Raw genomic sequence first — 57,671 nt, 5'->3', positions numbered from 1 at the left:
TGCGTCACTTCTTCTAAAAAACGCGCTACTTGGTCGATGTACCCCATTTTGTTCATGAGGTGAAATAAAAAAATACCGAAAAATAAAACGTACCCGACAATAAAACAAATTAACCATCCTTTAATCGTTGCGTGCACAGTTTCACTTATCCCTAATTGAAACGTTGGCGAGAGTAAAACGATTCCAACACATACCGCATAAGAAATTAACGAGGATCTTAATGACGTTTGTTTCAATAAAAATAAGCAAATGAAAATCATCATAATTGGGATAAGTGCCAAAAATATGGCCATGTTATCATCTCATTTCGTTTAAAATACAATTTTTAACTATTATATAACAGATGTCATAATTTTCAATTGTTTTTACAACAGTTTCAAAAAAGAGCCGTTTGGCTCTTTTTTGGATCACTCCCATTTTCTATTATCCTGAAAAACTGTCTGCTGGCCGACTATTTTGTCTAACAGAACAAACACAATATAAGCACATATGACTTGCAATACAACATTCCCAAATTTCATGAATTCAAATGAGTGGATCCATCGGAATAATTCATTTAACAATACAATCGAAACGATACTAAATAATTCTATACTAATCGAAAATATACATATTTCTAAAATAGATTGCTCTTGAATGCGATTTAAGTTGGAAAAGATGAATACATATCCTAAAAATAGAGCCATCAATTCTATTTTCGTCATGCTAATGAGCCAAGCGTATAGTGGTACAGTTAAGAGAAGATATAGTAGTTTACGTCTTAGCATGCTTTCTCACCCTCTAAATTATATGTATTTTCTGTATATTTTAACATTTATTACAGAAAACAAAAAGAAGAGACTTATGCCTCTTCTTTTTGTTTTGTTGCCTGTATGAATTCACATATTTCTTCTCGTTTTTCATTTTCTAACAGTTCAATAATTTTACTTCCAACGACAACCCCGTCACATATTGTAATCATTTCTTCTACATGTTCCTTTGTTGAAATACCGAACCCTGCCACTACCGGTAAATGCGTATGTGATTTTACTTTTTCTAAGTAACTATGAATCTCCTCTTTAAAGTTTTGACGTACGCCTGTTACGCCTGCTACTGTAACAGCGTAGACGAACCCTCCTGATTCACTCGTAATTTTCTCGATTCGCTCAATTGGGCTCGTAACGGTAACGAGTGGGATTAAAGCGATATTTGCAGTTCGGAGAAGCGGTGCAATAATGTCTTGTTCTTCATACGGTAAATCCGGAACGATAATACCGTCTACCCCTGCTTCCATACAGTTCTCGATAAATCGTTCTTTCCCGAATGCAAGTACTGGATTTAAATATGTCATGAGTACAAACGGAATTTGCACTTCTTTCCTTACCTCTATTAATGCTTGAAAAATGCCTTTTACTGTTACACCGCTATCTAGCGCTCGTTTCCCTGCTCTTTGAATCGTCGGGCCGTCTGCGACTGGATCTGAAAACGGGATGCCGATTTCAACGATGCTTGCTCCCGCTTCGTCTAGAAAACGAATTCTTTCTTTTAATTTTTCAAGGCCACCATCTCCGCCCATTACGTACGGAATAAATGCTTTCTTGCCATTTTCAAATGCTGCTTTCATTTTTTCTACTCCCATTGTTTACACCTCTTCCATATAACGTTTTATACTCTCTACATCTTTATCACCGCGGCCAGATAAACAAATGACAAGCCCTTCGTCTTTCTTCATTTGCGGCGCTAATTTTAAAGCGTACGCGACAGCATGCGAGCTTTCTAACGCCGGGATAATTCCTTCTTTTTTCGTTAATAATTGAAATGCTTCTAACGCTTCATCATCAGTAATGGAATGATAAGAAACGCGGCCAATATCTTTTAGCAAGCTATGTTCTGGCCCAACACCAGGGTAATCAAGTCCCGCCGAAATAGAGTGAGCTTCTTGAATTTGTCCTTCTTCATTTTGCAGAAGATACATCATCGATCCGTGGAGAACGCCAACGCTTCCTTTCGTTAAAGTAGCTGCATGCTTTTCTGTATGAACTCCTTTCCCTGCTGCTTCTACGCCGTAAAGAGCAACTTCTTCATCGTGTACGAACGGATAAAACATTCCCATCGCATTACTACCACCACCAATACAAGCAACGACTGCTTCTGGTAACTTTCCTTCTAACGCTTCATATTGTTTTTTCGTTTCTTTCCCAATTACACTTTGGAAATCACGGACAATTTGCGGGAATGGATGTGGCCCGAGAACAGATCCCATAATGTAGTGCGTATCATGCACATGTGAAACCCAGTATCGAAGCGCCTCGTTTACCGCATCTTTTAATGTACCGCTACCTGCTGCTACACTTTCTACTTTCGCTCCGAGTAATTCCATTCGGAACACATTTAATTTTTGACGTCTTACATCTTCTTCTCCCATAAAAATGACGCATTCTAAACCGAGAAGGGCACATACAGTAGCTGTTGCGACTCCGTGTTGTCCAGCTCCTGTTTCAGCGACAACTTTTTTCTTTCCCATTCGCACCGCAAGAAGTGCCTGACCAATTGTATTGTTAATTTTATGAGCTCCTGTATGGTTCAAATCTTCACGTTTTAAATAAATCTTTGCACCTCCGCAATACTCCGTCATATTCTCAGCGAAATAAAGCGGTGTTTCTCTTCCGACATACGTTTTTAAATAATGATTTAATTCCTTTTGAAACTCTTCATCTTCCATTGCCTCTTTATATGCTTCTTCTAGTTCTAATACAGATTGCATTAACGTTTCTGGAACGTATCGTCCTCCGTATATACCGTAGTGACCTTTTTCATCTGGATATGCGTAGTTCATTTAGAACACTCCTTCGCTTTTATAATAAATTGTTTTATTTTCTCTACATCTTTCTTTCCTTCTGTCTCTACTCCGCTGCTCACATCGACCATATACGGCCGAACAGTTCGAATTGCTTCTTCTATATTAAGAGCATTTAATCCACCAGCTAATATCGTTTTCTCTCGTAATTCTTTTGGCATATGTGCGAGTAGTTCCCATGAAAATTTCTTTCCATTTCCTCCGTGAAACCTTTCTTTTGGGCTATCAAACAATATATAATCCGTTTTATATGCTTGAGCATTTTTCATATCAATCTCTGAAGTTACTCCGAGCGCTTTTATAGACGGAATATTCAATCTTCTAATCTGATGATTATCTTCGTCCCCATGTAGTTGCACATGTGTTAACCCGCAATTCTCTGTAATTTTCTGGATTACTTCTACTGATTCATTTACGAAAACACCGATTTTTAACACGTTGGCTGGAAGTTCCTGAATGATTTCTTTCGCTAGCCCTGGAGTAATTTTTCTCTTACTTTCTGCAAAAACAAATCCGAGTGCATCAGCTCCGTATTCGCAAGCACGTTTTGCTGTTTCCATATCAGTGATCCCGCAAATTTTCACTTTCATATGTTCACCTTACAATCTTCAAAAAAGGTATGAATAGAAGACGATGTCATAAGCGCTTCTCCAACTAGTACACCTTTTGCCCCAGCTCGTTTAACGCGAATCATGTCTTCTTTTGAATGAACCCCGCTCTCACTAATCCAAAGTAATTTCTCCTCATTTAATCGTTTTCCAAGCTTTTCTGTTTGACTTAAATTAACTTTGAATGTTTTTAAATTACGGTTGTTAATACCGATAACGTGCGGATTTAATTGAATTGCAATTTCTAATTCCTGTTCATCATGAACTTCAACAATCGCTTCTAACCCTTTTTCTAGTACGTAGCTATACAACTCTTTTAATTTCTCTTTCGTTAACGCCGCTACGATTAGTAAAATAATATCTGCACCAGCTTCATACGCTCTATCAATTTGAATCTTATCGATTATGAAATCTTTACATAAAAGCGGAATGCTACTTTCTTCTCTTGCCGTTTGTAAATCATAAAATGATCCTTTAAAAAATTGACCGTCTGTTAAAACAGAAACTGCACCAGCGCCGCATTCTTCATATGCCTTCACTTGTTTTCGTACATCAACATGTAAATTAATATCTCCTTTTGATGGTGATGCTCGCTTTACTTCTGCAATGACAGTAAATTGCTCTAGAGCCTTTACAAGTGAGCGCGTTTTTCTTTTTTCTTTTACTGGTGTATACGTTTCATATAATGCCGCAACTTCCTTTTTCTTTTGATCTACAATTTTGTCTAAAATCGTCCCCACTTTAATTCACCCTTTCTAATTTTTCGTTACTTGCTGCAATTAATAAGTTTAGTTTCGCTAATGCTTTTCCAGAGTCAATGCTATGTGCTGCGAGTGTTATTCCTTCTTCAATCGTCTTTGCTTTTCCATTTGCGAAAAGAGCAAGCCCTGCATTGAATAAAACAGTATCACGGTAAACACTCTTCTCTCCGCTTAATACTCCGAGCGTAATCTTTGCATTTTCTTTCGAATTCCCTCCTCTAATCTCTTCGTTTTTCACTATTGAGAATCCATATTTCTCAGGTTCAATACTCGTTTCTACTATTTCATTATCTTTTAAAATGACAACATGATTTTCTCCTTGCAATGATGCTTCATCTAAAAACCCACTTCCGTTTACGACAAGTGCTTGTTTTCTTCCTAGTTTCTGTAGTACTTGCGCAACTGGTAGTAACATATCTCGTTTATAAATGCCGACAAATTGTGTTTCTAAATTCACCGGATTCGTTAACGGTCCAATTAAGTTAAAGATCGTCGGAACGTTTAATTCTTTTCTTATTTTCATAATGCGCTTTAATGCTGGATGCATCGCTGGTGCGAATAAAAATGCGATTCCGACATGCTCTAATAAATAATCAATTTCGTTTGGCGTACTACTAATATTTACACCGAGTTCTTCTAATAAATCTGCACTTCCTGTTTTACTAGAAACAGCACGATTACCATGTTTTGCAACCTTTACGTCAGCTCCTGCCAGTACAAATGCTGATGTTGTGCTAATATTAAACGTTTGGGCACCGTCACCACCTGTCCCGCAATTGTCCATCGCGCCTTGTATATGATTCGAAAACGGTAATGCCTTTTCGCGAAGAGCTCGAACGAGACCGTATATTTCTTCTGCCGTTTCACCTTTCGCTTTCAGTAAGACTAAGAAAGCTGCAATTTCACTTTCCAATATGTTTTCATTTAATAAAAGAATCCCCGCTTTATACATTTCCTCTTCTGTTAAATGTTGTCCCTCCACCAATTTACGAAGATAGTTATTCATACTCTTTCCTCCTCTTTCACTTCGCCTAAAAAGGCACGTATTAACTTTCCGCCTTCTTCTGTCGCGATTGATTCCGGATGAAACTGTAATCCGAAGAGCGGATAATAATTGTGACGAACTGCCATTATTTCTCCATCGTCCATCGCTGTCGCTAATATGTCAAAACACTGTGGCAAGCTCGTTTGTGCTGCAACAAGAGAATGGTAGCGCATCGCTGTTAGCGGCTGCGTCACATACGAAAAAATTGACGTTCCGTTATGTTTCACACGCGATGTTTTTCCGTGTTTAATGCGCTCTGCTCTTACAATCTCTCCTCCAAACGCTGATATAATTGCTTGATGACCAAGGCAAATACCTAATATGGGAACGTTCTTATAAAAATGATGAATCACTTCAATACAAATGCCAGCATCCTCTGGTTTTCCTGGTCCTGGCGAAAGCACAATTCCTTTTGGGTTCATTTCTTCTAATTGTTCTATCGTTATTTGATCATTTCTTACGACAACAATCTCTTCTTCGTATTCGCCTAATAGTTGATACAAGTTATATGTGAATGAATCATAATTATCGATCAGTACAATCATTTCATTACCTCCAATAGCGCTCTCGCTTTATTTAATGTTTCTTCATATTCAGCTACTGGATCTGAATCGTAAACGATACCCGCTCCTGCCTGAACGTATGCTTTTTCATCCTTTACAACCATTGTTCGAATGGCGAGCGCCATATCAAGATTCCCTGAAAAACTAACGTATCCAACTGCACCGGCGTACACATTTCTTTTTTCATTCTCTAGCTCATTTATAATTTCCATCGCCCTAATTTTCGGAGCACCTGATACCGTCCCCGCTGGTAAGCAATACGCTAATGCATCAAATCCGCTCATTCGTTTTCGTAATGTTCCGTAAACTTCAGATACAATGTGCATAACATGAGAATATTTTTCTACTTTCATATATTTATCTATCGTAACTGAGCCGATTTCACTCACCCTACCAATATCATTTCGCCCAAGATCTACAAGCATCATATGCTCCGCTCGCTCTTTCTCATTTTCTAACAGTTCTTTTTCAATCTCCGTATCTTCCTCCTTCGTTTTCCCTCTCGGTCTCGTACCGGCAATTGGATTCGTCATTACTTTATCCTCCCTTACCGATAACAAACTTTCTGGCGAAGAACCGAGTACAACATAATCTTGAAAATCGATATAAAACATATATGGTGATGGATTGGCAATTCGAAGTTTTCGATATAACGCGAATGGATCTCCAATACATTCGCTTTGCAAACGCTGAGATAATACAACTTGAAATATATCCCCGGCCCCAATATGTTCTTTCGCCGTTTCTACCATCGCGCAAAATTCTTTTTCCGTTATAGAAGAAGCGAATGATAGTGTTGATCTTATTTCGGTTACTTCAGCTTCTTCTCCCTGTAGCACTTCTTCTTTGTATATTTGCAACCTTTCATATACTTCTTCGTAATCTGCTGAATCATCTTCCCTGCATACATATACAAACGACAACTTTTGGCGTAAATGATCGTAAACGATAAACTCACGATATAGTAAAAGGTGTACTTCTGGAATATTCAATGGATCATATAAATCTGCTCCAATGTTTTCATATTGCCGAATGACGTCATAGCCAATATAACCAACTGCTCCACCGCAAAATGGAAATGGACTATCTACTTGAGCTGACGCAATCACTTCTTCTAACACTTGAAGTACGTTACTTTGCAACTTTTCTGACCTGCCGTAAATAGTTCGTTCCACTTCTGTACCAGCACTTTTCACTTCACCACATGGATTACAACCTAAGTAAGAATAGCGCCCTTTATCTTGATGAAGCTGTGAGCTTTCTAATAAAAATTTCTTTTTACCTTTCATACGTCTATATAAAGAAATTGGCGTAATGCTATCTCCTTCTTCTTCAGTGATTACTAAAAATGTCTTTCTCTCTCTTTTTTGTTTTATAAATTCTTCTTTCGTCATCATGTCCTTCACCTCGCCCTGAAAAATAAAAAAGTCCTCTACATATCGAAAATATGTAGAGGACGATAAATATACCGCGGTACCACCTCGTGTTGGATGCAAAAGCATCCCGCTTTGTTCAGGTACAAAATTTATACCTTATCCTTGTAACGGCGGAACCCGGGTTGCCTACTGAAAATAATTGTTCAGCATACCTCTCGTAAGCCCATTCCGTATATGACACCGCACCGGGCTCCCACCTATCCCCGGCTCTCTGTAACGTCTCCAATATACGTACTCTTCTTACTTAAACGATTTCATTTATTTAATTTTTTATACACAAAAAGGGAGTACTCATCCTATAGAAAGGACGGGTACTCCCGTGGTGCCACCTTAATTCGTTACGAACGTAACGCACTTTACCGTATCAAAAACAATACGTGTCTCTTGTATCGATGAGATCATGTCGCCAAAGCCTACTTCTTTCGTTTCGGTTTGGAAGCTCCGAAGCCCATTCCACATCAATTCCATACTGATTCGCACCAACCATCAGCTCTCTGACATGTTCATCATGTGTACTCTTCTTCATCAACGCTTGCATTTTTTTAAGTTGCACTCATTATAGACCTAACTTTTTTCACAAGTCAATACTTTTTAAAAAATTTTATTTTTCTCTCCTTTCAATATTATATTGACAAAACAACCTCTTTTTATGTAAATATAATAAATACTCTATTAAAAATAAGGTTTTTTGTATGAATATTATATATCAAAAAAGTAAAATGACATCAAAAAACGCTTACATTTCTGAAAATTCATATTTCTGTATGGATTTTTCAGAATAATCATGATAGATTATAAAGTGAAACTTTAATCAGTGGGGATTTTGTTCATCCCCCACTGATTATTAGTTGAACCAATCGGGCATTTACGGGCAGTTGATCTCCCACCTAACTTCCTTGCCCAGCCGATTTTAAGGTGGGAGTTTTACTGCCCGTTAATGCGGGATAAATATGCATAACGCATCAAAAGACATGACAAAAGGAAGGGGAACTACATGAGTACGCAGATGTTAACTTTAACTTCTATCTCTATTTACATGCTCGGGATGTTAGTGATTGGCTATTTCGCCTATAAACGAACGTCCAACTTAACAGATTATATGCTTGGCGGGCGTACACTAGGCCCCGCAGTAACAGCATTAAGTGCTGGAGCATCCGATATGAGTGGTTGGCTTTTAATGGGCTTACCCGGTGCAATGTTTAGCGTTGGATTAAGTAGTAGTTGGATTGCGATCGGCCTAACACTAGGCGCATACGCAAACTGGCTATATGTCGCTCCTCGCTTACGTACCTACTCAGAAATTGCAAACAACTCTATTACTATCCCAGAATTTTTGGAACACCGATTCCAAGACAAATCCCATATGCTACGCTTAGTATCTGGGCTTGTTATTATGATTTTCTTTACTTTTTATGTAGCTTCAGGATTAGTTTCAGGCGCTGTATTATTTGAAAATTCATTTGGTATGAACTACCATGTTGGATTATTCATTGTTGCAGGCGTTGTTGTTGCTTACACGTTATTTGGTGGTTTCTTAGCAGTAAGTTGGACAGACTTCGTGCAAGGAATCATTATGGTAATTGCTCTTATTCTTGTTCCTACTGTTACAATTATGAATGTAAATGGGCTTGGTCCAGCATTTAGCACAATTAAATCAATTGATCCAACATTATTAGACATTTTTAAAGGCACTTCTGTATTAGGTATTATTTCATTATTCGCATGGGGCCTTGGTTATGTTGGACAACCACATATTATCGTACGATTTATGGCAATTTCTTCTGTAAAAGAAATTAAAAGTGCAAGACGAATTGGTATGAGCTGGATGATTTTCTCTGTTGTTGGAGCTATGTTTACTGGTCTTATCGGTATTGCATACTACTCAGACAAAGGATTAAAGCTATCCAATCCAGAGACAATTTTCCTTGAACTGGGAAAAATTTTATTCCACCCGCTTATTACTGGATTTTTATTAGCCGCTATTTTAGCAGCAATTATGAGTACAATCTCATCTCAGTTACTCGTTACTTCTAGTGCCATAACTGAAGACTTATATCGTACTTTCTTTAAACGTTCTGCTTCTGATAAAGAGCTTGTATTTGTCGGCCGTATGGCTGTACTTGTTATTGCATTAGTTGGATGTGCATTAGCGTTTAAACAAAATGATACGATTTTAGCTCTTGTTGGATACGCTTGGGCTGGATTTGGCTCTTCATTCGGACCTGCTATTTTATTAAGCTTATACTGGAAACGTATGACGAAGTGGGGCGCACTTGCTGGTATGATTTCTGGTGCCGCTACAGTCATTATTTGGACTCAATTCAAATTCTTAAAAGAATTCTTATATGAAATGATTCCTGGTTTCACTATTAGTTTACTAGTAATCGTAATTGTTAGTTTACTAACACAGCCTTCAAAAGAAATTGAAGAGCAATTTGAGAATTTCGAAAAACAACATAGTGATAATCTATAAAGGAAAAGCTCTGCTGTTATGATAGCAGAGCTTTCTTTTTATCCCGCTATTTGTTGGCAATAAGACTCACACCTCAAAATTCGGCGAATACGAAGGAGCTAGGTGGGAAATAACTGCCCGATTGGTAAAGAACTAATTAAATTTGCAATTTATCAATGTTCGACAATCTTCTGCTCGAATTTAACAATTTCTTTATGTTTCATTAAATTAAACGTAACACTACTCCTTTATAGTAGTACTATCAGCACTTATACAGAAAGGGGACTCCAACATGTTAGCAGCTTTCCAGCAACAACAAACACGAAAATTTTCACCTATCACCAATACTTCTGCGTCTTGTTTGAACATACAACCTAATCCACCTAAAATTTCAATCGCTCCTTCTGTTATTTCAGTCATCGGTGTTCATATGGAAAAAAATAAGTTGAAAATAAGAACTGGCCAAAGCACTGAGTTGTCCGCCACTGTTTTGCCAGTACAAGCAACCAATAACGAACTTATTTGGACAAATATGAATGCTGATGTTATCACACTGTATCCAAAAGGTGATACAGTAACGATTACTGGAAAAAGTGCAGGTAGAGCAGTCGTAATTGTTACAACTGCTGAAGGTAAGTTCAGGGACCTATGTATCATTCATGTACAACCTTATATGACAAACCCAAAGTAAAAGAGTGGCTATGAAGCCACTCTTTTACTTTATTTCAATGTGTGAATTTTTACTTGTAACGAGATTGATGAATTGCTCTTTATCTTTAGGAGAAATAATTTCTGTTTGATGTGATCCATAAACAATTTCAAGTCGATCAAATGATAAGGCATAAGCTGCTACTGGATTTTTCGTATTTGAAATCTTTTTTATATCTCGTATCAATATGCGCTTTTTCACGAAACCGGATCTAATAGTAATTGTTTCTTCTCCGACAATATATTTTGTTGAAAACCAACTCCAAATAAATACTATGGCTAATGGGATTGTGAAAAATAAAAGAAAATATTCTCTTCCTGCAAAAATGGGAGCAAAACACGCTCCCATGACAACGAAAAAAATCGGATATAACCATGTATCTTTTTTTGATGGAAACTCCATTTCCCTCCCCCTTCTACGCCCGTATTTCTATAAAACAAAAAGAGAAGTATCACAACTTCTCTTTTCTCTCTTAACATTATAATTCCTGTGTATAAGCAGGCTCGTTTACGACATTTTTTGCTGTTCTTTTTTGTTGCTGCAATAAGAAAACAGATACACCAAACAATACGAGTATGCTACCGATCATTTGCATAGCATTTAATCTTTCCCCAAGTAAGAAGAACGCTAGTATTGATGCTCCAACTGGTTCCCCTAAAATACTCATCGAAATTGTTGTTGCATTTACGTAGTTTAATAACCAATTATTAATGACGTGTGACACTGTCGGCACGACCGCAAGTAAAAGAAAAACGGTCCAATCCCACTTTGTATAACCTGTAAAAGGCACTTGCAATACTATATTATAAATTCCCATAAAAATACCTGCGAATGCAAAGACTGTAAAGCTGTAAATCCAGTGTGATACTTTCTTTACTGTCGTTTGCCCGATAAATAAATAACCGACAACTGCTATTACACTTAAAAAGGATAATATATCTCCATAAATTGCTTGTTTACTTAGTCCTAAATCTCCCCAACCAATACACACTACACCTAATATCGCAATTCCCATTGTCGCAATGGCTGAGTATGTTGTTCTTTCTTTAAATAAGAAAAAACCTCCAACTAAAGATACGATTGGTTGAAGCGCTAAAATAATCGTCGAACTCGCAACTGTTGTATGCTTTAAAGATTCAAACCATAAAAGAAAATGAAGTGCTAAAAAGAAACCAGATCCAATTAAAAATCCCCAATCTTTTATTTGAATCTTACTAAACTCTTCCCGTTTTTTCCAAACGATAGGCAGCATAAGAAGTACGATAATCCATAATCGATACATACTTAATATGGAAGATGGTGCTGAGGACATCTTTACAAAAACTGCTGCGAATGAAATGGCTATAATGGAAATGGCTAATGGTAGTGCGATTGATCTTTCTTGTTTCAAATTCCGTCTCCCCTCTCACCTGTCAAAAATCCCACTTCATTATATCCGTTTTCTTTCCTAACTTAAATACTAATTTTTTAGATTCTTCGTACCATTATGGTAAAATAGAAACGAAAGCACCTATTAGTGAATATTTCTTTCTTTTTCACTACAAGCGTCGCTCTTACAATTATTACAGTAAATTTTTATTTAGGGGGATCTACATGAATCAAACAATTGGGAGAATTGAAGAGATTTCATTTTATAGTGCATCACTTCAAGAAGATGTTACACTTCTCGTTTACTTACCGGTAAATTACACACCGCTGCACAAACATACAGTTGTCATTGCACAAGATGGCAGAGATTATTTTCAGCTTGGGAAAGCACACCGTGTAATTGAGCGCCTTCGTGAAACTGAAGAAATTGACCGTACAATTATTGTCGGTATTCCATATAAAAATGTACACGATCGTAAAGAAAAATATTTCCCAAACGAAGTAAAAAACGCTGCTTATATTCGTTTCCTTGCTCATGAACTTGCGCCATATATCGATGAAAATTATCCAACGTACCAAATGGGAAAAGGTCGCGTGCTAATTGGAGATTCTCTTGGCGGAACAGTTTCCTTTATGACTGCACTTATGTATCCGCATACATTCGGTAAAGTCGTTATGCAATCACCATTTGTGGATGAAACAGTAATGAACTTAGCAAAAGACTTCAAAAATCCGGAGGCGCTAGAGCTTTATCACGTTATTGGGACAGAAGAAACAGCTGTAAAGCGCACGGATGGACAAGTATCTGATTTCGTAGGGCCGAACCGTGAGCTTAATACGCTTCTGACAGATAGAAATTTCATCACGCATTACGAGGAGTTTGAAGGTAATCATACGTGGAAATATTGGCAAACTGATTTACCGAAAGCTTTCTCTCATATGCTATCAATGAAATAATAGAGAGCAGTATTCAGAATAATTTGATATAATAGATTAAGAGAGTTATTTTCTCAAAATCTAACTAGACTTACAAAGGGAGGAATTGGAACATGAAATTAGGCATTGTAATTTTTCCATCTAAAATGATTCAAGATAAAGCGAACGGATTGCGTAAACGTTATGATCCGCACTACGCATTAGTTCCGCCACATATTACATTGAAAACACCCTTTGAGACGCAAGATGAACAATTAGAATCGATTGTAAACGAGTTACATACAATCGCAAGTAAAACGAACCCTTTCACCCTTCATGTTGGAAAAGTTGGTTCATTCGCACCTGTTAATAATGTTATTTATTTTAAAGTAGAAAAAACACCTGAACTTACTTTCTTAAATGAGGAAATGCATAGCGGATTCTTTACACAAGAACGCGAATACGCTTTTGTACCTCATTTAACAATTGGACAAGGCTTATCAGATGCAGAGCATGCTGATGTACTAGGTCGATTACGTATGAAAGATTTCTATTACGAACAACCAATTGACCGCTTCCACCTTCTATATCAATTAGAAAACGGAACATGGACTGTACACGAAACATTCCGCCTTGGAAAGGGGAACAACTAATTTGCATGCACAGATCGTACAAACGGACGAACAACTAAGAGATGCATTCTCTGTACGTAAGCAAGTATTTGTGAAGGAACAGCAAGTTTCTGCCGAAGAAGAGTATGATGAGTTTGAAGAAACTTCCATACACGTCGTTATATATGATAATGATGTTCCCGTTGGTGCTGGGCGTTTTCGCACCATTGATGGAATAGGAAAAATGGAACGCATTTGCGTACTAGCTTCCCATCGAAAAAAAGGCATCGGAAAAATTGTTATGAATGCACTTGAAGCATATGCGAAGGAAAACTCGCTACCAAAATTGAAGCTGCATGCTCAAACACATGCAGAAGATTTCTATAAGAAACTTGGATATGTAACGAATTCTGATGTATTTATGGAAGCAAATATTCCTCACATCGTTATGATAAAAGAATTGTAATTTGAAAACAGGAGGTATCCCCTCCTGTTTTTTACATTGCTATTTTCTTTTTCTTCCGCTAAAGTTAAATGTTGATGCTATAGTTTTGAAGGTGAATATATGACACAAGAAAAATTTTCACAAAAATCATTAACGCACGCTGATATCCCACGTGCAACATATCATATTCCGAAAACATCTACCCATTTAATTATGGAAGAAGATGCAGATGCGGCGTATTTCCGCGCTCTCGAACAGCAAAATGTATTTTTAAACGAAAAACAATTAGAGGCTGTACGAACGACAGAAGGCCCTGTTCTTACACTGGCTGGTGCTGGAAGCGGGAAAACATCTGTTTTAACAACTCGCGTCGGTTATTTAGTAAATGTAAAACAAGTTCATCCGCGAAATATTTTATTACTTACATTTACACAAAAAGCGGCTGAAGAAATCCGAAATCGTGTAGCGAATTTACCGGGTATGAATCATGCGGCAAGTAGCTACGTTGTTGCCGGTACATTCCACTCTGTCTTTTTAAAATTGCTTCGTAGTCAAGGATATAATCAGCAAATTTTAGCAAACGAAAAACATAAACAAATTATGATAAAGAAAATTTTAAAAGAATTGCGTTTAAAAGACGATTATGATGCTGAAACGATGCTCGCGATGATTTCACTTGAGAAAAACAAATTAAATCGTCCGAAAGATGTAAAAGCAAAAACACCCGTTGAACAAGAATTTAAAGAAGTATACGAGCGTTTTGAAGAAGTGAAACAACGATATAATTATATTGATTTCGATGACATCTTATTAGAAACATATTATATGTTAGAAAATAACGCTCCTTTGCTTACCCAATTACAACAACGTTTCCACTATATTGAAGTAGATGAGTTCCAAGATACATCGTATGCTCAATATGAAATTGTAAAATTGTTAGCTTCGCCAAGAAATAATTTATTTATCGCAGGTGATGACGATCAAGCGATATACGGTTGGCGAGGAGCAAGTCACCAAATTATTTTATCTTTTCCAAAAGAATTTGATAACACTACGATTATCGCCCTTAATACGAATTATCGATCCAATCCTTTTATTGTCGGACTTGGAAATGAAGTTATCAAACTAAATCAAGAACGGTTTGATAAAGAGCTATATTCTGTTCGTGAAGAAGGTGTACAACCTTTTTACGCAAGACCGGCTACGACTCTTGATGAAGCAAATCAAATTTTGCAGCTCATTCAAGAAAAAGTAGATAGTGGTGAACGAAATTATAAAGATTTTTGTTTGCTGTATCGCACACATTCTGTAAGCCGTTCGTTACTTGATCAGCTTACCATTCATAAAATCCCGTTTATTAAGCACGGTGCGAGTCAGTCATTTTATGAACATTCTTTAATTAAGCCTGTATTGGATCATTTACGACTCGTAATTGAACCATTTCGATTAGAATCACTTTCAAACATATTACCAACGATGTATATCGGGCGTGATGATTGTATTTCATTTATTGAACGTGAACAATGGAAATATGGTGAAGGCCGTTTCCCTTCTCTTCTTCATTTCTTATTATTAAATCCGAACTTAAAACCTTTTCAAGTGAAAAAGGTAAATGAGCGTATCGATTTTATTAAATTTATAAAAGAATTAGAACCGAAAAAAGCATTAAAAGAAATTATTCATGGTAAAGGAAAGTATTTAGAGTACTTACAAAGTAACGATCGTTCTTCCTTTACGATGCATAAAGATATACAAGAAGAAATGTTAGAAGAATTAATGGAGTCTGCAACTCGTTTCACCGACATTCCAGCTTATTTACAGTTTATTGATGAAGCCATTCAAGGGCAAAAAGAAATGGAAGCATTAAAAACAATGCCGCAAAAAGATGCTGTTTCGCTTATGTCTATTCATAACGCAAAAGGACTTGAATTTCCATGTGTCTTTTTACTCGGGGCGAGCGATGGTATTCTGCCTCATACTTCTTCTTTAAAAGATGCAAATGATCGTGTTACAGAGACTTCTGAAGCTTTAGAAGAAGAACGCCGACTACTTTATGTCGCAATTACACGTGCGAAAGAAGAATTGTACATTTCCTCTCCGCAATTTTTCAGAGGAAAAAAATTAGATATATCTCGCTTTTTGTATACTGTGCGAAAAGATTTACCTGAAAAGACATCCACGAAATAAGGATGTCTTTTTTTATATTGCAATATGTACATCCCTCCTATATAAATTCCCTCTTTTTATCATAAGAATTAACGTAATATCAACCATATCCCACTCATATTGTAATAGTGTATGTCAGAACTCACGAGAAGGAGTGAACATAATGAGCTGCAATTGTAACGAAGATCATCAACATGATTTTGATTTCAACTGTGTATCTAATGTCGTTCGTTTTATACATGAACTACAAGAATGTGCAACGACAACATGCGGATCTGGTTGCGAGGTTCCATTTTTAGGAGCACATAATAGCGCATCCGTAGCAAATACGCGTCCTTTTATTTTATACACAAAAGCTGGAGTACCTTTTGAAGCATTCGCGCCATCTGCAAGCCTTACTAGCTGCCGCTCTCCAATTTTCCGTGTCGAGAGTATAGATGATGATGATTGTGCTGTATTGCGTGTATTAAGTGTCGTATTAGGTGATACCTCTCCTGTACCACCTACTGACGATCCAATCTGTACGTTTTTGGCTGTACCAAATGCAAGATTAATATCGACTAACACTTGTATTACTGTTGATTTAAGTTGCTTCTGCGCTATTCAATGCTTACGTGATGTTACGATTTAAAACTAAATAATGAGTTAAGCATGGATTGGGTGGCAGAATTATCTGCCACCCAATCCATGCTTAACGAGTATTATTATGTAAATTTCTTAAAATTGGGAACTTGTCTAGAACATAGAACCTGTCCTTTTCATTAACTGAAAGTAGAAACAGATAAAGGAGTGAAAAACATGTTCTCTTCTGATTGCGAATTTACGAAAATTGATTGCGAGGCAAAACCAGCTAGTACACTACCTGCCTTCGGTTTTGCTTTCAACGCGTCTGCACCTCAGTTCGCTTCACTATTTACACCACTACTATTACCTAGCGTAAGCCCCAATCCAAATATTCCTGTTCCTGTAATAAATGATACAGTAAGTGTCGGAGATGGCATTCGAATTCTACGAGCTGGTATTTATCAAATCAGTTATACATTAACAATTAGTCTTGATAACGTACCTACTGCACCAGAAGCTGGTCGTTTCTTCTTATCATTAGGTACACCAGCTAACATTATTCCTGGATCAGGTACAGCGGTTCGTTCTAACGTTATTGGTACTGGTGAAGTAGACGTATCCAGCGGTGTTATTCTTATTAACTTAAACCCTGGTGACTTAATTCAAATTGTACCAGTCGAGTTAATTGGAACTGTAGACATCCGTGCTGCAGCATTAACAGTTGCACAAATTAGCTAGTAAAAAGCGGTATTTCTAATACAGAAATACCGCTTTTTTATATGTATAATAAAAAACACTCACAGTAACATGAGTGTTTCATTCTTCATAGTGTTTTATTGTGTTCTTTTTTTTTCCACAATTACATCCCTTTTTCTTCACAAATCCTTGTTGCTGTAATTGTTCTTGATATGCCTGTTGTTGTGCTTGGTGTTGTTGCTGCATGTGATACCATTGCTGCAGGTCATATGAATTTTGCCTTGGATTATTGCTCACAGCAAACATCTCCTCTACTGTCAATTCTGTCTATTTACTATATGAACAACTCTTTATTTCCGTTCCCTCATTCTTTTAAACTCCGCTTTTTCTCGTATTATGGAAATATATTATTCTCCCATAAAATATCCTGTAATCGTTTCAATGATTGCTGCTGCTCCTGCAATAGCTAATAATGCAAGTAACGGCTCTGCAACGATCGGAATCCAATTATATAAGACTAATAAAAAAGCACTAACCCATACACCTGTACACCAATAACAGCTTAATAATTCGCCAACCCACTTTCTTAATCCTTTACCTTTTACTTTTGTAAAAGTTGATACACTTCCATCCGGCTCTGTAATTTCTAATTCATCAATAAATGGTCTTCGCAAAAAGCCTGTAATTTTATCATAAACAATTAAACGAGTGAGCCTAAAAGCAGCTAACGCGAAAATAAAAAATAAAAGCCAACTTGTAAACAGCATAATTCCACCTTCCCTTATCTTCTTTCGCCTATTTAAAAAAAAAGGTCTTGAGATTGTGACCAAATCTCCTCGACTCCAATATCTTATTAATGTAAATACAAACAAGAAGATAAGGAGTGACATTAATGAGTTGTAACGAAAATAAACACCATGGCTCTTCTCATTGTGTAGTTGACGTTGTAAAATTCATCAATGAATTACAAGATTGTTCTACAACAACGTGTGGATCTGGTTGTGAAATTCCATTTTTAGGTGCACACAATACTGCATCAGTAGCAAATACACGTCCTTTTATTTTATACACAAAAGCTGGAGTACCTTTTGAAGCATTTGCACCATCATCAAGCCTTACTAGCTGCCGATCTCCAATTTTCCGTGTGGAAAGCGTAGATGATGATAGCTGTGCTGTGCTACGTGTATTAAGTGTAGTATTAGGTGACGGTACTCCAGTACCACCTACTGATGATCCAATTTGTACGTTTTTAGCTGTACCAAATGCAAGACTAGTATCGACATCTACTTGTATTACTGTTGATTTAAGCTGTTTCTGTGCGATTCAATGCTTACGCGACGTTACTATCTAATAAGTGAAGTAAACTAAAAAACTATTGGGGTGGTAGAAGATTTCTACCACCTTTACATATTTAAAAGCCGGCCATATCAATCGATTTTATCTCCTCTATAGATAACCTAATATCTCTCATACTATTTGGCGGCATAATGGCTACAATTCCATTACGATACGAGATGATTGATCCAACATATGAGACTGTAGCTGTTTTTATTCTGCACCTTACTTTCGGAATATAATGAGGGCGATTTAATAAAAAATGAATTTTCTCTTCATTATTCATATCCTTAAATGATTTATTATACGGGACAGTTCTCACTGGTTCTTTCTGTTTCTGTTCCAGTTCCTCTTCTTCTTCTATTTTCTCTTCTACTTGTTGCTCTTTTTGCTCTTGTTGCTCTTCTATTACCTCTTCCACCGCACTACTTACAACATTTTCGTTTCTATTACTTTCCTCTTTTTGATCCTCATTTTCAAAGTTTGTTAAAATAATTCTTTTGATTTTCGGTGCAGCAAGTTCCAAACTTACTTGCGCAATATATAACAACGGTTTTCCAACTGTTGAACTTTTATTTTTATTCTTCACACTCGTCCCTCCCACTTCCATACGTAGCTGAATAAATCGTGTACTATTATACTTATATTCATAACGTGGTAAGAACTTTCGTTAAAAATCGTTCTTTCTAAGAACAAATAAAAAGGACAATCTCAACATGTAGAGATTGTCCTTTAAAATTAATATTATATTTATCCTAAGATATGATACCCTGAATCAACGTGAATGTTTTCTCCTGTTACGCCGCGTGCTAAATCACTGAATAAGAATACTGCTGTATCCCCAACTTCTTCTTGCGTTGTTGTACGACGAAGTGGTGCGCGCTCCTCAATTTCTCTTAAGATTGAGTTAAAGTCGCCTACACCTTTTGCAGATAACGTACGAATTGGACCTGCAGAAATAGCGTTAACGCGAATGCCATGTTGACCTAAATCGTTAGCTAAATATTTCACGCTCGCTTCTAATGAAGCTTTTGCTACACCCATAACGTTATAGTTTTTCACAACGCGCTCGCCGCCAAGATATGTTAACGTTAAAATATTTCCGCCTTCTGTCATTACTTTCTTCGCTTCTCTTGCTACAGCTGTTAAAGAGAATGCACTAATATTTTGTGCAAGTAAAAATCCATCGCGAGAAGTATCTACAAATTCACCTTTTAAGTCGTCACGATTTGCAAAAGCAATACAATGTGCTACACCGTGAATTGTACCAACTTCTTGTTTGATTGTTTCAAAGCAAGCTGTAAGTTCTTCATCATTTGTTACATCACAAGGTAATACAAGTGACTCTTGTCCTTCTAATGTATCCGCTAATTCACGAACGTTTCTCTCTAAACGTTCTCCTGCATATGTGAAGATTAATTTTGCACCTGCATTATGCAAAGAGCGAGCAATTCCCCATGCAATACTTCTTTGGTTCGCAACGCCCATAACAACAAATGTTTTCCCTTGTAATAGTTCCATGATATATCCTCCCAGAAATACTTATACTTGTTATTAGTACCTGATACTATAATTATAGTAACATAAAACCTCTTAAAGGCAAACAAAAAAGTCATTAACTGAAAATTGTTAATGACTTTTTGTTTCTATAAAAAAACGCTCTAATCCTTCTTCCCAAGAAGGCATTTGTAAAAAACCATTTAATCGCAGCATGTTATGTTGGAAAATAGAATATTTTGGTCTCGCTGCCGCCGATCCAAATTCTTCAGTTGAAACCGGTAATACATCCACTTTCATATTCGCATACGAAAATATTTTCTTTGCAAATTCAAACCAAGAACATGATCCTCTATTGGATACGTGATACGTACCGTATAAAGAAGTATGGATGAGCTTATTAATCATTACATTTAAATCCGCCACATACGTAGGAGAACCGATTTGATCCGCTACAACAGATACTTCTTCTCTTTCTTTCCCTAATCGCATCATCGTTTTCACAAAATTATTTCCATACTTACCATACAACCATGATGTACGAACGATAAAGTATTTATTATGTAACTCTTTGACGAACTGCTCTCCCGCATATTTAGAAGCCCCGTATATATTTATCGGCGCCGGATTATGAAATTCATCGTACCCTTCCGGTCTATCACCTTGAAATACATAATCCGTACTAATATAAACTAACTTTGCCTCCACTAATTGTGAGGCAACTGCTACATTTCGAGCCCCTATTGCATTTATTCTATAAGCAAGATCTCGTTCTTTCTCAGCTTGATCAACCTTCGTATACGCTGCACAATGAATAATGATATGTGGACTTATTTCTTGTACTACTTGCTGCACTTTGGATATATTTGTTATATCTAGTAACTTTTTATCAAATGGATATATGTCATATTCTTCAGGATTTAACTCTTCTTGTAGTTGCTTTCCCAATTGACCATTTGCTCCTGTTATGATAATCCGTTCTCTCATTTATATGCCCCTTACTTTTTTAATGGTTTCCACCATTCCTCATTCTTCTCATACCATTGCACCGTTTCTTGTAACCCTTGCTCAAACGTATACTTCGGTTCCCAATCAAATTCATTCTTCATTTTCTCTGCATCAATCGCATAACGGCGGTCGTGTCCTAAACGATCTGTCACATATTCAATATCCTTTTCCGTTTTTCCTAAGAGAGTAATAATTTGTTCCACAACATCTATATTTGTTTTTTCATTATTTCCACCTATATTATATACTTCTCCTATACGTCCCTTATGCAAAACAACGTCAATCGCACGACAATGATCCGTTACATGTAACCAATCTCTTACATTTAATCCATCGCCATATAACGGTAATTTTTTTCCTTCGAGCGCATTCGTAACCATTAACGGAATTAATTTTTCAGGATATTGATACGGCCCGTAGTTATTGGAACAACGCGTTACTATAACTGGTAATTGATATGTTTTATAATAAGATAAAGCTATCATATCGGCGCTCGCTTTGCTTGAAGAATATGGACTATTTGGAGCTAACGGGGTTTCCTCGGTAAATCGCCCTGTTTTTCCTAAAGAGCCATACACCTCATCCGTTGATACTTGCACGAGTTTAATATGCGGATATTTTTTTACTAATTCTAATAAGGTGACTGTCCCAATTACATTTGTATCATAAAAAGGAAGCGGATTTTCAATACTACGGTCCACATGTGATTCAGCTGCGAAATTGACAATGACTTGCACATCACGTTCCTTAATAACATGCTCCAGCAGCTCTCCATTTTGAATTTCACCTTTTACAAAATAGTAATTCGGATGATCTTGAATAGACTTTACATTATTTAAGTTTCCACTATATGTTAATGCATCGAAATTAATAATTTTATATGTTTCATAGCTTTGTAACATATAATGCACAAAATTACTTCCAATAAATCCGGCCCCACCTGTTACTAATATATTCATACACAACTCTCCTACTCAAAAACTATCTTCACATTCCTGAAGCGATGGTAATATTCGATCTTTATCAGACAAAATAGGGCTTGTTACCGGCCATGGAATTGCTAAGTCTTTATCATTCCAAAGTACCCCTGAGTCATGATTAGCACTATAATACTCATCTACTTTATACATAACAATAGTATGCGGGACAAGTGTACAAAAACCATGTGCAAATCCTTTTGGCACTAATAATTGCCGATGATTATCCGCGCTTAAAATATATCCTCTCCATTGTTTAAAAGTTGGTGAATCTTTTCGCAAATCAACGATAACGTCATAAATTGCTCCTTGCATAACTTGAATAAGTTTCGTTTGTGCTTTCGGATTTTTTTGAAAGTGTAACCCCCGAATCGTTCCCGCTTCTGTCGAATACGAAACATTATCCTGTACAAATGAATACGTAACTCCTAATGTTTCTAGCACCTTCTTATTATAACTTTCAGTAAAAAAGCCACGCTCATCTCCAAATAACCTCGGTTCTAACAATTTTGCGTCGGTAAAGTTTGTTTCTATAACTTCCATATTCTCACCTATTCTCCGTTAAACTGTTTACCAAAGTTTATATCCCGCGCTAACATATTCGCCCTTTGAAGAGAAACATGAGTTCCTGCATCAGTCCACCAACCGCTCATTTCATTATAAGTAAGTACCTCACGTTTTAAATACCAATTATTGATATCTGTAATTTCAAGCTCTCCCCTTGCGGAAGGTTTTAATTCTTTTATATAAGAAAAGACTTTCGAATCATACAAATAAATTCCTGTGACTGCATAGGAACTTTTCGGCTCTTTCGGCTTTTCTTCAATTTCAATTATTTTGCCGTTTTGAATATTTGCTACGCCAAATCTCTCCGGATCATCTACAGATTGCAGCAGTACTTTCGCACCTTCTTTTTGATTTGCAAACTCTTCAACATACGGACGAATATCATCCGAAAAAATATTATCACCTAATATAACTACCATGCGATCATTCCCAACGAAATCTTCACAAAGCCCTAATGCTTGCGCAATTCCACCAGCCTTATCTTGCACACGATACGTAAAGGACACGCCAAACTCTTGACCGCTTCCTAAAAAACTAACAACATCTCCCATATGCTCTTTACCTGTAATAATCATAATATCTGTAATCTCGCATTGTTTTAGCTTATATACCGCATGATAAATCATTGGATAGCGTCCAACAGGAAGCAAATGTTTATTCGTTACTTTCGTTATTGGGTATAACCTCGATCCAGTACCGCCTGCTAAAATAATCCCTTTCACTCTGCATCTCTCCCTTATGATGGAGATAATATATCTTTATACTGTTCTACAAACACTTTTCGATCTTTCTCATATGTATCCGCATCAAATTCATCTCCGTTATAATGAATACACCATAAATTTGATTGATTTGGGATACCAATTAAATAACCAGCCCTTTGAAACTCTAAAGACTGTGATACATCATAAAAGTGGAACCCTTGAAACAAATCTTCTCGCCACGGAATATCATACTGCGTTGCCATGAATAAGCCATCAATTGCCTGCACCGACATAAAAGATTGGCTTCCATAAAACCCCTGATCTAAATTTAATAGTTGATAATTCCGTCTTCTATACTCAATCACTTTCCCTACTAAATTTTTCCCTTCCCACCATATCCCGTTACTCGGTAAAAATTGGGCTCCAGCTACTCCAATTAAGCCGAGCTTTTCATTATCTTTAAACAGAGAAATAAGTGTATAAAACATCTCTCGATTAATAAGATAAGTGTCCTGATGTATATAAACCTTATACTTCGCGGGATATGAAAGCGCTCGGTTATATGCGCTTGCCATACTTTTCGCATCTCGTATCGGAAAAATTTGCACGACATAATCAGGGGGAACAAAAAGGTTTCTTATTTGTCTCTCGCATTGTTCAAATAGCTCTTCATTATTTACACAAACAACAACTAATATTGTACGATCCTTCATTTTGTAGCCCCTCTATTCGTCTTGATTTACATCTGACATATAGTTCTCCACAAATATCTTTCTATACTTGTCATAGTTGGTCATATTTACATCAATATGATAGTGAATGCACCACGCATCACGCTGTACAGGAACCCCAACTGTATAGCCAGCTTTTCTAAATTCAAATGACTGAGATACATCATAATAGTCAAACCCATCAAACAAGTCTTCTCGCCACGGAATATCGTATTGCGTTGCCATCAATAAACCGTCTATACATTCCACAGGCATAAATGTTTTTGACTCATGGTACGGTTGTTCTTGCGTTGCCATATAAAATAAATCGTTCATATAACCAATTACTTTCCCAACAACTCCCTTGCCTTCATTCCATATCCCGTTTGGAGGAACATACTGGGCTCCAATCATTCCAATCATTCCAAGATGTTCATGTTCGTTAAATAATTGAAGTAATCCGTATAAAAATGCCACATTCATAATGAAAACATCTTGGTGTATATATACTTTATATTTTGCTGGATGCGAAATCGCTTGATTATATCCGCTCGTCATACTTTTCGCATTCCGAATTGGCATAAATTGTACAATATATCCTGGAGGCACTGCCAATCTCAATATATGCCGTACACACTGTGCATACATTTTCCGATCATTTATACACGTAACAAATAATATTGTTTTTTCACCAGCACTCATAACTGTGATTTTTCTGCTTCAATAATATACTGAAATACGACCGTCTCAGCCATGAAGCCACTTCCAAGACGATATTTTTTACAAATGCCATATAATTCCTCAATAAGCGGTTCATACATTTTATGATCAACATATACACGATCTACTTTACTAATTGAATAGCCTGCTTTTAAAAACATTCGGAGCATTTCATTAAATGTAAAGAAACGAATATGCGTTTTATCTAATAAACCATATTCTGTATACGTCCAATTTCCAGCAAGTAAGGGAGCTAATACTGAAATGTGAGCAACGTTTGGTATACTTGCTAAAATCACACCATTTTCTTTTATATATGGCTTTACTTTTTCTATTACAGCCCAAGGATCAAATAAATGCTCTAATACGTCACCAAATATAACGCAATCAAATTGCTCCTCCTCGTACGGCATATCCATTGTTTCTATATCGCCTAAAACGACATGATCTAGTTTTTCTTTTGCTTGTTCTGCCGCCTCTGGGAATGCCTCAATTCCAGATACACGTGTGCCATTTTCTTTTATGGCAGCTCCCAATGCACCACTCGAGCAACCGATATCAAGAACTTCTTTCCATTCCTTTTTTATATGCTTTAATAAATTCGGATTCACTGCATTATAATAATGCCCAGACTTTTCTTCGTATAAAGAATTTTTTGGGGAATTCATTTTACACACTCCTTATGCAAATTGAATTTGAAATATAAATCTCATTTAAAGTCTATAAATGTAACCTGTACTAGTTACATTGCCGATACTTTACTATATAGCCAATCTATTAGAGTTAGAATCGCGATGAGCCATTTCTAAAAAAAGCTGCCTATAACGATTTATATTGTTTATCAAAAACACTCCGAAAATATTTGCGGTTATATTCGATTGCAGCATTATTTGGAACATAAGCAGCCGCTAATTCGTTGTAATAATAAGCTTTGTCTTGATCTCCTAACTTGCTATAACAAATACACATTTGTAAATAGGGAAGCCATGTGTAGCTCGCTGGACTATGAAATGGACTCTCCGTCGCCATTGGTACTTCCGTTGCAAGTTTAAACCAAAATATCGCTTCGTTATATTTTTGTTGTTCCATATATATATATCCTATTCTTGTACAATTCTCCCCTCTAGGAACATCATATCGAAACGACTTCACGCAAGATTCAATTGCCTTTTCCCATGATCCAAGCTTTGCATAGCAATCTCCTAACTTACCACATGCATAAATTTTCTCTTCATACCATCCTTCATCTTGATTAAGAAATGTTTCATATAGCATAACTGCATCATCATATTTTTGGTTATCCATAGATTCATTAGCGTAATAAAATAAATCTCTCGGACTCAATTCTTCTCCTGCAGCTACAGCATTTTGAAAAATTTTCAAATTACGATTTGTTACCTTTTTTTCTTTTTTATGTGTAATAGCAACATTACTACTAAAAGTTTCACCAGAAATAGCTAAATACTCATGAACCTTTCCAAACCATTGAAATTGTTTTTCACGCTTTACAAGTCGATTTCTTTTTGTACAATATAAAGGTTTCCCGCTAGAATCCAATGCAAGATGATACGGCATCGAAACAGCATCAATTTTAGGATCTAATTCTCTTTTTAAAAGTTTCAATGCTTCTTGAGCATCTTCTAATAATACGTCATCTGCATCTAGCCACAATATATATTCTTGCGTTGCTTTTGAAAAAGAAAAATTTCTTGCTGCTGCAAAATCATTAATCCATGGAAAGTCATATATGTTAGAGGTATATTGAGCTACAATTTCTTTCGTTCGATCAATGGAACCTGTATCAACTATAATAATTTCATCAACAATTTTTTCGACTGCATCTAAACATCGACCTATTGTATCTTCCTCATCTCGAACAATCATACATAAACTAATTGTAATTCCTTGCTTGTTCAACATAATCACCCTCTTCCAAATCAATCATATGTTATACATACAATAAACTTTCCACTTTTTTAACTTGCACAAGCAGTTTAAGATTTCTTTTCAATAATTCAAATGTCCGTGTCATTTTCTTTCGGTTTTGCATCTACTATATAATGAACGCTTTATGGAGGTGAATTTATGTCAAATAATAATTATTCAGATGGATTGAATCCCGATGAATCTTTATCAGCTAGTGCATTTGACCCTAATCTTGTAGGACCAACATTACCACCAATACCACCGTTTACCCTTCCGACTGGGCCAACTGGACCGACTGGACCAACTGGGCCGACTGGGCCAACTGTACCAACTGGGCCAACTGGGCCAACTGGACCGACTGGACCGACTGGGCCAACTGGTACAACTGGTACAACTGGACCAACTGGTGCTACTGGACCGACTGGGCCAACTGGTACAACTGGTACGACTGGACCAACTGGGCCAACTGGAGACACTGGTGCTACTGGATTAACTGGGCCAACTGGAGATACTGGACCAACTGGACTGACTGGGCCGACTGGTGCTACCGGACTGACTGGGCCGACTGGTGCTACCGGACTGACTGGGCCAACTGGGCCATCCGGGCTAGGACTTCCAGCAGGACTATATGCATTTAACTCCGGTGGGATTTCTTTAGATCTAGGAATTAATGATCCACTACCATTTAATACTGTTGGATCTCAGTTTGGTACAGCAATTTCTCAATTAGATGCTGATACTTTCGTAATTAGTGAAACTGGATTCTATAAAATCACTGTTATCGCTAATACTGCAACAGTCAGTGCATTAGGAGGTCTTACAATCCAAGTGAATGGAGTACCTGTACCAGGTACTGGATCAAGTTTAATCTCACTTGGAGCACCTATCGTTATTCAAGCAATTACGCAAATTACGACAACTCCATCATTAGTTGAAGTAATTGTTACAGGGCTTGGATTATCATTAGCTCTTGGTACGAGTGCATCCATTATTATTGAAAAAATCGCTTAAATTTTTACTTAGCAGTAAAACTGATATCAGTTTTACTGCTTTTTCATTGGTAAATTCAATCATTAAATCCTTCTTTTCTACATAGTCATAATGTTGTATGACATTCTTCAGGAGGCACTTATATGGAAAATAAATCGGCTGTCCAGCTTTATCTCGAGTTATTAAAGAAAACAATTTTATTTGAAATATGGTTGGAATACGAACCATACTTACCTGCTTCGTTACATATTTCTAAAGAACTATCATATGAACCAGTTACGGTTCCCCTTCCTTTATTTCTTAAGCAGTATATAGAAAATCACAATTTAAAAATCGTTAATCCTAACGTTTCAAACAATGAGCGTCAAGGTGGCAAGGATTGGCCAAGAGCTGCACATAGTATGGTTGGGCGAAAACGTATGAATCAATTACAAGAGGCGATGGAAACTGTAGTCAGGGAAAATATAGAAGGTGATTTTATTGAAACTGGTGTATGGCGCGGAGGATCATGCATTTTTATGAATGGGTTTTTACAAGCAAACAACATTAAGGATCGTACTGTATGGGTTGCCGATTCGTTTGAAGGTCTGCCCGCACCTAACTTAGAACAATATCCGAAAGATTACGGTGATTATTTGCACACATTCGATTACTTACGAGTTTCTTTAGAAACAGTGCAAGAAAACTTTAGAAAATATGATTTATTAAATGATCAGGTGAAATTTTTAAAGGGTTGGTTTAAAGATACATTGCCTTCAGCACCGATAGAAAAAATTGCAATTGCACGCCTTGATGGTGATATGTATGAATCAACGATGGATAGTCTTGTAAATTTATACGATAAAGTTTCAATAGGTGGCTTTATTATTATTGATGATTATGGACTGATAACATGCGCAGAGGCTGTAACAGATTTCAGAAGTGAAAGAAACATAAAAACTCCTATGACTCAAATCGATGATTTCGGTATTTTTTGGAGAAAAGAATAGAATAAAAAAATATTTAGTTGAGGGGTACTATTATACTACTAATTCATGAAAACCAATCTTGTAATGAATAAAAGCAAAGCTCCCCTCAATATAAAGTAGAAATTTCCTACTTTACTATAAGAAAGGTGTGAATTTTTTGAACGAAAATGAGAAAAAAATCACATTAATCCCACCTCCAGAACTTGTTCAATATGTAGGTGGTCATTTTGAAGAAGTTGGAAAAGAGTTTATGCAGTATTTTATTGAAATTGGCAATTTAAAATCAAATGAAACAGTGTTAGATGTAGGCTGTGGTATCGGCCGGATGGCGGTTCCATTAATGAACTATTTAAGCGATGATGGTAATTATTATGGATTTGACTTATTTAATAAAGGAATTACATGGTGCAAAAATAACATTTCAACACGCCGTAACAATTTCCATTTTGAACATGTCGATATATATAACCAATTCTACAATCCCGATGGAAAAGAAGATGCTTCCCAATACAAGTTTCCATATGAAGATGAATCATTCGATTTTATTTTTTTAACGTCTGTATTTACCCATCTTCTTCCGAAAGAATTAGAACATTACGTACGCGAGATTGCACGAGTTCTGAAAAAAGATGGGAGATGTTTTATTACTTTCTTTTTAATTAATCCTGAATCTTCCTATTACTTAAATGCAGGACTAAGTCCGTTAGGTTTTTACCATCAAATTGACAATTGTTATATTCTAAATAAAGATATCCCGAATTTCGCAGTTGCCTATCTTGAGGAAGATATTCGTACTCTATTAAATAAATATGGGCTAGAAATGCAGACTCCTCCCCATTATGGTTCATGGTGTGGCAGAACTGAACACACAAGTTATCAAGATATTATTCTTACACAGAAAATTTCTGAAAGGTAGTTGTATATGGAAAACATAAAAAATGTACCTCTCGTTTCCATCCTTATTCCTACCTATAATCGGCCACATTATTTTAAAATTGCTCTAGAAAGTGCATTAGCACAAACGTATTCAAATATTGAAATTATTGTAGGAGACGATAGCACAAATAATGAAACAGAAAAATTAATATACAGAGATTATTTACATAAGCATAAACATATAACGTACATTCGAAACCCCTCTACTTTAGGACAATTTCATAACGCCCTTATGCTTTTAGAACAATCAAATGGAGAGTACATAAATTTCTTAATGGACGATGATATATTTTATAATAATAAAATTGAAAAAATGATGTTTTATTTCCAAAAAGACTTAGATCAAAATCTCGCACTTATTACATCTTATCGTACTTGGATTAATGATGATGGAGAGATAATTGAACAACACCCCTCCATGAAAAGATTATATGATGAAGATACTCTATTAAATGGGAAAGATCTTGGAAACCATATGCTTATACTAGGGCAAAATATTATTGGTGAACCTACGACTGTACTCTTTCGAAAACGCCTATTAACAGAACCTTTCGGTACTTTAAATGGTAGAAATTATAATTGTAGTGTGGATATGGCTTCTTGGATCAGTTTACTTTCCAAAGGTGATGCAATCTATATTACGGAACCTTTAAGTTCTTTCCGCCTTCATACGGGACAGCAAGTACATCTCAAATACCTTGAAGGCTGCGAAGATTTTTCACATCTCGTTTTACATTCAAAAAAATATGGTTTCCTACAAGAGATTGACTATTACAAAACGAGTCTGTTAAAAGCTTGCGAATGGTATAAAAACGCTACAACATTTTATCAACTATATCCAGAGCTCATTCCAACGACTGATACACATATACGCCTTTCTCATTGTTTGAATATAGTTACAAAAGAACTCCGTGCCATATAGTCCATCACACGGTAGGTACTATTCCTTCCGTGTGATGTATGACTTCCCACAAATAGTGGAATAAATGTATGCATAGTCTGCTTGTATATTATTTTTATCATGACATGATCCATATATTTACTAGGCGATAGAAAGGAATACACACATTGAAAGATCCAAATTCTCAATATCAAATAGACTACGTATTACTATTCATTTTATTTGCCATTGGGATTGTTAGTTGCTTTGCAATTGCAAGTGCACAAGCCTCTTTACCACCATTTTTGCAAAATGTAAATTTTGTATTAAAACAAATCCAGTGGTACTTCATTGGATTCATAGCCATTGGTGTTATTATGATTATCGATTTCGATCGTTATCAAAAAATTGCTTGGTATTTATATAGCTTTGCATTGGTACTACTAATTGGACTAGAACTTCAAGTACCAGGTGCCATTACAATTAAAGGTGCGACCGCTTGGTACAGGCTCCCAGGCATCGGAAATTTCCAGCCTTCCGAAATTATGAAGTTGTTTTTAATTATCGTCACCGGACGAATTATAGCCAATCACAATGAGAAATATTTTTACCGAACAATACACGACGATTTTCTATTACTCGGAAAAATATGCGCAACAAGTTTGCCGCCACTACTACTTATTGCAAAAGAACCTGATTTAGGAAACACAATGGTAATTTCAGCTATGCTCGCAGCAATGATATTAGTTTCTGGTATACGTTGGCGTTTTATTTTCGGGTTAGTTTCTGGTATTTTTGCAGTTGGCGTTACATTAACGTATATTTTTTTTACTCATACAAAATTCTTTAAAGCACACATTTTACAAGAATATCAATTAAATCGCTTCTACGGCTGGTTAGCTCCATACAAATATGATGCGCAAGGCTATCAATTAAGACAAGCTTTCTTAGCTACTGGATCAGGAGAAATGCAAGGAAAAGGTTGGGAAAATGGACAAGTATACTTTCCAGAACCACATACAGATTTTATTTTCACGAATGTCGCTGAGCAATTCGGATTTTTAGGCGCAAGCGTCATTATTGCACTTTTTTTCCTACTTATTTTCCGCATGATTCATATCGCTATAGAAAGTAATGACCCTTTCGGTAGTTACATCTGCGCTGGTACAATCGGAATGTTTACTTTTCAAGTATTTCAAAATATCGGGATGACAATCGGACTACTACCTATTACAGGAATCACATTACCCCTTATGAGCTACGGAGGAAGCTCCTTACTCACATACATGATAGCGATTGGATTTGTTTTAAACGTCCGCTCAAGAACGAAAATCTTTATGTTCAACTGAAGCACAAAAACGGTATATTTTTATCTCTATCCTTTTTTAGATATACTAATGAAAAATATGATGGAGGTTTAAATATGAAATATGACATTATAGGGGATATTCATGGATGCTTCCAAGAGTTTCAAGATTTAACGAAAAAACTCGGATATAACTGGAATAGTGACTTACCGATTCACCCTGATCAACGCAAGCTTGCTTTTGTTGGCGATATCACAGATCGCGGTCCTCATTCATTACGTATGGTTGAAATTGTATGGGAACTTGTCATAAATAAAAAAGTAGCGTATTACGCTCCGGGAAATCACTGCAATAAACTATACCGATTTTTCCTTGGACGTAATGTGACAATCGCTCATGGACTCGAAACAACTGTTGCCGAATATGAAGCACTACCTTCTCATCAACAAAACATGATAAAAGAAAAGTTCATCACACTTTACGAGCAATCCCCTTTATATCACGTACTCGATGAGAAAAGGTTACTCGTGTGTCACGCCGGCATTCGGCAAGATTACATAGGAAGACAAGATAAAAGAGTACAAACCTTTGTATTGTATGGCGATATCACTGGAGAAAAACATGCTGACGGTTCACCTGTCCGTCGCGACTGGGCGAAGGAGTATAAAGGAACATCTTGGGTTGTATATGGACATACACCCGTAAAAGAACCTCGCTTTGTAAATCATACAGTCAATATTGACACTGGTGCTGTATTTGGTGGCAAACTAACTGGACTACGTTATCCTGAAATGGAGATTGTTTCCGTTCCTTCCTCCCTGCCTTTTGTCCCTGAGAAATTCCGCCCAATTTCATAACTCATATGTGTAAGGATTACCGTATCTTTTAGGCGTCTCTCATATAAAGTGAAACTTTAATCAGCCCTCACCAATCCCACTTTAATGGGCAGCCCGCCCATTAAAGTGGGATAAAAATTGGGTAAAGTCATTAAAAAAAGATGCAATAAAGTGCATCTTTTTTTAATGACACGGCATATACTGTCGCAGGAGGTGACAGAATGAAGAAAAAATCTTCTAAACAAAAAAGAAAATGCCCGCCTTTTTATCTGCCCATGTACGGAATTAACAACTGGTGCAGCATTCGAGCTGCAGCTGTAGAAGAACTGGAAGAACAAGAGGCTTCCACAAAAAACAAAGATAGACCAAAATATGTCTCATTACAGAACGCTGTAATGAGCCGTATAATTGATAATAGAAAAGCAAAGATGCAGCAAAAAAATAAACCTCTCTCTACTCATATTGAGCAGATTGTGCCTTCTGAGCAAGTAGAGAAGAATACAGAAGAAAACAGCCCTGTAGCAATAAATAAAAAAGCGGAAGCAGAAATTCCAGCTGCTATTATAAATCAAGTAAAAAAAATTAAAGAAGCATTAGCACCATCAGGTGATATACAAACAGAAAAAACGATTATCATTCAGACCCCTACATCTGAAAATACAAAAGTAAAAAAAGATGGGCGGTATGCATATGCAGAGGGTCTTCACTCTCATGCAGAGGGTACAGCTTCACATGCAGAAGGACTTCTGACACATGCAAAAGGTTCTTTCTCTCATGCAGAAGGATCAAAAACGACAGCAACTGGACATAGTTCCCATAGTGAAGGAAGTGAAACGACAGCAGGTGGCTCCTATTCTCATGCGGAAGGTAAACATACAATCGCTTTAGGCGAAGCAGCACATGCAGAAGGAACCGCGACTATCGCTAACGGATTCTCTTCTCATGCGGAAGGTAATCATACATCAACAGCTCATTTTGCAGGTAGCCATATTATGGGGCGCTTCGGCACAGCAGATGAATCTTATTCTTGGTTTATTGCAAACGGCACAAATGAAACCGATCATAATATCGGTGCAAAGTGGCTTGCTCATAATGGAGAAATGTACATTGAGGGCGCTTCTTACAATGCAAGCGGAACTGATTTTGCGCAAATGTTTGAAACAGTAGACAATACTTTTATTGATGTAGGTTATTTCGTTACATTTAGTAGCGAAGAAAAAATTCGAATCGCTACTTCAAACGATTCATTCATCTTAGGAATATCTAGTGCCACCCCCGCTCTTATAGGAAATAGCGGTGCTTTAAGTTGGCAAAAACGCTATAAAACGGATAGCTTCGGAAAACGTCAATATGTACGTACGGAATCGCAAGACATACAACCTCTTTTAAATACAGAATGGGATCCAGCTTGCAAATATATAGCAAGAAAAGACCGTAACGAGTGGCTTCCTGTCGGATTAATTGGACAAATGTTAGTACGTGATGACGGTACTTGCGAAACGCATGGATATTGTCGTCCAAATAACGATGGCATTGCTACAAAATCTGAAAGTGGCTTTTTCGTTATAAAGCGCACGGGCGACAATCAAATTTTAATATTATTCCGCTAAGAAAAAGGGAACAAAATTCTTCATTACATAAGAATTTTGTTCCCTTTTTAAGTATGTCTTAATACCGCTTGCATATCGCTTGGAATCGGTGTAGTGAAAGACATTTCTTTCTCTAAAATAGGATGATAAAACGTCAAGGATGTACTGTGAAGCGCTTGTCGTTTCATTTCATCTCTTTTTCCACCATATAAATTATCGCCAAGTAGCGGATGTCCTATGTACGCCATATGCACACGAATTTGATGCGTTCTCCCTGTATCGAGCTCAAGTGATACGTGCGTCTTATGATTGACGCTATCGATCACTCTAAAATGAGTAACGGCTCTTTGCCCCTCCTCACAAACGGTTCGCTCAATAATGCTATCCGATTTTCGTCCAATCGGTGCGTCAATCGTTCCTTCTCTTTCTACCATCTCACCGTGAACAATCGCTTCATACGTTCTTTTCACAGCTTTTTGTTGATGCTGTTTCGATAAAAGATGATGTACGAAACGATTTTTTGCAATAAGCATAAGCCCTGAAGTATCACGATCTAACCTCGTTACGATGTGCACCGTACTTGTAAGATGTCGCTTATCATAATGAGATAAGAGCGCATTCGCAACACTTCCTGCCGGATGTTCTCTAGACGGGATCGTTGACATGTTTGCCTCTTTGTTTATGACAAGAACTGCATCATCTTCATATACGATACATAAAGGAATATCTTCAGCAATCATCCCTTCACTTCTTTCCTCTACTGGAAAAAAGACACGTAATTCTTCACCAGCTTGCAACTGATGACGAACGCTCGCATGTTGACCATTTACTTCTATAGATCCGCCATGAAACTTTATATCCGTTAATGCGGCTTTGGAGATCCCTTTTGTTTTTAAAAATTCTCTAACTAAAGTTCCTTCCTCAGCCGAGTCTATATCCCATTTCAATGTAAATCTGTTCAAATATATAAACCCTTTCTATTTATCTGCAACAAACGAGTCACGAACTCGTTTCCAGAACGGAAATGGACGGAAACGAACGAATCGTACTTTCTCATTTGCCACGCGATACTGAATTGATTTCACATCTTGATGAACCATCGTTAAATGGTCCACCGTAATTTGTAAGTTCATTCCTGCAGTCGGCTTCAGCACGCATGTATGATGTTTCGGCAATACGAGCGGCGAACCTACCGTACGAAACACCCGGTTATTAATAGATGCCATTTCCGCAATTTGAATCGCTTCAATAGAAGGGTGAATAATTGCTCCGCCAAGCGCCTTATTATACGCAGTACTTCCCGAAGGAGTAGAAATACAAAGGCCATCCCCGCGGAACGTTTCAAAGTACTCTCCGCGTATTTCCACTTCTGTTACTAATGTACCTTCTGCACTTTTTACAGTCGCTTCATTCATCGCTAAATACTGCGACTCTTTACTCCCATTCACATAGCGAATAATCACTTCTAAAAGCGGATATTCCACCACTTGGAATGGTGTTTTAGCAATTGCAATTACTAATTTCTCTACTTCTGTCGGTAACCAATCTGCATAGAAACCTAAATGCCCTGTATGTACACCAACAAATGCTGTTTCATCCAATCGATTATAATAACGATGAAACGCATATAAAAGCGTTCCATCTCCCCCAACAGAAATTACAATATCGGGTTCCTTTTCATCCATTATAAATCCAAAATCTAGCAAGTATTCTTTCATCGTGCTTGCCAGTGCATCTGATGATTGATCTCCCTTTGACATAATTGTAAATTTCATCGCCCAACACCCTTTAGTTTATGATTCGGAATCTTTCGTTTCTTGCTTTCTTGAAAAAGCTTTCTGCGCTTCTTGAATTTCAAGACGGATAGAAGACATTTCTTCATCTAATAAAAATGCTGCTTCCGCTGCACGTTGCAAGCGTATTTTAATATCTTCAGGAAAACGTCCACTATATTTATAATTTAAAGAATGCTCAATTGTTGCCCAAAAGTTCATTGCTAGCGTACGTATTTGGATTTCTACCAATACTTTTTGTTCACCTTGAATCGTTTGAACTGGGTAACTAATGACAACGTGATAAGAACGATAACCGCTATCTTTCTTCTGCGTGACGTAATCACGTTCTTCCACGATTTCAAAGTCATTTCGTTTTCGAAGATATTCTACAACAGGCTTAATCTCATCAACAAATTGACACATCATTCGAAGGCCCGCGATATCTTGCATATCTTCTCTTAGCCTGTCTAACGGTACATTTCTCTTCTCCGCTTTATCAATAATACTTGCAACCGACTTTACCCTTCCTGTTACAAACTCAATTGGAGAATGCTCTGTTAACATTGCAAATTGAGTACGCATTCCTTTTAGTTTCACTTTCAGCTCTGCCACCGCTTGGTGGTAAGGTGCTAAAAATTCTTCCCAATTTCGATTCATTTCAACCACCACCAAAATCAATCCATTTGCTTATAGAAATACTTTTTCTACAGCAGTTACTAGTTCTTCTCCGTAATTTGCATTACCTTCAATATTTTCAACTAAATATTCTACTTCTTCTTTTAAACCTTCTAATTCCATTTCAATGTCATTCACGCGAACGAACATAACCACGTCGTTATTCATCGCTTCATGCATTGCTTCCCAGCATGTATGCGGAATGCTTACATAAATGAAAGATGATTCGTTTTCTAAGATATATAAAAATGATAAATTATCTGAGTCTACAAGTACGTGATTACGCGCACTTAACTCCTTTACCTCTATTTCACTATTTTCCGCACAAAAAATAAGAGCATTCTCTCTCTTTTCTACGCTCTTAACTTGGATTTTATTTTGCATGCTCTAACTCCTCCATCTCAACTTCCTGTCTTACTTAACAGTATTATTGTATCATAACATGGACGCAAACAAATAAAACATTGAACCAAATTTGTGAAAAAGCGATAATGTGTAAAGAATTATTTTTCAAAAGGAGCGCGCATACAATGACACAAGAAATTGAAATTGAATTTAAAAATATTGTTACAGAAGAAGAATTCAATACATTATGTAAATCATTCTCTATTGAAGGATTTACGAAACAGGTGAATCACTACTTTGAAACACCGAGCTTCTCATTAAAAGAAGCTGGCTCTGCACTTCGTATTCGTCATAAAGGAGAAACTTATACATTAACATTAAAACAACCTGCAGAAGTCGGCTTGTTAGAAACGCATCAAGTTATAACAGCAGATGAAGCAAGATTGATGATGGAAACAAATACAATTATTCAAGGCGCTGTAGTAGATCAACTACACACATTACAAATTCCTGTTTCTGCTTTAACTTATATGGGTAGTTTAACAACTGAAAGAGCCGAAACACTATTTGAAGGCGGAACGCTTGTCTTTGATCATAGTTTCTATTACAATCACGATGATTATGAAATTGAATTTGAAGTGCAAGATGAAGAAGCAGGCAAAGCTGCCTTTATTCATTTGTTAAAGCAACACGACATACCAATCCGTCATACAAATAATAAAGTAAAACGCTTTTTCCTTGCCAAACAAAACAAAGCACGCTAAAGTGAAAATTCCACTAGTGAATACGTTCTACTAGTGGATACATCTCACTTTTTGAAAAAGAAAAGATTCTTTTACATCTGTAGAATAAGCAAAGAACGTTATGAAGGCGGTTTATTTGCCCTCCCTAACATTCCATTGCTACAATAGATATACATTTCATGGAAAAAGGAGTTTAAAAGGATGAGCAAGCAACCGATGACACCATTTGAAGCAATTGGCGGTGAACAATGCATTGCAATATTAGTAGACACATTTTATTCCTATGTCAGTAAACACCCTGACCTATCTCCCATCTTCCCGGATGATTTAACAGAAACAGCTAGGAAGCAGAAGCAATTTTTAACACAATATTTAGGTGGTCCTAATTTGTACACGGAAGAACATGGTCATCCTATGTTAAGAGCACGCCATCTCCCGTTTGAGATTACTCCAAAACGAGCAGAGGCTTGGCTATCGTGCATGGAGCAAGCAATGGATGACACAGGAGTGCACGGTCATATAAGAGAGTTCGTTTTTGAACGTTTAGCATTAACTGCTCAGCATATGGTTAATACTCCAGACGAAACAGGTGAAATATAATGGATAAACAGGAAGCAAAGCATATCAATATGCCATCTCCTTCCGCATGTGAGCATAAGTCTGTAGAAGCATATTTATTTATTGATCCACTTTGTAAAGATTGCTGGGAAATTGAGCCCTTTATTATTAAACTATGGCTTGAATACGGGAAATACTTCTCTATTCGTCATATCGTAACAGGAAAAGTGGACGGAACGAACGCTTCCTCACACAAATGGAATAAACCTGCTAATATTCGATTTGTGTGGGAAAAGACAACAAGTTTACAAGGTTTTTCATGTGATGGAAAGGTACATATGCAAGAAGCATCGTCAACACCATATTTAGTTTCGATGGCAATTAAAGCAGCGGAGTTGCAGGGCCGAAAAGCAGGTTCGAAGTTTTTGCGAAAACTCCAAGAATACATTTTCCTTGAAAATGTATCAAATCCTGACTGCGAATTATTACTTGCATGCGCAAAAGATAGCAATATTGATGTAGAAGAATTTAAAAAAGACCTATATTCCGCTAGCGCAAAAAAGGCTTTCCAATGTGACTTAAAATTCACAAATGAGATGCATATTACAGAAATACCTTCTCTCGTATTCTTTCATGCAAATTCAGATGAAGAAGGTATTAAAATCGCTGGAATGTATTCCTACGACGTCTACGTACAATTATTGAAAGAACTTGTAAAATGTGAAATCGAGCCAGAGCCATTACCACCTTTAGAAGTATTACTGGAAGCGACACAATTTATCTCTTCAAAAGAAGTAGCATTTATATATGACTGCTCGAAGCAAGAAATTGAACGTGAACTAAAAAAATTACAACTGAAACGAAAAGTACAAATGATTGACGTAAAATGTGAGCGTTATTGGAAATGGATAGCAAAAGAAAAAGACCTGGTGTAAACACCAGGTCTTTTTCTTTACGGCTTATAAAAATATTAAAGGGGATGGGAGAAATTTTCACGTTCAAACAAAGGGGTATATGTTTGTATGTGAATTCGTTCACGCTTATTATATTACAAGATTCGACGTCAGATGACAACCCCTTTTGTCGAATTTCACACTTTTGTCACATTCTAAACGTTTTCATTTTTGAATAAGCTATAAAAAAGCTATTTTGGAGGTGTTTTGTATGAAAAAAACGTATATTTTACTTATCATTCTAGCTATCATTGTTTCTTTTTTCTTGTACATCCTCTCCCTACTACAAGCTTTTCCTAAAATGATTGCCTTTCCTCTTTTATTTGGAGTCATTGTCATCGCTCTCTCTTATTTCAACCATAAAAAACGATTTAAAGGGTTTTAATGAACTGTAAAACTGCCTTCTATTTTAGAAAAAAGAAGACAATTCGATTTATTTTCTCGACAAATATCGACAAAATGACATTAAGAAAAAGACGAGGCAAATTCCTCGTCTTTTCTATTACTTCTCTTCAAATAATAATGCTTCTAATTCATTTAATTTCTCTTCAAATACTTGCAATGCTTCTTTTACCGGTTCTGGAGATGCCATATCTACTCCAGCTTTTTTCAGCACTTCAATTGGGTAATCTGAGCTTCCTGCTTTTAAGAACTCATTAATGTAACGTTCTACTGCTGGTTGCCCTTCTTCTAAAATTTGTTTAGATAGAGCCGTTGCTGCACTAAATCCTGTTGCGTATTGGTATACGTAATAGTTGTAGTAGAAGTGCGGAATACGAGACCACTCTAAACCAATTTCTTCATCAATTACTAAAGCATCACCGAAATATTTCTTATTTAAATCATAGTAGATCTCCGTTAGCATGTCTGGTGTTACCGCATGTCCCTCTTGTACTTTCTTATGAATAATATGCTCAAACTCTGCGAACATCGTTTGACGGAATACAGTACCACGGAATCCTTCTAAATAATGATTTAATAAGTATAGACGCTCTTTCTTATCTTCTGTCGTTTTTAATAAATAATCGTTTAGAAGCGCCTCATTACAAGTTGATGCTACTTCCGCAACAAAGATTGAATAATCCCCGTATACGTGCGGCTGCGTTTTTCTTGTGTAGTAACTATGGACAGAATGGCCAAATTCATGAGCAAGTGTAAATAAATTATTTACATTATCATGCCAGTTCATTAAAATATAAGGATTTGTTCCATAGGCACCAGATGAATATGCACCGCTTCGTTTTCCTTTATTCTCATACACATCTACCCAGCGATTTTCATATGCTTCTTTCAAAATATCAACATACTCATCACCAAGTACATGTAAAGACTTTAATAACATGTCTTGCGCTTCTTCATACTTCACATTCATTTTCACTTCGGGTACAAGTGGTGTATATAAATCATACATATGAAGCTCATCAAGCCCTAGTGCACGCTTACGAATATCAATGTAACGATGTAGCAAGTGTAAATTGTCATTTACAGATTGAACAAGTTGATCATACACCGCTTCAGGAATATTATTATTACTTAATGCTGCTTGACGTGCAGAGTCATATTTACGAACGCGTGCATTAAAGTTATTACGCTTCACAGCTCCGCTTAACGTACTTGCAAATGTGTTCTTATATTTCCCGTACGTTTCATATACAGCTTTGAATGCATCTTCACGCACACGACGATCATCACTTTCTAAAAACTGAATGTAACGGCCATGTGTAATTTCTACTTCTTCTCCATCCTCACCTTTAATAGATGGGAATTTCAAATCCGCATTATTCAACATACCAAATGTATTACTTGACGCACTCATTACTTCAGATGCTTCTGCTAATAAAGCCTCTTCCGCTTCAGATAATACGTGAGGGCGTTGACGCGTAATTTCTTCTAACGCATGTTCATATACACTTAAGTCTCTATTTTCTTTCAAGAATGTTTGCAATGTATCTTCTGAAATCGATAAAATTTCAGGCACAATATATGCTGTGCTACTAGATACTTGTGAATATAAATTTGTCGCGCGATCATTTAACGCTTGATACACAGAGTTTGTTGTATCTTGATCGTAACGCATATGTGCATATGTATATAACTTACCTAATCGCATTGAAATTTCATCTTCATATTGCAATGCTTCAAGTAAATTGTTCGCAGAGTCACCAAGTTTCCCTTTAAATTCAGTTAACTTCGGTAATAGCTCTTTAATAGCTTGGAATTCTTGTTCCCATTCTGCATCTGTTTGGAAAATATCTTCTAATCGCCACGTACTTGATTCTTCAATTTCGTTACGATCCGGTAATGTTTTTGCTGTGTTTTGTTCAGACATGCTTTAAGCCCTCCTTTAAATATCTCTACTTACATACAATTCGATTTTTCTTATGTAATTCCTTCAAGATCAGTCTTTATTATATCCGCTTTTCCTTCTCTCATGTTGTACTTTGCCTCAAATAAAGATAAGGCATACGCTAAACTCCTTTCATCATATTTCATAACTTCCTCCTCTGTTTTTAACATGGATATCCCCCGTATTTTCCGGTACTTATAAGCCCCTACTCTCTGCAAGACACCTGCATAACATAAAAATGTCATATATTCAGTAACTGCCACTTTCCATATATGCTGTGAAAAGTACGGGAGCATACGCCTTTTCGTATACTTTTTTATATAACTACACACGTACTTGAGGGAAATACAATCCCCTACCGCAAGCTCACCTATACACTTCATATATAGAAAAGCTTGCCATATAAATGAATTTGTTTGAAAAGCAAATGAGGACGGGAGTGGCACACCAATTTCAGAAGGAAAATTTGCTGGGGTACATTTACATTGATATAAGAGGCGTAATAGTGACTTATCATTATACTTCAAGATGGGCAAAGCGTTTTGACGAAAATAATCCTTTCGCTTCTTCCATTCTCGGTTTAATACTTCCCTTTGGAAAGGAACAGGAGAAAAGAGCATTTCAAAAGTAGTCGTTTCAATTGGTAAATATATAATCTGTGAAAAAGCAACGCTTGTAGAAAATGATGTAATAAACGTGCATTTCATAAATGATTTTTGTTTCGAACAGAAGAAAATAAGAAGTGGCTGAGGATAAGATTGTAAGGAGAAAGCCATAATTGAGGAGAATTTCATCCAGTATGCAGAGTGCTTTTTCAATTGATTTCCACCAATAATCCAAATGACTTGTATACCAGCTTTCCAATACGAATAGGTTCGTTTGCAGAGCTGCTCTATAGAAAGATTGGCGCATTGATATTCAATCGCAATTTTTCTCCCTGCTCTCTCTATAAAAATATCCGGTCGTTGCTGAATCTCTGGTAGATAATGCTCTATCTCTACATGAACATTTTGACGTTTGAACCACCGATATAACAATTCTTTACCGTACATATGATATGTAGATTCTGCTTCATAAAAGGCTAAACATGAATCTACTTTCTTATGAGCAAAATGCCACCTTTTTTGTTTTCCTAATCTCATTAGTACTTCCTTCCCGCAAGCTATGCAAAAGAAACTTTCCCTTTTACGCATATGGTGTAAAAGCTCTTCATCATGATGATCGAGTAGATGAATTTTTTCTCCGTTTTCTCTTTTTGCGATAAATATTGGAATCACACCCTTTCAGCTCCTTATATTCTACAATTTATTACAAATTCCTTTTAAAAAAGAGATGTCCCAATTTTGGACATCTCTTTTTATAATAAAGGCGATAATAACCGGTACGTTGATTCAACGATTCGTCTATGAAGACGCCTTTTATGAAAACGATCGACATGAATTTCACTTGATTCTTCTAAATCGTCTTTAAAATCTTGAACAAGTTTTCGAATGCTATCTGTATCATATAAAAAGGCATTTACTTCAAAGTTCAAATGAAAACTTCTCATATCCATATTCGCTGTCCCAATTGAAGCTAAATCAGAATCGACAATGACAACTTTACTATGGAGAAAACCTTTTTCGTATTCATATATCTTTACCCCTGCATCTAAAAGCTCTGGGAAGTACGATCTCGATGCGTAAAAGACAGTTCGCTTATCAGGCTTACTCGGCATTAACAACCGAACATCAATACCAGCAAGTGCCGCTACTTTTAATGCGGATAAAATATCATCATCCGGAATGAAATACGGCGTTGCAATCCAAATGGATTTCCGCGCAGAAGCAATCATGGCAAAATATAAATGTTTAATTGTTTCCCATTTATTATCCGGCCCACCTGCAACGAGCTGCACGCCGCCCCAATGCTCCCCCTCAACTGCTTTCGCTTGTAAATATTCAGGGGCTAGCACAGCCTCGCCAGTCATATAAAACCAATCTTGAAGGAAAATAAGCTGCAAACTTTGCACAGCTTCCCCACGCAAATATAAATGCGTGTCTCGCCAAAAGCCGAAGTACTTATCCTTTCCTAAATATTCATCACCAATATTTAATCCACCTACAAATCCTTCATTCCCATCAATAATAACGATTTTTCGGTGATTTCGATAATTAATCTTATCGTTTAAAATCGGAAAACGTACAGGGAAGAACGGAATCATTTCGACACCTGCGTCGTTTAATTCTTCAATATATGATTTTGATAATTTAAAACTTCCAACCGCATCATATAAAAAACGAACGACTACGCCTTCTTTTGATTTTTGTATTAAAATATCTTTAATTTCTGTTCCAAGTTTATCATCACGCACAATGTAATATTCCATATGAATGTGATGTTTCGCTCGTTTTAATCCATCTAAAATAGCCTGAAACGTTTCATCTCCATTTGTTAATGTTCTCGTTTCAGTTTGAAATGAAATATTTAAAGCGCCTAAGCGATCCGCTAAACGAAATAACAGCTCTTGATGCTTATGATTGCGCAAAATCCGTTCTTCGTAATCTTCATGCCCCTTATATTGTAAAAACGCTTGTTCATCGAGCAACGCCTTCTTTTGGAACATTCTCTTCCTCCGAAAGTTCTGTCCGAATAATAAATAAGCGAAGAATCCAAATACCGGAAAAATCCCTAACACAATGAGCCATGTAAGTGTTTTTGACGGATGACGGTTCTCTAAGAAAATAACGCAACCAATTAAAAATGCAGATACCGTAAATAAAATACTAATAATACCTAAAATCGAAACATCTTTTATCCCAATTACATCCGAATAAAACGCTACATCAATAAACATACGTAATGACACAAATAATGCGAACAATAGTAAAACAAAGAAAATCAACTTTAACGTATTTTTCATCTCTTACCTCCTTACTAAGAAAGCTTTCCTATTCTTCATATAAAAAGCCGATTTCATACTACAGAAATCGGCCTACGTTTTAGCAGGAAAATTATTGCGAATTGTTTCAAGCGCATGCTCTTTCACAATTTGTTTCCCATACTCACTTACACGATGAATTGTTAAAGTTGATTCTTCCCCGTATTCTAAAACAATGCTTAAAATGCGATCAATTTCTTCTTCATCATGTAGCACTTCATCGAATTCCACATATACATAATAGCGGTCCTCAAATGAATACAGCTCATCTTTTATATCTTCAAAGATAAGACGATGACTTAATGAAATGACATCTTCAAAATCATTAAACTTAATTAAAAAGCCAAACGTACCATCTTCGTTAAAGTTTGTACCTGCTTGTTCCTCTACCTCTTCCACTAATTCTTGCTGGAATAATGATTCAATACCTTCATCTAGAGGAATGTCTATAATTTTATCTACACCTATTGGTAGTTCTAGCTTTTGTCCATCCTTTGAAAGTTCTGCTTTCGTTACAAGTACTTCAATCCCTTTATCGACTGCTTGCACTTGAATCCATAACGGCCCATCAATAAAGAAATCGTCATGATCACGAGCTTCGTCCATCATTTCCCAAAAGAGCTCTTCGCTTCTTTCGCGGTCATACCAAATTTCCTCACGATTAAAGCCTCTGTCCTCTATATCAATGTACGTAATAAAAAATTTCATCGTATGATCATTAATTCTTTCAATATCCAAAATACAACTCTCCCTTCCTGCTTAGAATTGTTATGAAGGGATTCCCCACTCATATGACAAATCAATAGATTCTTGTACTCTCATTTTATGATAAGATTCTCCAGAATGGAAATAAAATCGATTTATTTTACAAAAATAGTTATATACCTATCTTCATTCAATGGTATACACAAATATATCATTGTCGCGATGCCTCACTTATAAAAAAATTGGACATACATTTCCATCTTCCCCCGTACACTGTAATAAAGTGAAACTTTTATTAGAGAAGATGCTTTAGTCCTTTTCACCACATACATATAGTTCGCTTATTAAAACATCATAAATGGAGGCAGACGAATGGACTTAGAGTTTTTAACATCTGTACTAATGATTGTCGGTATCGATGTTGTATTAGGTGGTGACAACGCAATTGTCATCGCACTAGCTAGCCGAAATTTACCTGAATCGAAACGAAATAAAGCTATTTTGATCGGTACTCTTTTAGCAATCGTACTAAGAATTATCCTTACTATACTAGCTGTCTATTTGCTCGACATTCCATTTCTGCAACTTATCGGGGGCATTTTACTTACATTCATTGCAGTAAATTTACTAACTGATAATAGCAACGATCTTTCTTCTATTCAAGGAAAAACAACTTTATTTCAAGCTGTGCGTACAATTGTATTCGCGGACCTTGTTATGGGATTTGACAACGTTATCGCCATTGCAGGGGCAGCTCACGGAAGATTTTTACTCGTAATAATCGGTTTACTCATTTCTATCCCGATTATTATTTGGGGCAGCAAACTCATTTTAATACTTATGGAACGCTTTCCACTCCTCATTTATTGCGGGGCAGCAATTCTCGCTTATACAGCAGGAAAAATGGTCACACATGAAGACAGACTTGCAACCTTTTTTCATAACAACCCAAGTTTCACTGCAGGCATTCCTTACTTATTTATTTTCACCATCTTATGCATCGGCTTTATCGTTCAACGAGTTCGATTACGAAATTTGAAACATTAAAAAAAACCTTCTACTATATAATAGGTAGAAGGTTTTCATATTATTATAATTAATTTACAAGACGCTGTGCTTCACGTAATTGGAACGTTCTTACTGTACGTGGTAAGAAACGGCGGATTTCGTCTTCATTGTAACCTACTTGAAGGCGTTTCTCGTCAATCATAATTGGACGACGTAAAATCCCTGGATAGTCACGAATCATCTTATATAAATCTTGAAGTGGTAAAGACTCTAAGTTTACATTTAATTCTTGGAAAACTTTCGAACGAGTAGAAATAATCTCATCCGTTCCGCTTTCTGTCATACGTAAAATCTCTTTAATTTCCTCAATCGTTAATGGATCTGAGAAAATATTACGTTCTGTATAAGGAATATGATTTTCCTCTAGCCATAATTTCGCCTTTCTACAAGACGTACAGCTTGGAGAACTATATAATGTTACCATACAAAGCTCACTCTCCTTAAAGAGTACAAATTCTGTACTAATTACAGTTTAAATTTCTAAATTCAGCAATTTTTCGCGATACCTTGTCTTAAAACAAAGTGCAAAAATTGCTTTTCATGTAAGCAACAACTTTTAGTAAACAACAATTACTTTTAATAAGTAACTTCTATAATCATTATACAATAGATTTTGCAAGAAATATACAGTAAATTTCCTTCTAATTGAGAAAACTCTTCCGTGCATTTCACTGCTATGTAACATAATCACACTTACTTCAGCTGTTCTTTAACAATAATCTTCAACCCTCTTAACGCTTGCTTTTCATAGATTTTTCATATGATTTATAGTTATTCTCTCATAATCTTTCCTATGAAAAAGAGAACGTTTTCTTACCTTTTTTTGATAAATCAATTAAGAAATGTAAGACTATACAAGTGAGAATCAAAAGAACGTTTGTTCTCATTTTAGCAAACATTCTCATTCATGTCCATACGATTTCTAAAATAAATCAAAAATTTTTCTGATATTTCTTTCTTTTTCATTTTTTATCTCATACAATAAAAATACAGACAGGCAAAGGGGGAATTTGCAAATGATTGCTTTTTTTATTGATTTTGTCACTGTTGCTGCCCTCATCATCGGAATAACAGCATTGATTGGCGTCATTACAAATAGTATTGGTGAAAAACTCTTTGGCGGAAAAGAAAAGATGAAGTTTGTTAATAAAAGTTTGGATGTACAATCCGGCTGGAACCAAGTTGGTGGGAAAGGTATTTATAAGAAACGTACGTATTAAAAAAAGCAGGCAATTACCTGCTTTTTTCTTATTTCTCTACTGACGCCCATTTAAAGCTTAAATCGCCACCATATTTATGGTTGTACATATTTTTAATGGAATCTCTTTGTAAGTATGCTCTACCACGTTGATATACCGGTACAATCGCAGCGTCATCAAGTAACATTTTCTCTGCTTCTAGTAAGCTTTTCCAACGAGCATTTACATCGCTTCCATCTTTTTTTGCTTTCATGATGATCTCATCATATTTCGGATTAGAATATTTCATTTTATTTTGTGATCCGTCAGTTACAAACATATCAAGATATGTAATTGGATCTGGGAAGTCTGCACTCCATCCAGAGAATGACATGACGAAATCGCCCGCATCTTCTAATTTTAGTTTTTGCGCGAATGGTTGTTGTTTAATTTTCACTGTTAAACCTGGTAAATTCTTTTCTAACTCACCTTTTAAATATTCCCCTGTTTTCTTCGATAATTCAACATCTTCGTTTAATAACTCTAATTCGATTTCATTTTTACCAAGCTCTTTTTTACCAGCTTCCCAATATTTCTTCGCTTCTTTCACATTTGGTTTTACAATATCTCCATTTACAGCACGGAAGTCCTTTTTATCCGGTCCTTTAATGAAGTTATCAGGAATTAACCCTGTTGCTGGCTTAGAACCGTTATTTAATAATGTATCAACGAACGGTTTACGTTCAAAAGCAAGTGAAATTGCTTTACGAATATTTTTATTTGCTAACGCTGGATCTTTTTGATTTAAACGAAGGAAGAATACAGATGTATCTTCTACTGTTTGGAAATCTGGTTTTCCTTTATATTTATCGATGAACTCCGCTAATAACGTTGCTCGATCGACTGCGTTTGTTTCATATAAATTAATTGGTGTAGACGTATCTTTAACAATATTAAAGTTTACTTCCTCAATCTTCACTTCTTTATTATCCCAATATGACGAGCTCTTTGTCATTTTAAAGCTACGTTCATGTTGCCAATCACTTAATGTAAATGGTCCGTTATAAAGTGTTGTATTCGCTTCCAAACCAAACTTCGTACCTTGCTCTTTCACGAACTTTTCATTCACAGGATAGAAGATTGGATATACCATTAAATCTACAAGGTATGGAATGGAATTGTCTAATTCCACTTCTAATGTATAATCATCAATCGCCTTTACCCCTAATTGGTCCGGACTCATCTCTTTTTTGTTAATTTTCTCTGCATTTTTTATATCATACATAATGTACGCTGATTTCGCAGCTGTATCTGGGTTAATCGCTCTTTGCCATGCGTATACGAAATCTTTTGCCGTCACAGGCTCACCATTTGACCATTTTGCGTCTTCACGTAATTTAAATGTATATTTTTTACCGTCTTCTGATTTTTTGAATTCCTTCGCTACACCAGGAACAAGCTTATCGTCTTTTCCTAAACTGTATAAGCCTTCCATCGTATTAGTCATTACTCTTGAAGAAACTGCATCAGCTGATAACGCTGGATCCATCGTTGGAATTTCTTGCGTTTCAATTAAGTTAATAACTTGCTTCGCACCGCTTTTCCCGCTATCCCCTTTTGCGTTCGCTTGCGGTTCATCTTTTTGGTAGCTACATGCCCCTAACATCATGCTCATTGCTACTGTTGATACTACAAAAACTGGCATCTTTTTTTTCATACTTCCACCCTCCACAAAAATGTTAGCCCTTTCATTTTCAAACAAAAAGAAATATATATATGTTCTAATAATTCATATTATACACACAAATATATTTTTTGTATATTTATATTTCTATTTTATTAAAATTTTCTGTTAAAAATTAAACCTTTGTAAACGTTTCATATTGCTGATTATCCTTACTAAAGTGTTGAAAATAGTTATTTTTATATTTTTCTAAATTATCAGAGAAAAACAAAATTTATATCTTATAATACTTTACGCATAATTATCCTTCTGTTTTTATCATAAAATAGCTCTCCCTTCATAATAAAGATATGTAGGTTAAAATGAGTGCAAAGGTCAAGAAAGTATGTTACGATACACTTTGCTAAAAATAGATATCGGTAAAGAGGGGACGGACATGACAGCAATTCAGGCAAAAAACAGGCCTACTGAGAAATTAAGTTTATTCTTATTAACATGGCCTATTTTTCTAGAAGTTTTTCTATTTATGTTAATGGGGATCGCTGATACTTTCATGTTAAGTGCATTATCAGACGATGCTGTATCTGGGGTTGGTGCAGCGAATCAATATCTCCATATCGCTATTTTGGTACTAGAAGTCATCGGGAACGGCGCAGCCATCGTCGTATCTCAATACCTCGGTTCCAAACGTTTTATGGAAGCATCAAAAATATCAGCTTTAGCCGTCACATTAAATTTAGTGGTCGGACTCGTTATAAGCGCTGGTTTTCTTTTATTCTCAAAACATATGATGATGGCAATGAACTTACAAGGCGATGTACTAATGTATGCACAGAGCTATTTATCTATCGTCGGAGGAGCTATTTTCCTTCAAGCTATTATTAATTCATTAGCCGCAATTATCCGCGTACATGGCTTCACAAAGCAAGCGATGTTTATTTCTCTTGGAATGAATATTATTCATATCGCTGGAAACTACGTACTCATTTTCGGGAAATTTGGTTTCCCAGAACTCGGTGTACAAGGGGCTGCCATTTCTTCTGCTGTCAGCAGGCTAATCGCGCTTATCGTTTTCTTCTGGTTACTGTACCGCGTTATGGAGTACCGTGTAAAATTACAATACTACTTCACCTTATCAAAAGAATATATCGGGAAAATTTTAAAAATCGGAATTCCATCTGCGTTTGAGCAGGTTATGTATCAAGCTTGCCAAATTGTCTTCTTATACTATGCAACATATTTAGGAACGGAATCGTTAGCTGCTAGACAATACGCTACGAACATCTCTATGTTCACTTATTTATTCGCTATTGCAATCGGTATGGGAACTGCAATTATTATCGGACGCCTCGTTGGCGGTGGTGAAAAAGATGAAGCGTATGAACGTGTATGGAAAAGTGTAAAGTGGGCGATCGGTGTCACTTTATGTATGGTTGCTCTCGTTATTACATTCCGCACACAATTAATGGGACTATTTACAGATAATCCGCACATTATTGCGTTAGGTGCGTCAGTTCTTTTACTAAGTGTACTACTTGAAACAGGGCGTACGATGAACATCGTCATCATCAATTCACTTCGCGCAGCTGGTGATGCAAAGTACCCAGTTTTAATCGGCGCATTCTCTATGGTGTTAATGAGTTTACCACTCGGTTATTTTTTCGCCTTCCATTTAGATATGGGGCTCGTTGGTATTTGGCTAGCAATCGCTATTGATGAATGGACACGTGCCATTATTATGTTCTTCCGCTGGAAAAGTAGAGCGTGGGAGCGTTATGCACTTGTTAAACCTGAAGAACAAGAGGAGATTGTTTCTGTTCAGGCGCAATAATACTCTTTTAATTAAGGCGTAGTCATTAGTATAGGCAACTTATATTTGCGATTCTTTACATATATCGACTTACCGAGAAATATTGACAACTCTTTTATATAGTAAAAAAATCCATTCTTCTGTAATAGAAGAATGGATTTTTTATTATTGATAAATCTCTTTATATTTCTTGTACTCCGCTTCAGAACATAGTACGAAATGTCCCGGGCGAATTTCACGCATTGTCGGTTCTTCACTGCCATAATTGTGCTGAGATGGATCGTATACGATACGTTTACGATTGCGCTCATAATCTGGATCTGGAAGTGGAATTGCTGATAATAGTGATTTTGTATATGGATGAATTGGATTTGCATATAACTCATCACTTGTTGTTAATTCAACGATTTGACCACGGTACATTACACCAATGCGGTCACTAATGTATTTTACCATTGATAAATCATGGGCAATGAATAAGTATGTTAAACCTTTTTCTTTTTGTAACTTTTTCAGTAAGTTTACAACTTGCGCCTGAATTGATACGTCAAGTGCTGAGATTGGCTCATCGGCAATGATAAATTCAGGTTCTACAGCAAGTGCACGAGCGATACCGATACGCTGACGTTGTCCACCTGAGAATTCATGAGGGAAACGGTTTGCGTGCTCTTTATTTAAGCCAACTGTGTTTAATAATTCATGAACACGGTCCATACGCTCTTTTTTGTTTTTCGCTAATCCGTGAATATCAATACCTTCTGCAATAATATCCCCTACTGTCATACGTGGGTTTAATGATGCATATGGATCTTGGAAAATCATTTGCATTTTACGGTTGAATTTCTTCAATTCTGCGCGTGATTTTTTGCCATGTACATTTTCACCGTCGAACAATACTTCACCTGCAGTTGCATCATATAAACGAATGATCGTTCTTCCAGTTGTTGATTTACCACAACCCGATTCTCCTACAAGACCAAATGTTTCTCCGCGGTAAATATCAAATGAAATATCATTAACCGCTTTGACAACACCACCACTCACGTCGAAGTGCTGCTTTACATTTTTTACTTCAATTAATTTCTCACGTTGTTTAGTCATGTTGTTCACCTGCTTTCATTTGAAGAATGCGTTTTTCAACGACTGCCGGCGGTTTTACTTCTGGAGCTTGCTCATGAAGTAACCAAGTTGCCGCATAGTGTGTATCACTTACTTTAAATAAAGGTGGGTCCATTTCAAAATCAATTTTCAGTGCCTGTGGGTTACGTGGTGCAAAAGCATCTCCCTTTGGCGGCTTCAATAAATCTGGAGGCGTTCCAGGGATTGCATATAACTCTTCTTCTGAACCATCTAAACTTGGCATAGATGCGATTAAGCCCCAAGTATATGGATGTTTTGGATTGTAGAAAATTTCATCTACAGTTCCGATTTCAACAACTTTACCAGCGTACATAACTGCTACGCGGTCCGCAACGTTCGCCACTACACCTAAGTCATGCGTAATGAAAATGATTGCTGCTTCTGTTTTTTGTTGAATGTCCTTCATAAGCTCTAAAATTTGCGCCTGAATTGTAACGTCTAGCGCTGTTGTCGGCTCATCGGCAATCAATAATTTTGGGTTACAAGCTAATGCCATCGCAATAACTACACGCTGCCTCATACCACCAGAGAATTGGTGCGGATATTGTTTTAAACGAGCTTCTGGATTTGGAATACCTACAAGGTCGATTAATTCCAACGCAACTTTACGTGCGTCTGCTTTACTCATTCCTTGGTGTTTAATAAGGCCTTCCATAATTTGATTTCCAATTGTCATCGTTGGGTTTAATGATGTCATTGGATCTTGGAAAATCATCGCGATATCTTTACCACGTACTTGCTGCATTTCTTTTTCTGTTAATTTCGTTAAGTCACGACCTTCAAATACGATTTCACCATTTTTAATGCGTCCAGGAGGATTCGGAATTAATCCCATTAACGCTTTAGAAGTAACTGATTTCCCAGAACCAGATTCTCCTACAATCGCTAATGTTTCCCCTTTTTTCAAATCAAAAGTAACGCCGCGTACAGCTTGTACTTCACCTGCATGTGTATCAAAGGAGACTTGTAAATCTTTTACCTCTAACAATGTTTTCATCTTTGCCTCTCCCCTCTTTTACTTACGCATTTTTGGATCTAACGCATCGCGTAATCCGTCTGCCATTAAGTTAAACGCTAAAATTAATATACTGATGACAACCGCAGGAATGAACATCATATGCGGATACGTTTGAATTGATTTATAACCGTCATTTACAAGAGAACCAAGTGATGCGAATGGTGGCTGAATACCTAAACCGATGAAGCTTAAGAACGCCTCACCAAACACCGCTGTTGGAATTGTAAACATTGTCATTACAATAATTGGTCCCATTACGTTCGGGATTAAGTGTTTTACAATTAATTGTGTATTTGTTGCACCTAATGTACGAGATGCTAATACGTATTCTTGATTTTTTAATTTAAGGATTTGTCCACGAACGATACGCGACATCCCTATCCAACCTGTAATTGCCATTGCGAGTGTAATTGACCATATACCAGATCCCATAATGATTACCATTAAAATAACGATGATTAAGTATGGAATACCGTTAATAATCTCCATAATACGTTGCATAATGTTATCTACTCTACCGCCATAGAACGCTGAAATACCTCCATATGCAACCCCAATTACTAAGTCAATTGCTGCTGCTAAAAGAGCGATATATAATGATACGCGTGTACCTTCCCATGTTCTTGTCCATAAATCGCGTCCAAGATCATCTGTACCAAACCAGAAATACTCTTTAATATCACGTTTTTCATATTGGTCAACACCATATTGATCTGTACCGTCAAATGGTAACCAATGAACATTTTCAATAACTGGAATTTTCGGTGGCAATTTTGCACGTCCTAAATCTTGCTCTTTATACGAGTGCTTACTTACCATCGGTCCGAAGATTGCTAGTAAGATAATAAGCGTTAATAAAACTAAACCAAACATTGCTCCTTTATGTTGGAACAAACGTCTTCTTACATCTTGCCAAAACGTTAAGCTTGGACGGGCAATGACTTCATTATCCACATTATTTTGATTAGCTTGTTGAAATAAGTCTGGAGATAATTTTTGTACATCTTTCATCATTTTTTCCCTCCCGCTAAACGAATACGAGGATCAATAATTCCGTATAAAATATCAACAATGAAAATAACTAAGATGAAGATCGCACTATAGAAAATTGTAGTTCCCATAATAACTGTATAGTCATTCACTGTAATAGATTTAACGAACTGTTCCCCTAGTCCTGGTACAGCATAAATTTGCTCAATAACTAATGTACCTGTAATTAACCCTGCAACCATTGGTCCTAAAATTGTTACAACTGGAATTAACGCGTTACGAAGGGCGTGTTTGATAATGATAACGCCTTGGCTAATTCCTTTCGCTTTCGCTGTTAAAATGTAGTCAGCTTGCATAACTTCAATTAACTCTGCACGAGCGAAACGTGCGATTGTTGCGATAACTGCCATCGATAAAGCGATTGTAGGCATTACTGTAAACTCTGGCCCTTTCCAGAATGCTACTGGGAACCATCCAAGTTTTACCCCTACGAAATATTGTAGTAATGCGGCAAATACGAACGATGGTACCGACATCCCGAGTACGGAAATAATTGTCGCTCCATAGTCGACCCACGTATTGTTACGAAGTGCCGCAACGATTCCTAAAATTAAACCGATAAATGTTCCTAATATAATCGCTTGTAAACCAAGTTGTGCTGATGGTCCAATGCGATCCACAATCATGTCTGTTACTGGACGGTTATCATATTGGAATGATACCCCTAAATCCCCTTTTGCTAAGTTACCTAAGTAACGTGCATATTGAACTGGTACTGGATCATTTAAACCATATTTTTCAAGAATGATTTCTTTTTGTGCCGGTGATAACTTCTCCTGATTTTTAAGCGGAGAACCTGGAAGTAATTTCATCAAAAAGAAAGTCAACGTAGTAATTAAAAATAATGTCAAAGCCATGTACACGAAACGTTTTAATACATAACGTCCCATAGTCAAGCACCTCCCCGTTTTTCTCAAAAGCAATAAGATAGTTTAAAATATTCTTACTTTTATTTTTTTAAAATAAGAGTACATGCCCATCATAGGCATATACCCTTATTCATGATGGAAACCATTTTTAGTTTTTGAGTTCAACCCACTTATAGCTAAATTCCCCGCCATATTTATGTTCTAATAGGCCAGTAATAGATTGGCGTTGTAAATATGCTTTTCCAGGTTGATATACTGGAGCAATCGCCGCATCTTCAAGCAGTTGTTTTTCCGCTTGTAATAATGCATCCCAGCGAGCTTGTACATCAACTTCTGTTTTTGCTTTTTTAATTAAATCATCATACGCTGGGTTTGCGTAATGTACTTTGTTTTGTGCATTACCTGTCGTATACATTTCAAGGAATGACATTGGATCCATATAATCTGGACTCCATCCCGCATATGACATTGCATAATCTCCACTTGCTTCAAGTTTTAATTTTTGTGCAAATGGTTGCATTTTTGTTGGAACTGTTAAACCTGGTAAGTTCTTTTCAAATTGGCCTTTTAAATACTCTCCGATTTTTTTAGCATCATCAGTATCAAAGTTTAATAGCTCTAACTCTACTTTGTCTACACCAAGTTCTTTTTTACCAGCTTCCCAGTATTTTTGTGCTTCTTTCATATCCTCTTTTATAAGCTTTCCGTTTTCTTCACGGAAGTCTTTTCCATTCGGACCTTTTGCTAAGCCTTTCGGAACAAAACCATATATACCCTCTGAACCATCGTTTAAGATTACTTTTCCGATGTTTTCACGTTCAAAGGACATTGCAATTGCTTTTCGGATATTTTTATTTGCTAAAAATTTATTCTTTTCATTTAAGCGAATAAATTGTGTAGATGGTCTCTTAATCGTTTTAAAGTCAGCATCTGATTTGTATTTATCTACAAACTCTGATGTTAAGACTACACGATCAATTGCTTTCGTTTCATATAAATTTATAGCAGTTGAACGATCCTTAACAATATTGAAGTTTATTTCCTCAAGTTTTACTTCTTTATTTTCCCAATACGTTGGATTCTTCTTAAGTTGGAAACTTTGTTCATGCTTCCATTCATTTAATACGAATGGACCATTATAAAGTGTCGTATTGGATTCTAATCCAAACTTTGCTCCTTGTTCTGTTACAAATTTCTCATTCAAAGGATATAATGTTGGATAGACTGTTAAACTTACAAAATAAGGAACAGGGTTATCTAATTCCACTTCAAGTGTATGATCATCAATTGCCTTTACACCAAGTTCTTCAACTGGTAATTCTTTTTTGTTAACTTTCTCCGCATTTTTAACATCAAATAGTATGTAAGCAAACTTGGCACCCGTGTTTGAATCTACAGCTCTTCGCCAAGAATAAACGAAGTCCTTCGCTGTTACAGGTTCACCATTAGACCATTTCGCATCTTCACGTAACTTAAACACATATTTTTTGCCATCCTCTGATTTCTCATAAGATTTAGCGACACCCGGAACAAGTTTATCATCTTTCCCCAGACGATATAACCCTTCCATTGTGTTATTCATGATGTTAGAAGATGTTGCATCTGTTGATAACGTCGTATCCATAGTTGGGATTTCAGCTGTCTCAGTTAGATTTAACACTTGCTTGTTTGAGGATTTTTCTTTCGCGCCTGCTTTATTATCCTCTTTTTGGTAACTACAAGCTCCTAACATACTGACAGTCAACGTCGATGCAAGTAATAACGGTATCTTTTTCTTCATGTTGTGTTGCCTCCCCTAATTGCACTTCCTGTACCCTCACTTGTAAAAAAGTAGAATTGAAAGAATAATCTCCAAGTTTCTACAATTTTCATTATACATATAATATGACGATTGTGAATATAGTTTTTTGTTTTTTTGTTAAAATTTTTAATAAAATGTTTATATTTTTATTTTTTTGTAAAGGGATACGTTAACATTGCTACCATCATCTTGCAATCAGACCTTTAATTGCGTATAATTTTCAAAAAATTAGTTCTAGTACATATTATAGCTTTTATAGTATAATAATTCTAGTAATATTTTGACGGAGGGGAACATTTTGAATAAAGTTTTTTTTCATACTTGTATACTAATTTTCATAGCGATAATTGCTTCTAGTATTGGTGCATTCCTCGTTTCATCGCATTTTTTGTTGAATTTTGTCAACATCTCTTTTTATATTGCACTATTTTTTATTCTTACAGGCGGTTTTTTATTCATATTTCAAAATGGATTTTTTAACGTAACAATTTACGCATTCCAAAGAGTATTTGGTACGAACAAAAAAATCGACTCTTTAATTGAAGAAGTAGAGGAACCTGTCGATAAGAAAGAACGTATTTATAAAACATATTCATTCAAATGGACGTATCCAATTTGCATTACCGGTATCGTTCTTGGGTTGTTCTCGACCTTCATTAGCTTTACTATTTTGATGTAGTTTGCAAACACTATCCCATATGATATAATAATCTGCAAAACATTTTGTTATAAAACTTTAGTTCTTTCATATTTAAAAGAGCTCAGGTAACAATAAATAAATTTATATGTATGCGATGATAAAGAAGAGTACATATTGAGGCAATTTCAGAGAGCTTGTGGCTGGTGTGAACAAGTAATTGTACAGTATGGAATGGGCTTTTGAGCTCCAAACCGAACCGAAAGTAGT

Annotated in this window: 62 protein-coding genes and 3 other annotated features (2 of these 65 cut by a window edge); of the genes, 24 read left to right on the top strand and 38 right to left on the bottom strand. The window is 36.4% G+C overall.

The features are described 5' to 3' along the window. The 9 genes from ACTFR9_RS20490 to trpE all read right to left on the bottom strand — a co-directional run. Positions 1-293: the 5' portion of an L-lactate permease gene (locus ACTFR9_RS20490; RefSeq protein WP_000974168.1), read on the bottom strand. The gene continues 1,207 nt to the left of window position 1, outside the view; 293 of the gene's 1,500 nt are visible here — the first part of the coding sequence; the start codon lies at positions 291-293; its stop codon lies off the left edge, out of view. 114 nt (positions 294-407) lie between these two features. Beyond that, positions 408-767, bottom strand: coding sequence for a DUF4029 domain-containing protein (locus ACTFR9_RS20485; protein WP_000946145.1), 360 nt, complete (start codon positions 765-767; stop codon positions 408-410). 74 nt (positions 768-841) lie between these two features. Beyond that, a complete protein-coding gene (gene trpA, locus ACTFR9_RS20480; RefSeq protein WP_000537856.1) occupies positions 842-1,618 on the bottom strand; it encodes a tryptophan synthase subunit alpha in 777 nt (258 codons plus the stop codon). A gap of 3 nt (positions 1,619-1,621) precedes the next feature. Further along, on the bottom strand, positions 1,622-2,815 hold the full coding sequence (gene trpB / locus ACTFR9_RS20475) for a tryptophan synthase subunit beta (protein WP_001105009.1): 1,194 nt from the start codon (positions 2,813-2,815) through the stop codon (positions 1,622-1,624). Next, on the bottom strand, positions 2,812-3,426 hold the full coding sequence (gene trpF / locus ACTFR9_RS20470) for an N-(5'phosphoribosyl)anthranilate isomerase (RefSeq protein ID WP_076856142.1): 615 nt from the start codon (positions 3,424-3,426) through the stop codon (positions 2,812-2,814). Before trpF ends, trpB begins: the two co-directional genes overlap by 4 nt. After that, on the bottom strand, positions 3,423-4,184 hold the full coding sequence (gene trpC, locus ACTFR9_RS20465; protein WP_076856143.1) for an indole-3-glycerol phosphate synthase TrpC: 762 nt from the start codon (positions 4,182-4,184) through the stop codon (positions 3,423-3,425). Before trpC ends, trpF begins: the two co-directional genes overlap by 4 nt. A 1-nt stretch (position 4,185) precedes the next feature. Next, positions 4,186-5,211, bottom strand: coding sequence for an anthranilate phosphoribosyltransferase (gene trpD / locus ACTFR9_RS20460; protein ID WP_001067335.1), 1,026 nt, complete (start codon positions 5,209-5,211; stop codon positions 4,186-4,188). Further along, positions 5,208-5,795: an aminodeoxychorismate/anthranilate synthase component II gene (locus ACTFR9_RS20455; RefSeq protein ID WP_000636349.1), complete on the bottom strand. Its 588-nt coding sequence runs from the start codon at positions 5,793-5,795 to the stop codon at positions 5,208-5,210. Before ACTFR9_RS20455 ends, trpD begins: the two co-directional genes overlap by 4 nt. After that, a complete protein-coding gene (gene trpE, locus ACTFR9_RS20450) occupies positions 5,792-7,210 on the bottom strand; it encodes an anthranilate synthase component I (protein ID WP_002170308.1) in 1,419 nt (472 codons plus the stop codon). The genes ACTFR9_RS20455 and trpE overlap by 4 nt, the downstream gene beginning before the upstream one ends. Before the next feature lie 52 nt (positions 7,211-7,262). Continuing rightward, positions 7,263-7,507: a binding site (T-box leader), on the bottom strand. A gap of 42 nt (positions 7,508-7,549) precedes the next feature. Beyond that, positions 7,550-7,787, bottom strand: a binding site (T-box leader). 456 nt (positions 7,788-8,243) lie between these two features. Here trpE and putP point away from each other — a divergent pair. Both putP and ACTFR9_RS20440 read left to right on the top strand, forming a co-directional pair. Further along, complete coding sequence (gene putP, locus ACTFR9_RS20445; RefSeq protein WP_000107220.1) at positions 8,244-9,722, top strand: sodium/proline symporter PutP; 1,479 nt, start codon at positions 8,244-8,246, stop codon at positions 9,720-9,722. Between the two features lie 271 nt (positions 9,723-9,993). After that, positions 9,994-10,392, top strand: coding sequence for an Ig-like domain-containing protein (locus ACTFR9_RS20440; RefSeq protein WP_000878719.1), 399 nt, complete (start codon positions 9,994-9,996; stop codon positions 10,390-10,392). 24 nt (positions 10,393-10,416) lie between these two features. Here ACTFR9_RS20440 and ACTFR9_RS20435 read toward each other — a convergent pair whose 3' ends face one another. Both ACTFR9_RS20435 and ACTFR9_RS20430 read right to left on the bottom strand, forming a co-directional pair. Next, complete coding sequence (locus ACTFR9_RS20435) at positions 10,417-10,812, bottom strand: PH domain-containing protein (protein ID WP_000395649.1); 396 nt, start codon at positions 10,810-10,812, stop codon at positions 10,417-10,419. A gap of 76 nt (positions 10,813-10,888) precedes the next feature. After that, positions 10,889-11,800 carry a DMT family transporter gene (locus ACTFR9_RS20430; RefSeq protein ID WP_000808261.1) on the bottom strand — a complete coding sequence of 304 codons (912 nt, stop codon included), beginning with the start codon at positions 11,798-11,800 and terminating at the stop codon, positions 10,889-10,891. Between the two features lie 203 nt (positions 11,801-12,003). Here ACTFR9_RS20430 and ACTFR9_RS20425 point away from each other — a divergent pair, with 203 nt between their 5' ends. The 6 genes from ACTFR9_RS20425 to exsF all read left to right on the top strand — a co-directional run bounded on the left by ACTFR9_RS20425 (position 12,004) and on the right by exsF (position 17,217). Then, the gene (locus tag ACTFR9_RS20425) at positions 12,004-12,735 is read left to right on the top strand and encodes an alpha/beta hydrolase (protein ID WP_001076848.1); all 732 of its coding nucleotides are present in this window, start codon (positions 12,004-12,006) and stop codon (positions 12,733-12,735) included. Between the two features lie 92 nt (positions 12,736-12,827). After that, on the top strand, positions 12,828-13,346 hold the full coding sequence (locus ACTFR9_RS20420) for a YjcG family protein (RefSeq protein WP_000765876.1): 519 nt from the start codon (positions 12,828-12,830) through the stop codon (positions 13,344-13,346). Position 13,347: 1 nt separating this feature from the next. Beyond that, positions 13,348-13,770, top strand: a complete 423-nt coding sequence (locus ACTFR9_RS20415; protein WP_000543279.1) for a GNAT family N-acetyltransferase — start codon at positions 13,348-13,350, stop codon at positions 13,768-13,770. Between the two features lie 99 nt (positions 13,771-13,869). After that, positions 13,870-15,936: an ATP-dependent helicase gene (locus tag ACTFR9_RS20410; protein ID WP_000191174.1), complete on the top strand. Its 2,067-nt coding sequence runs from the start codon at positions 13,870-13,872 to the stop codon at positions 15,934-15,936. A 142-nt stretch (positions 15,937-16,078) separates the two neighbouring features. Then, positions 16,079-16,546: a spore coat protein CotY gene (cotY, locus tag ACTFR9_RS20405; protein ID WP_001277716.1), complete on the top strand. Its 468-nt coding sequence runs from the start codon at positions 16,079-16,081 to the stop codon at positions 16,544-16,546. A gap of 167 nt (positions 16,547-16,713) precedes the next feature. Then, the gene (gene exsF, locus ACTFR9_RS20400; RefSeq protein WP_000492931.1) at positions 16,714-17,217 is read left to right on the top strand and encodes an exosporium protein ExsF; all 504 of its coding nucleotides are present in this window, start codon (positions 16,714-16,716) and stop codon (positions 17,215-17,217) included. A 78-nt stretch (positions 17,218-17,295) separates the two neighbouring features. On the opposite strand, the gene ACTFR9_RS20395 is transcribed toward exsF, so the two are convergent. Continuing rightward, positions 17,296-17,481: a hypothetical protein gene (locus ACTFR9_RS20395; protein WP_011181560.1), complete on the bottom strand. Its 186-nt coding sequence runs from the start codon at positions 17,479-17,481 to the stop codon at positions 17,296-17,298. A gap of 101 nt (positions 17,482-17,582) precedes the next feature. Further along, the gene (locus ACTFR9_RS20390) at positions 17,583-17,942 is read right to left on the bottom strand and encodes a DUF1360 domain-containing protein (protein ID WP_000899670.1); all 360 of its coding nucleotides are present in this window, start codon (positions 17,940-17,942) and stop codon (positions 17,583-17,585) included. Positions 17,943-18,067: 125 nt separating this feature from the next. Between ACTFR9_RS20390 and exsY the strand changes: the two genes are divergently transcribed. Next, complete coding sequence (gene exsY / locus ACTFR9_RS20385) at positions 18,068-18,526, top strand: exosporium assembly protein ExsY (RefSeq protein ID WP_001277736.1); 459 nt, start codon at positions 18,068-18,070, stop codon at positions 18,524-18,526. Positions 18,527-18,586: 60 nt separating this feature from the next. Here exsY and ACTFR9_RS20380 read toward each other — a convergent pair whose 3' ends face one another. From ACTFR9_RS20380 to ACTFR9_RS20335, 10 genes are all read right to left on the bottom strand, one after another. Continuing rightward, positions 18,587-19,120: a spore coat CotO family protein gene (locus ACTFR9_RS20380; protein ID WP_074532198.1), complete on the bottom strand. Its 534-nt coding sequence runs from the start codon at positions 19,118-19,120 to the stop codon at positions 18,587-18,589. A 140-nt stretch (positions 19,121-19,260) separates the two neighbouring features. After that, a complete protein-coding gene (fabI, locus tag ACTFR9_RS20375; protein ID WP_000421886.1) occupies positions 19,261-20,031 on the bottom strand; it encodes an enoyl-ACP reductase FabI in 771 nt (256 codons plus the stop codon). Positions 20,032-20,139: 108 nt separating this feature from the next. Further along, on the bottom strand, positions 20,140-20,994 hold the full coding sequence (gene rfbD / locus ACTFR9_RS20370; RefSeq protein WP_074532201.1) for a dTDP-4-dehydrorhamnose reductase: 855 nt from the start codon (positions 20,992-20,994) through the stop codon (positions 20,140-20,142). Between the two features lie 11 nt (positions 20,995-21,005). Beyond that, complete coding sequence (rfbB, locus tag ACTFR9_RS20365) at positions 21,006-21,974, bottom strand: dTDP-glucose 4,6-dehydratase (RefSeq protein WP_001024147.1); 969 nt, start codon at positions 21,972-21,974, stop codon at positions 21,006-21,008. 15 nt (positions 21,975-21,989) lie between these two features. Then, positions 21,990-22,535: a dTDP-4-dehydrorhamnose 3,5-epimerase gene (gene rfbC, locus ACTFR9_RS20360; RefSeq protein WP_000451992.1), complete on the bottom strand. Its 546-nt coding sequence runs from the start codon at positions 22,533-22,535 to the stop codon at positions 21,990-21,992. 8 nt (positions 22,536-22,543) lie between these two features. After that, complete coding sequence (locus ACTFR9_RS20355; protein WP_000676174.1) at positions 22,544-23,281, bottom strand: sugar phosphate nucleotidyltransferase; 738 nt, start codon at positions 23,279-23,281, stop codon at positions 22,544-22,546. 14 nt (positions 23,282-23,295) lie between these two features. Beyond that, the gene (locus ACTFR9_RS20350) at positions 23,296-23,976 is read right to left on the bottom strand and encodes a glycosyltransferase family protein (protein WP_000654997.1); all 681 of its coding nucleotides are present in this window, start codon (positions 23,974-23,976) and stop codon (positions 23,296-23,298) included. A 12-nt stretch (positions 23,977-23,988) separates the two neighbouring features. After that, a complete protein-coding gene (locus tag ACTFR9_RS20345) occupies positions 23,989-24,675 on the bottom strand; it encodes a glycosyltransferase family protein (RefSeq protein WP_001272381.1) in 687 nt (228 codons plus the stop codon). After that, positions 24,672-25,361: a class I SAM-dependent methyltransferase gene (locus ACTFR9_RS20340; protein WP_229136476.1), complete on the bottom strand. Its 690-nt coding sequence runs from the start codon at positions 25,359-25,361 to the stop codon at positions 24,672-24,674. Before ACTFR9_RS20340 ends, ACTFR9_RS20345 begins: the two co-directional genes overlap by 4 nt. A gap of 151 nt (positions 25,362-25,512) precedes the next feature. Further along, complete coding sequence (locus ACTFR9_RS20335) at positions 25,513-26,613, bottom strand: glycosyltransferase (RefSeq protein WP_000932900.1); 1,101 nt, start codon at positions 26,611-26,613, stop codon at positions 25,513-25,515. A gap of 165 nt (positions 26,614-26,778) precedes the next feature. Between ACTFR9_RS20335 and ACTFR9_RS20330 the strand changes: the two genes are divergently transcribed. From ACTFR9_RS20330 to ACTFR9_RS20300, 7 genes are all read left to right on the top strand, one after another. Beyond that, entirely contained in the window at positions 26,779-27,630 is an 852-nt protein-coding gene (locus ACTFR9_RS20330; RefSeq protein ID WP_048557233.1) for a BclA C-terminal domain-containing protein, read from the top strand. Positions 27,631-27,752: 122 nt separating this feature from the next. Continuing rightward, on the top strand, positions 27,753-28,598 hold the full coding sequence (locus ACTFR9_RS20325; protein ID WP_000428847.1) for a TylF/MycF family methyltransferase: 846 nt from the start codon (positions 27,753-27,755) through the stop codon (positions 28,596-28,598). A 136-nt stretch (positions 28,599-28,734) separates the two neighbouring features. Beyond that, positions 28,735-29,493 carry a class I SAM-dependent methyltransferase gene (locus ACTFR9_RS20320; protein WP_229136475.1) on the top strand — a complete coding sequence of 253 codons (759 nt, stop codon included), beginning with the start codon at positions 28,735-28,737 and terminating at the stop codon, positions 29,491-29,493. A 6-nt stretch (positions 29,494-29,499) separates the two neighbouring features. Continuing rightward, on the top strand, positions 29,500-30,435 hold the full coding sequence (locus tag ACTFR9_RS20315; protein WP_000427736.1) for a glycosyltransferase family 2 protein: 936 nt from the start codon (positions 29,500-29,502) through the stop codon (positions 30,433-30,435). Positions 30,436-30,581: 146 nt separating this feature from the next. Continuing rightward, entirely contained in the window at positions 30,582-31,742 is a 1,161-nt protein-coding gene (locus ACTFR9_RS20310) for an FtsW/RodA/SpoVE family cell cycle protein (protein ID WP_000654709.1), read from the top strand. Between the two features lie 74 nt (positions 31,743-31,816). Further along, positions 31,817-32,557, top strand: a complete 741-nt coding sequence (gene prpE / locus ACTFR9_RS20305; protein WP_098946654.1) for a bis(5'-nucleosyl)-tetraphosphatase PrpE — start codon at positions 31,817-31,819, stop codon at positions 32,555-32,557. Between the two features lie 200 nt (positions 32,558-32,757). Then, entirely contained in the window at positions 32,758-34,146 is a 1,389-nt protein-coding gene (locus tag ACTFR9_RS20300; protein ID WP_076874071.1) for a peptidase G2 autoproteolytic cleavage domain-containing protein, read from the top strand. Between the two features lie 47 nt (positions 34,147-34,193). On the opposite strand, the gene ACTFR9_RS20295 is transcribed toward ACTFR9_RS20300, so the two are convergent. From ACTFR9_RS20295 to ACTFR9_RS20280, 4 genes are read right to left on the bottom strand one after another with little or no spacing between them, the layout of a single operon-like run. Next, entirely contained in the window at positions 34,194-35,087 is an 894-nt protein-coding gene (locus tag ACTFR9_RS20295) for an RluA family pseudouridine synthase (protein ID WP_001079095.1), read from the bottom strand. A 15-nt stretch (positions 35,088-35,102) separates the two neighbouring features. Next, positions 35,103-35,900 (bottom strand): NAD kinase, encoded by a 798-nt coding sequence (locus ACTFR9_RS20290; protein WP_000673184.1) that lies wholly within the window; start codon positions 35,898-35,900, stop codon positions 35,103-35,105. 18 nt (positions 35,901-35,918) lie between these two features. Further along, positions 35,919-36,557 (bottom strand): GTP pyrophosphokinase, encoded by a 639-nt coding sequence (locus ACTFR9_RS20285; RefSeq protein ID WP_001081482.1) that lies wholly within the window; start codon positions 36,555-36,557, stop codon positions 35,919-35,921. Positions 36,558-36,587: 30 nt separating this feature from the next. Further along, complete coding sequence (locus ACTFR9_RS20280; protein WP_001180003.1) at positions 36,588-36,959, bottom strand: hypothetical protein; 372 nt, start codon at positions 36,957-36,959, stop codon at positions 36,588-36,590. A 146-nt stretch (positions 36,960-37,105) separates the two neighbouring features. Between ACTFR9_RS20280 and ACTFR9_RS20275 the strand changes: the two genes are divergently transcribed. The 4 genes from ACTFR9_RS20275 (at position 37,106) to ACTFR9_RS20260 (ending at position 39,559) form a co-directional block, all read left to right on the top strand. Next, entirely contained in the window at positions 37,106-37,684 is a 579-nt protein-coding gene (locus ACTFR9_RS20275) for a CYTH domain-containing protein (protein WP_000191110.1), read from the top strand. Positions 37,685-37,864: 180 nt separating this feature from the next. Beyond that, the gene (locus ACTFR9_RS20270) at positions 37,865-38,263 is read left to right on the top strand and encodes a globin domain-containing protein (protein ID WP_000043380.1); all 399 of its coding nucleotides are present in this window, start codon (positions 37,865-37,867) and stop codon (positions 38,261-38,263) included. Beyond that, complete coding sequence (locus ACTFR9_RS20265) at positions 38,263-39,156, top strand: ClpXP adapter SpxH family protein (RefSeq protein WP_000360650.1); 894 nt, start codon at positions 38,263-38,265, stop codon at positions 39,154-39,156. Before ACTFR9_RS20270 ends, ACTFR9_RS20265 begins: the two co-directional genes overlap by 1 nt. Positions 39,157-39,385: 229 nt before the next feature. Further along, complete coding sequence (locus tag ACTFR9_RS20260) at positions 39,386-39,559, top strand: hypothetical protein (protein WP_000754592.1); 174 nt, start codon at positions 39,386-39,388, stop codon at positions 39,557-39,559. Between the two features lie 117 nt (positions 39,560-39,676). Here ACTFR9_RS20260 and pepF read toward each other — a convergent pair whose 3' ends face one another. From pepF to mecA, 4 genes are all read right to left on the bottom strand, one after another. Next, positions 39,677-41,503, bottom strand: coding sequence for an oligoendopeptidase F (gene pepF / locus ACTFR9_RS20255; RefSeq protein WP_000003390.1), 1,827 nt, complete (start codon positions 41,501-41,503; stop codon positions 39,677-39,679). A gap of 50 nt (positions 41,504-41,553) precedes the next feature. After that, positions 41,554-42,798: a competence protein CoiA gene (locus tag ACTFR9_RS20250; protein WP_000612266.1), complete on the bottom strand. Its 1,245-nt coding sequence runs from the start codon at positions 42,796-42,798 to the stop codon at positions 41,554-41,556. 80 nt (positions 42,799-42,878) lie between these two features. Continuing rightward, entirely contained in the window at positions 42,879-44,423 is a 1,545-nt protein-coding gene (locus tag ACTFR9_RS20245) for a cardiolipin synthase (RefSeq protein WP_000799204.1), read from the bottom strand. 72 nt (positions 44,424-44,495) lie between these two features. Continuing rightward, the gene (mecA, locus tag ACTFR9_RS20240) at positions 44,496-45,179 is read right to left on the bottom strand and encodes an adaptor protein MecA (protein ID WP_000350710.1); all 684 of its coding nucleotides are present in this window, start codon (positions 45,177-45,179) and stop codon (positions 44,496-44,498) included. Between the two features lie 339 nt (positions 45,180-45,518). Between mecA and ACTFR9_RS20235 the strand changes: the two genes are divergently transcribed. Next, on the top strand, positions 45,519-46,193 hold the full coding sequence (locus tag ACTFR9_RS20235) for a TerC family protein (RefSeq protein WP_000362603.1): 675 nt from the start codon (positions 45,519-45,521) through the stop codon (positions 46,191-46,193). 49 nt (positions 46,194-46,242) lie between these two features. On the opposite strand, the gene spx is transcribed toward ACTFR9_RS20235, so the two are convergent. Then, entirely contained in the window at positions 46,243-46,638 is a 396-nt protein-coding gene (gene spx, locus ACTFR9_RS20230) for a transcriptional regulator Spx (RefSeq protein ID WP_000258267.1), read from the bottom strand. A gap of 592 nt (positions 46,639-47,230) precedes the next feature. On the opposite strand from spx, the gene ACTFR9_RS20225 reads away from it, so the two are divergent. Beyond that, positions 47,231-47,434, top strand: a complete 204-nt coding sequence (locus ACTFR9_RS20225) for a hypothetical protein (protein ID WP_000559978.1) — start codon at positions 47,231-47,233, stop codon at positions 47,432-47,434. A 28-nt stretch (positions 47,435-47,462) separates the two neighbouring features. Here ACTFR9_RS20225 and ACTFR9_RS20220 read toward each other — a convergent pair whose 3' ends face one another. Beyond that, on the bottom strand, positions 47,463-49,109 hold the full coding sequence (locus tag ACTFR9_RS20220) for a peptide ABC transporter substrate-binding protein (protein WP_000728612.1): 1,647 nt from the start codon (positions 49,107-49,109) through the stop codon (positions 47,463-47,465). Between the two features lie 352 nt (positions 49,110-49,461). Here ACTFR9_RS20220 and ACTFR9_RS20215 point away from each other — a divergent pair, with 352 nt between their 5' ends. Continuing rightward, complete coding sequence (locus ACTFR9_RS20215) at positions 49,462-50,907, top strand: MATE family efflux transporter (RefSeq protein WP_071727855.1); 1,446 nt, start codon at positions 49,462-49,464, stop codon at positions 50,905-50,907. Positions 50,908-51,051: 144 nt separating this feature from the next. On the opposite strand, the gene ACTFR9_RS20210 is transcribed toward ACTFR9_RS20215, so the two are convergent. From ACTFR9_RS20210 to ACTFR9_RS20190, 5 genes are all read right to left on the bottom strand, one after another. Further along, the gene (locus ACTFR9_RS20210; protein WP_000166346.1) at positions 51,052-51,987 is read right to left on the bottom strand and encodes an ABC transporter ATP-binding protein; all 936 of its coding nucleotides are present in this window, start codon (positions 51,985-51,987) and stop codon (positions 51,052-51,054) included. Next, positions 51,980-53,023 carry an ABC transporter ATP-binding protein gene (locus ACTFR9_RS20205; RefSeq protein WP_000854346.1) on the bottom strand — a complete coding sequence of 348 codons (1,044 nt, stop codon included), beginning with the start codon at positions 53,021-53,023 and terminating at the stop codon, positions 51,980-51,982. The genes ACTFR9_RS20210 and ACTFR9_RS20205 overlap by 8 nt, the downstream gene beginning before the upstream one ends. Positions 53,024-53,041: 18 nt before the next feature. After that, entirely contained in the window at positions 53,042-54,058 is a 1,017-nt protein-coding gene (opp3C, locus tag ACTFR9_RS20200; RefSeq protein ID WP_000974101.1) for an oligopeptide ABC transporter permease, read from the bottom strand. Beyond that, the gene (gene opp3b / locus ACTFR9_RS20195; protein WP_000534165.1) at positions 54,055-54,984 is read right to left on the bottom strand and encodes an oligopeptide ABC transporter permease; all 930 of its coding nucleotides are present in this window, start codon (positions 54,982-54,984) and stop codon (positions 54,055-54,057) included. The genes opp3C and opp3b overlap by 4 nt, the downstream gene beginning before the upstream one ends. A gap of 127 nt (positions 54,985-55,111) precedes the next feature. Then, positions 55,112-56,743, bottom strand: a complete 1,632-nt coding sequence (locus tag ACTFR9_RS20190; protein WP_000727235.1) for a peptide ABC transporter substrate-binding protein — start codon at positions 56,741-56,743, stop codon at positions 55,112-55,114. A 319-nt stretch (positions 56,744-57,062) separates the two neighbouring features. Between ACTFR9_RS20190 and ACTFR9_RS20185 the strand changes: the two genes are divergently transcribed. Next, positions 57,063-57,443, top strand: a complete 381-nt coding sequence (locus ACTFR9_RS20185) for a DUF3899 domain-containing protein (RefSeq protein WP_001044989.1) — start codon at positions 57,063-57,065, stop codon at positions 57,441-57,443. 106 nt (positions 57,444-57,549) lie between these two features. Continuing rightward, positions 57,550-57,671, top strand: a binding site (T-box leader) (it continues 95 nt past the right edge of the window).

Origin of the sequence: Bacillus cereus group sp. MYBK222-1 (assembly GCF_051916425.1) — a bacterium.
Taxonomy (GTDB): domain Bacteria; phylum Bacillota; class Bacilli; order Bacillales; family Bacillaceae_G; genus Bacillus_A; species Bacillus_A paranthracis.
Note: the sequence above shows the minus strand (reverse complement) of the source record. Positions and strands in the feature narration are given on the sequence as shown.

Coding starts and splice junctions, on each gene's coding strand:
- ACTFR9_RS20485 (WP_000946145.1), bottom strand. CDS start 767: ATGCTAAGACGTAAACTACTATATCTTCTCTTAACTGTACCACTATAC.
- trpA (WP_000537856.1), bottom strand. CDS start 1,618: ATGGGAGTAGAAAAAATGAAAGCAGCATTTGAAAATGGCAAGAAAGCA.
- trpB (WP_001105009.1), bottom strand. CDS start 2,815: ATGAACTACGCATATCCAGATGAAAAAGGTCACTACGGTATATACGGA.
- trpF (WP_076856142.1), bottom strand. CDS start 3,426: ATGAAAGTGAAAATTTGCGGGATCACTGATATGGAAACAGCAAAACGT.
- trpD (WP_001067335.1), bottom strand. CDS start 5,211: ATGAATAACTATCTTCGTAAATTGGTGGAGGGACAACATTTAACAGAA.
- ACTFR9_RS20455 (WP_000636349.1), bottom strand. CDS start 5,795: ATGATTGTACTGATCGATAATTATGATTCATTCACATATAACTTGTAT.
- trpE (WP_002170308.1), bottom strand. CDS start 7,210: ATGATGACGAAAGAAGAATTTATAAAACAAAAAAGAGAGAGAAAGACA.
- putP (WP_000107220.1), top strand. CDS start 8,244: ATGAGTACGCAGATGTTAACTTTAACTTCTATCTCTATTTACATGCTC.
- ACTFR9_RS20440 (WP_000878719.1), top strand. CDS start 9,994: ATGTTAGCAGCTTTCCAGCAACAACAAACACGAAAATTTTCACCTATC.
- ACTFR9_RS20435 (WP_000395649.1), bottom strand. CDS start 10,812: ATGGAGTTTCCATCAAAAAAAGATACATGGTTATATCCGATTTTTTTC.
- ACTFR9_RS20425 (WP_001076848.1), top strand. CDS start 12,004: ATGAATCAAACAATTGGGAGAATTGAAGAGATTTCATTTTATAGTGCA.
- ACTFR9_RS20420 (WP_000765876.1), top strand. CDS start 12,828: ATGAAATTAGGCATTGTAATTTTTCCATCTAAAATGATTCAAGATAAA.
- ACTFR9_RS20410 (WP_000191174.1), top strand. CDS start 13,870: ATGACACAAGAAAAATTTTCACAAAAATCATTAACGCACGCTGATATC.
- cotY (WP_001277716.1), top strand. CDS start 16,079: ATGAGCTGCAATTGTAACGAAGATCATCAACATGATTTTGATTTCAAC.
- exsF (WP_000492931.1), top strand. CDS start 16,714: ATGTTCTCTTCTGATTGCGAATTTACGAAAATTGATTGCGAGGCAAAA.
- ACTFR9_RS20395 (WP_011181560.1), bottom strand. CDS start 17,481: ATGTTTGCTGTGAGCAATAATCCAAGGCAAAATTCATATGACCTGCAG.
- ACTFR9_RS20390 (WP_000899670.1), bottom strand. CDS start 17,942: ATGCTGTTTACAAGTTGGCTTTTATTTTTTATTTTCGCGTTAGCTGCT.
- exsY (WP_001277736.1), top strand. CDS start 18,068: ATGAGTTGTAACGAAAATAAACACCATGGCTCTTCTCATTGTGTAGTT.
- ACTFR9_RS20380 (WP_074532198.1), bottom strand. CDS start 19,120: ATGGAAGTGGGAGGGACGAGTGTGAAGAATAAAAATAAAAGTTCAACA.
- fabI (WP_000421886.1), bottom strand. CDS start 20,031: ATGGAACTATTACAAGGGAAAACATTTGTTGTTATGGGCGTTGCGAAC.
- rfbD (WP_074532201.1), bottom strand. CDS start 20,994: ATGAGAGAACGGATTATCATAACAGGAGCAAATGGTCAATTGGGAAAG.
- rfbB (WP_001024147.1), bottom strand. CDS start 21,974: ATGAATATATTAGTAACAGGTGGGGCCGGATTTATTGGAAGTAATTTT.
- rfbC (WP_000451992.1), bottom strand. CDS start 22,535: ATGGAAGTTATAGAAACAAACTTTACCGACGCAAAATTGTTAGAACCG.
- ACTFR9_RS20350 (WP_000654997.1), bottom strand. CDS start 23,976: ATGAAGGATCGTACAATATTAGTTGTTGTTTGTGTAAATAATGAAGAG.
- ACTFR9_RS20345 (WP_001272381.1), bottom strand. CDS start 24,675: ATGAGTGCTGGTGAAAAAACAATATTATTTGTTACGTGTATAAATGAT.
- ACTFR9_RS20340 (WP_229136476.1), bottom strand. CDS start 25,361: ATGAATTCCCCAAAAAATTCTTTATACGAAGAAAAGTCTGGGCATTAT.
- ACTFR9_RS20335 (WP_000932900.1), bottom strand. CDS start 26,613: ATGTTGAACAAGCAAGGAATTACAATTAGTTTATGTATGATTGTTCGA.
- ACTFR9_RS20330 (WP_048557233.1), top strand. CDS start 26,779: ATGTCAAATAATAATTATTCAGATGGATTGAATCCCGATGAATCTTTA.
- ACTFR9_RS20325 (WP_000428847.1), top strand. CDS start 27,753: ATGGAAAATAAATCGGCTGTCCAGCTTTATCTCGAGTTATTAAAGAAA.
- ACTFR9_RS20315 (WP_000427736.1), top strand. CDS start 29,500: ATGGAAAACATAAAAAATGTACCTCTCGTTTCCATCCTTATTCCTACC.
- prpE (WP_098946654.1), top strand. CDS start 31,817: ATGAAATATGACATTATAGGGGATATTCATGGATGCTTCCAAGAGTTT.
- ACTFR9_RS20300 (WP_076874071.1), top strand. CDS start 32,758: ATGAAGAAAAAATCTTCTAAACAAAAAAGAAAATGCCCGCCTTTTTAT.
- ACTFR9_RS20290 (WP_000673184.1), bottom strand. CDS start 35,900: ATGAAATTTACAATTATGTCAAAGGGAGATCAATCATCAGATGCACTG.
- ACTFR9_RS20285 (WP_001081482.1), bottom strand. CDS start 36,557: ATGAATCGAAATTGGGAAGAATTTTTAGCACCTTACCACCAAGCGGTG.
- ACTFR9_RS20280 (WP_001180003.1), bottom strand. CDS start 36,959: ATGCAAAATAAAATCCAAGTTAAGAGCGTAGAAAAGAGAGAGAATGCT.
- ACTFR9_RS20275 (WP_000191110.1), top strand. CDS start 37,106: ATGACACAAGAAATTGAAATTGAATTTAAAAATATTGTTACAGAAGAA.
- ACTFR9_RS20270 (WP_000043380.1), top strand. CDS start 37,865: ATGAGCAAGCAACCGATGACACCATTTGAAGCAATTGGCGGTGAACAA.
- ACTFR9_RS20265 (WP_000360650.1), top strand. CDS start 38,263: ATGGATAAACAGGAAGCAAAGCATATCAATATGCCATCTCCTTCCGCA.
- ACTFR9_RS20260 (WP_000754592.1), top strand. CDS start 39,386: ATGAAAAAAACGTATATTTTACTTATCATTCTAGCTATCATTGTTTCT.
- pepF (WP_000003390.1), bottom strand. CDS start 41,503: ATGTCTGAACAAAACACAGCAAAAACATTACCGGATCGTAACGAAATT.
- ACTFR9_RS20245 (WP_000799204.1), bottom strand. CDS start 44,423: ATGAAAAATACGTTAAAGTTGATTTTCTTTGTTTTACTATTGTTCGCA.
- ACTFR9_RS20235 (WP_000362603.1), top strand. CDS start 45,519: ATGGACTTAGAGTTTTTAACATCTGTACTAATGATTGTCGGTATCGAT.
- spx (WP_000258267.1), bottom strand. CDS start 46,638: ATGGTAACATTATATAGTTCTCCAAGCTGTACGTCTTGTAGAAAGGCG.
- ACTFR9_RS20225 (WP_000559978.1), top strand. CDS start 47,231: ATGATTGCTTTTTTTATTGATTTTGTCACTGTTGCTGCCCTCATCATC.
- ACTFR9_RS20220 (WP_000728612.1), bottom strand. CDS start 49,109: ATGAAAAAAAAGATGCCAGTTTTTGTAGTATCAACAGTAGCAATGAGC.
- ACTFR9_RS20215 (WP_071727855.1), top strand. CDS start 49,462: ATGTTACGATACACTTTGCTAAAAATAGATATCGGTAAAGAGGGGACG.
- ACTFR9_RS20210 (WP_000166346.1), bottom strand. CDS start 51,987: ATGACTAAACAACGTGAGAAATTAATTGAAGTAAAAAATGTAAAGCAG.
- ACTFR9_RS20205 (WP_000854346.1), bottom strand. CDS start 53,023: ATGAAAACATTGTTAGAGGTAAAAGATTTACAAGTCTCCTTTGATACA.
- opp3C (WP_000974101.1), bottom strand. CDS start 54,058: ATGATGAAAGATGTACAAAAATTATCTCCAGACTTATTTCAACAAGCT.
- opp3b (WP_000534165.1), bottom strand. CDS start 54,984: ATGGGACGTTATGTATTAAAACGTTTCGTGTACATGGCTTTGACATTA.
- ACTFR9_RS20190 (WP_000727235.1), bottom strand. CDS start 56,743: ATGAAGAAAAAGATACCGTTATTACTTGCATCGACGTTGACTGTCAGT.